At 26.3% G+C, this 57,671-nt stretch carries 54 protein-coding genes (2 of these 54 only partly in view); 41 read left to right on the top strand and 13 right to left on the bottom strand.

The window, feature by feature from the left end:
- From CP965_RS06710 to nhaA, 6 genes are all read left to right on the top strand, one after another.
- A protein-coding gene (locus CP965_RS06710; protein ID WP_129061310.1) for an ATP-binding protein crosses the window boundary here: on the top strand, window positions 1–495 show its end. 1,101 nt of this gene lie to the left of the window's left edge; 495 of the gene's 1,596 nt are visible here — the last part of the coding sequence; its start codon lies beyond the left edge, outside the window; its stop codon occupies window positions 493–495.
- Between the two features lie 54 nt (window positions 496–549).
- The gene (locus CP965_RS06705; RefSeq protein WP_129061309.1) at window positions 550–1,977 is read left to right on the top strand and encodes a COG3400 family protein; all 1,428 of its coding nucleotides are present in this window, start codon (window positions 550–552) and stop codon (window positions 1,975–1,977) included.
- 8 nt (window positions 1,978–1,985) lie between these two features.
- The gene (locus CP965_RS06700) at window positions 1,986–3,116 is read left to right on the top strand and encodes a succinyldiaminopimelate transaminase (RefSeq protein WP_129061308.1); all 1,131 of its coding nucleotides are present in this window, start codon (window positions 1,986–1,988) and stop codon (window positions 3,114–3,116) included.
- Window positions 3,109–3,690, top strand: a complete 582-nt coding sequence (locus CP965_RS06695) for a hypothetical protein (protein WP_129061307.1) — start codon at window positions 3,109–3,111, stop codon at window positions 3,688–3,690. The genes CP965_RS06700 and CP965_RS06695 overlap by 8 nt, the downstream gene beginning before the upstream one ends.
- The gene (gene murC, locus CP965_RS06690; protein WP_129061306.1) at window positions 3,690–4,997 is read left to right on the top strand and encodes a UDP-N-acetylmuramate--L-alanine ligase; all 1,308 of its coding nucleotides are present in this window, start codon (window positions 3,690–3,692) and stop codon (window positions 4,995–4,997) included. Before CP965_RS06695 ends, murC begins: the two co-directional genes overlap by 1 nt.
- Before the next feature lie 89 nt (window positions 4,998–5,086).
- Complete coding sequence (nhaA, locus tag CP965_RS06685; RefSeq protein WP_129061305.1) at window positions 5,087–6,271, top strand: Na+/H+ antiporter NhaA; 1,185 nt, start codon at window positions 5,087–5,089, stop codon at window positions 6,269–6,271.
- Window positions 6,272–6,275: 4 nt separating this feature from the next.
- On the opposite strand, the gene CP965_RS06680 is transcribed toward nhaA, so the two are convergent.
- Window positions 6,276–7,046, bottom strand: a complete 771-nt coding sequence (locus CP965_RS06680; protein WP_129061304.1) for a DNA-processing protein DprA — start codon at window positions 7,044–7,046, stop codon at window positions 6,276–6,278.
- Window positions 7,047–7,170: 124 nt separating this feature from the next.
- Between CP965_RS06680 and CP965_RS06675 the strand changes: the two genes are divergently transcribed.
- From CP965_RS06675 to CP965_RS06660, 4 genes are all read left to right on the top strand, one after another.
- Window positions 7,171–9,012 carry a 7TM diverse intracellular signaling domain-containing protein gene (locus tag CP965_RS06675; protein WP_206732264.1) on the top strand — a complete coding sequence of 614 codons (1,842 nt, stop codon included), beginning with the start codon at window positions 7,171–7,173 and terminating at the stop codon, window positions 9,010–9,012.
- Entirely contained in the window at window positions 9,002–9,688 is a 687-nt protein-coding gene (locus CP965_RS06670; RefSeq protein WP_129061303.1) for a response regulator, read from the top strand. Before CP965_RS06675 ends, CP965_RS06670 begins: the two co-directional genes overlap by 11 nt.
- A 78-nt stretch (window positions 9,689–9,766) precedes the next feature.
- Window positions 9,767–10,531 carry an N-acyl amino acid synthase FeeM domain-containing protein gene (locus tag CP965_RS06665; RefSeq protein ID WP_129061302.1) on the top strand — a complete coding sequence of 255 codons (765 nt, stop codon included), beginning with the start codon at window positions 9,767–9,769 and terminating at the stop codon, window positions 10,529–10,531.
- A gap of 15 nt (window positions 10,532–10,546) precedes the next feature.
- Window positions 10,547–10,915 carry a response regulator gene (locus CP965_RS06660; protein WP_164971001.1) on the top strand — a complete coding sequence of 123 codons (369 nt, stop codon included), beginning with the start codon at window positions 10,547–10,549 and terminating at the stop codon, window positions 10,913–10,915.
- On the opposite strand, the gene CP965_RS06655 is transcribed toward CP965_RS06660, so the two are convergent.
- The 4 genes from CP965_RS06655 to CP965_RS06640 are packed head-to-tail and all read right to left on the bottom strand — an operon-like array spanning window position 10,898 to window position 15,884.
- Window positions 10,898–11,986, bottom strand: a complete 1,089-nt coding sequence (locus CP965_RS06655) for a divergent polysaccharide deacetylase family protein (RefSeq protein WP_129061300.1) — start codon at window positions 11,984–11,986, stop codon at window positions 10,898–10,900. The genes CP965_RS06660 and CP965_RS06655 overlap by 18 nt on opposite strands.
- A 47-nt stretch (window positions 11,987–12,033) precedes the next feature.
- A complete protein-coding gene (ilvC, locus tag CP965_RS06650; RefSeq protein WP_129061299.1) occupies window positions 12,034–13,056 on the bottom strand; it encodes a ketol-acid reductoisomerase in 1,023 nt (340 codons plus the stop codon).
- Between the two features lie 44 nt (window positions 13,057–13,100).
- On the bottom strand, window positions 13,101–15,122 hold the full coding sequence (locus CP965_RS06645) for a sensor histidine kinase (protein WP_129061298.1): 2,022 nt from the start codon (window positions 15,120–15,122) through the stop codon (window positions 13,101–13,103).
- Between the two features lie 9 nt (window positions 15,123–15,131).
- Window positions 15,132–15,884 carry a substrate-binding domain-containing protein gene (locus tag CP965_RS06640; RefSeq protein WP_129061297.1) on the bottom strand — a complete coding sequence of 251 codons (753 nt, stop codon included), beginning with the start codon at window positions 15,882–15,884 and terminating at the stop codon, window positions 15,132–15,134.
- A 66-nt stretch (window positions 15,885–15,950) separates the two neighbouring features.
- Between CP965_RS06640 and CP965_RS06635 the strand changes: the two genes are divergently transcribed.
- The 10 genes from CP965_RS06635 to CP965_RS06590 all read left to right on the top strand — a co-directional run bounded on the left by CP965_RS06635 (window position 15,951) and on the right by CP965_RS06590 (window position 24,560).
- Window positions 15,951–17,804, top strand: a complete 1,854-nt coding sequence (locus tag CP965_RS06635; protein ID WP_129061296.1) for an RNB domain-containing ribonuclease — start codon at window positions 15,951–15,953, stop codon at window positions 17,802–17,804.
- Window positions 17,805–17,822: 18 nt separating this feature from the next.
- Window positions 17,823–18,131: a hypothetical protein gene (locus CP965_RS06630; RefSeq protein WP_129061295.1), complete on the top strand. Its 309-nt coding sequence runs from the start codon at window positions 17,823–17,825 to the stop codon at window positions 18,129–18,131.
- Between the two features lie 12 nt (window positions 18,132–18,143).
- Window positions 18,144–18,518 (top strand): hypothetical protein, encoded by a 375-nt coding sequence (locus CP965_RS06625; protein WP_129061294.1) that lies wholly within the window; start codon window positions 18,144–18,146, stop codon window positions 18,516–18,518.
- Window positions 18,519–18,556: 38 nt separating this feature from the next.
- The gene (holA, locus tag CP965_RS06620) at window positions 18,557–19,537 is read left to right on the top strand and encodes a DNA polymerase III subunit delta (protein WP_129061293.1); all 981 of its coding nucleotides are present in this window, start codon (window positions 18,557–18,559) and stop codon (window positions 19,535–19,537) included.
- A 74-nt stretch (window positions 19,538–19,611) separates the two neighbouring features.
- Complete coding sequence (gene rpsF, locus CP965_RS06615) at window positions 19,612–19,965, top strand: 30S ribosomal protein S6 (RefSeq protein ID WP_129061292.1); 354 nt, start codon at window positions 19,612–19,614, stop codon at window positions 19,963–19,965.
- A 25-nt stretch (window positions 19,966–19,990) separates the two neighbouring features.
- Entirely contained in the window at window positions 19,991–20,524 is a 534-nt protein-coding gene (locus tag CP965_RS06610; RefSeq protein ID WP_129061291.1) for a single-stranded DNA-binding protein, read from the top strand.
- Between the two features lie 15 nt (window positions 20,525–20,539).
- The gene (rpsR, locus tag CP965_RS06605; RefSeq protein ID WP_129061290.1) at window positions 20,540–20,797 is read left to right on the top strand and encodes a 30S ribosomal protein S18; all 258 of its coding nucleotides are present in this window, start codon (window positions 20,540–20,542) and stop codon (window positions 20,795–20,797) included.
- 158 nt (window positions 20,798–20,955) lie between these two features.
- Complete coding sequence (locus CP965_RS06600) at window positions 20,956–21,963, top strand: Fe(3+) ABC transporter substrate-binding protein (protein ID WP_129061289.1); 1,008 nt, start codon at window positions 20,956–20,958, stop codon at window positions 21,961–21,963.
- 14 nt (window positions 21,964–21,977) lie between these two features.
- Window positions 21,978–23,558: an ABC transporter permease gene (locus CP965_RS06595; RefSeq protein ID WP_129061288.1), complete on the top strand. Its 1,581-nt coding sequence runs from the start codon at window positions 21,978–21,980 to the stop codon at window positions 23,556–23,558.
- 6 nt (window positions 23,559–23,564) lie between these two features.
- Window positions 23,565–24,560, top strand: a complete 996-nt coding sequence (locus CP965_RS06590; RefSeq protein ID WP_129061287.1) for an ABC transporter ATP-binding protein — start codon at window positions 23,565–23,567, stop codon at window positions 24,558–24,560.
- Between the two features lie 19 nt (window positions 24,561–24,579).
- Here CP965_RS06590 and mqnE read toward each other — a convergent pair whose 3' ends face one another.
- The 6 genes from mqnE to CP965_RS06560 all read right to left on the bottom strand — a co-directional run bounded on the left by mqnE (window position 24,580) and on the right by CP965_RS06560 (window position 29,737).
- On the bottom strand, window positions 24,580–25,641 hold the full coding sequence (mqnE, locus tag CP965_RS06585; RefSeq protein ID WP_129061286.1) for an aminofutalosine synthase MqnE: 1,062 nt from the start codon (window positions 25,639–25,641) through the stop codon (window positions 24,580–24,582).
- A gap of 32 nt (window positions 25,642–25,673) precedes the next feature.
- Entirely contained in the window at window positions 25,674–25,997 is a 324-nt protein-coding gene (locus tag CP965_RS06580) for a hypothetical protein (RefSeq protein WP_129061285.1), read from the bottom strand.
- Entirely contained in the window at window positions 25,987–26,637 is a 651-nt protein-coding gene (locus CP965_RS06575; RefSeq protein WP_129061284.1) for a carbonic anhydrase, read from the bottom strand. The genes CP965_RS06580 and CP965_RS06575 overlap by 11 nt, the downstream gene beginning before the upstream one ends.
- The gene (locus tag CP965_RS06570) at window positions 26,634–26,882 is read right to left on the bottom strand and encodes a hypothetical protein (RefSeq protein ID WP_129061283.1); all 249 of its coding nucleotides are present in this window, start codon (window positions 26,880–26,882) and stop codon (window positions 26,634–26,636) included. Before CP965_RS06570 ends, CP965_RS06575 begins: the two co-directional genes overlap by 4 nt.
- Window positions 26,879–27,973, bottom strand: a complete 1,095-nt coding sequence (locus CP965_RS06565; protein ID WP_206732263.1) for an aminotransferase class I/II-fold pyridoxal phosphate-dependent enzyme — start codon at window positions 27,971–27,973, stop codon at window positions 26,879–26,881. The genes CP965_RS06570 and CP965_RS06565 overlap by 4 nt, the downstream gene beginning before the upstream one ends.
- Before the next feature lie 165 nt (window positions 27,974–28,138).
- On the bottom strand, window positions 28,139–29,737 hold the full coding sequence (locus CP965_RS06560) for a cation:proton antiporter domain-containing protein (protein ID WP_129061281.1): 1,599 nt from the start codon (window positions 29,735–29,737) through the stop codon (window positions 28,139–28,141).
- A 113-nt stretch (window positions 29,738–29,850) separates the two neighbouring features.
- Between CP965_RS06560 and CP965_RS06555 the strand changes: the two genes are divergently transcribed.
- Entirely contained in the window at window positions 29,851–30,540 is a 690-nt protein-coding gene (locus tag CP965_RS06555) for a DUF502 domain-containing protein (RefSeq protein WP_129061280.1), read from the top strand.
- The gene (locus tag CP965_RS06550) at window positions 30,540–31,580 is read left to right on the top strand and encodes an AI-2E family transporter (protein WP_129061279.1); all 1,041 of its coding nucleotides are present in this window, start codon (window positions 30,540–30,542) and stop codon (window positions 31,578–31,580) included. The genes CP965_RS06555 and CP965_RS06550 overlap by 1 nt, the downstream gene beginning before the upstream one ends.
- A gap of 9 nt (window positions 31,581–31,589) precedes the next feature.
- On the opposite strand, the gene CP965_RS06545 is transcribed toward CP965_RS06550, so the two are convergent.
- Entirely contained in the window at window positions 31,590–31,940 is a 351-nt protein-coding gene (locus CP965_RS06545; RefSeq protein ID WP_164971000.1) for an arsenate reductase family protein, read from the bottom strand.
- A 10-nt stretch (window positions 31,941–31,950) separates the two neighbouring features.
- The gene (locus CP965_RS06540) at window positions 31,951–33,948 is read right to left on the bottom strand and encodes an alpha-amylase/4-alpha-glucanotransferase domain-containing protein (protein WP_129061277.1); all 1,998 of its coding nucleotides are present in this window, start codon (window positions 33,946–33,948) and stop codon (window positions 31,951–31,953) included.
- A gap of 158 nt (window positions 33,949–34,106) precedes the next feature.
- Here CP965_RS06540 and gap point away from each other — a divergent pair, with 158 nt between their 5' ends.
- From gap to CP965_RS06445, 19 genes are all read left to right on the top strand, one after another.
- Window positions 34,107–35,105, top strand: coding sequence for a type I glyceraldehyde-3-phosphate dehydrogenase (gene gap / locus CP965_RS06535; protein ID WP_129061276.1), 999 nt, complete (start codon window positions 34,107–34,109; stop codon window positions 35,103–35,105).
- A gap of 14 nt (window positions 35,106–35,119) precedes the next feature.
- Window positions 35,120–36,097 (top strand): 6-phosphofructokinase, encoded by a 978-nt coding sequence (locus tag CP965_RS06530; RefSeq protein ID WP_129061275.1) that lies wholly within the window; start codon window positions 35,120–35,122, stop codon window positions 36,095–36,097.
- Window positions 36,098–36,109: 12 nt separating this feature from the next.
- On the top strand, window positions 36,110–38,593 hold the full coding sequence (locus CP965_RS06525; protein WP_129061274.1) for a sugar phosphate nucleotidyltransferase: 2,484 nt from the start codon (window positions 36,110–36,112) through the stop codon (window positions 38,591–38,593).
- On the top strand, window positions 38,586–40,667 hold the full coding sequence (locus tag CP965_RS06520; RefSeq protein ID WP_129061273.1) for a glycoside hydrolase family 57 protein: 2,082 nt from the start codon (window positions 38,586–38,588) through the stop codon (window positions 40,665–40,667). The genes CP965_RS06525 and CP965_RS06520 overlap by 8 nt, the downstream gene beginning before the upstream one ends.
- Window positions 40,667–41,665, top strand: a complete 999-nt coding sequence (gene galT / locus CP965_RS06515) for a galactose-1-phosphate uridylyltransferase (protein WP_129061272.1) — start codon at window positions 40,667–40,669, stop codon at window positions 41,663–41,665. The genes CP965_RS06520 and galT overlap by 1 nt, the downstream gene beginning before the upstream one ends.
- On the top strand, window positions 41,662–43,089 hold the full coding sequence (locus tag CP965_RS06510) for a glycogen synthase (RefSeq protein WP_129061271.1): 1,428 nt from the start codon (window positions 41,662–41,664) through the stop codon (window positions 43,087–43,089). The genes galT and CP965_RS06510 overlap by 4 nt, the downstream gene beginning before the upstream one ends.
- 2 nt (window positions 43,090–43,091) lie before the next feature.
- Window positions 43,092–44,741 carry an alpha-glucan family phosphorylase gene (glgP, locus tag CP965_RS06505; RefSeq protein WP_129061270.1) on the top strand — a complete coding sequence of 550 codons (1,650 nt, stop codon included), beginning with the start codon at window positions 43,092–43,094 and terminating at the stop codon, window positions 44,739–44,741.
- A 12-nt stretch (window positions 44,742–44,753) separates the two neighbouring features.
- The gene (locus CP965_RS06500; RefSeq protein WP_129061269.1) at window positions 44,754–46,364 is read left to right on the top strand and encodes a phosphohexomutase domain-containing protein; all 1,611 of its coding nucleotides are present in this window, start codon (window positions 44,754–44,756) and stop codon (window positions 46,362–46,364) included.
- A 68-nt stretch (window positions 46,365–46,432) separates the two neighbouring features.
- The gene (locus CP965_RS06495) at window positions 46,433–47,074 is read left to right on the top strand and encodes a DUF4912 domain-containing protein (protein WP_129061268.1); all 642 of its coding nucleotides are present in this window, start codon (window positions 46,433–46,435) and stop codon (window positions 47,072–47,074) included.
- Complete coding sequence (locus tag CP965_RS06490) at window positions 47,067–48,653, top strand: glycoside hydrolase family 57 protein (RefSeq protein WP_129061267.1); 1,587 nt, start codon at window positions 47,067–47,069, stop codon at window positions 48,651–48,653. Before CP965_RS06495 ends, CP965_RS06490 begins: the two co-directional genes overlap by 8 nt.
- Before the next feature lie 14 nt (window positions 48,654–48,667).
- The gene (locus tag CP965_RS06485; RefSeq protein ID WP_129061266.1) at window positions 48,668–49,510 is read left to right on the top strand and encodes an FIG domain-containing protein; all 843 of its coding nucleotides are present in this window, start codon (window positions 48,668–48,670) and stop codon (window positions 49,508–49,510) included.
- Window positions 49,511–49,635: 125 nt separating this feature from the next.
- Window positions 49,636–50,418: a TOBE domain-containing protein gene (locus CP965_RS06480; RefSeq protein WP_129061265.1), complete on the top strand. Its 783-nt coding sequence runs from the start codon at window positions 49,636–49,638 to the stop codon at window positions 50,416–50,418.
- Complete coding sequence (modA, locus tag CP965_RS06475) at window positions 50,419–51,165, top strand: molybdate ABC transporter substrate-binding protein (protein WP_129061264.1); 747 nt, start codon at window positions 50,419–50,421, stop codon at window positions 51,163–51,165.
- Window positions 51,162–51,563, top strand: coding sequence for a TOBE domain-containing protein (locus CP965_RS06470; protein ID WP_129061263.1), 402 nt, complete (start codon window positions 51,162–51,164; stop codon window positions 51,561–51,563). The genes modA and CP965_RS06470 overlap by 4 nt, the downstream gene beginning before the upstream one ends.
- Entirely contained in the window at window positions 51,556–52,254 is a 699-nt protein-coding gene (modB, locus tag CP965_RS06465) for a molybdate ABC transporter permease subunit (RefSeq protein WP_129061262.1), read from the top strand. The genes CP965_RS06470 and modB overlap by 8 nt, the downstream gene beginning before the upstream one ends.
- Window positions 52,254–53,102, top strand: a complete 849-nt coding sequence (locus CP965_RS06460) for an ABC transporter ATP-binding protein (RefSeq protein WP_129061261.1) — start codon at window positions 52,254–52,256, stop codon at window positions 53,100–53,102. Before modB ends, CP965_RS06460 begins: the two co-directional genes overlap by 1 nt.
- A 9-nt stretch (window positions 53,103–53,111) precedes the next feature.
- A complete protein-coding gene (gene modD, locus CP965_RS06455) occupies window positions 53,112–53,957 on the top strand; it encodes a ModD protein (RefSeq protein ID WP_129061260.1) in 846 nt (281 codons plus the stop codon).
- Between the two features lie 77 nt (window positions 53,958–54,034).
- Window positions 54,035–55,003 carry a glucokinase gene (glk, locus tag CP965_RS06450; protein WP_129061259.1) on the top strand — a complete coding sequence of 323 codons (969 nt, stop codon included), beginning with the start codon at window positions 54,035–54,037 and terminating at the stop codon, window positions 55,001–55,003.
- Window positions 54,984–57,671 carry the 5' portion of a DUF3427 domain-containing protein gene (locus tag CP965_RS06445; protein ID WP_228712684.1) on the top strand. 105 nt of this gene lie beyond the right edge of the window, so the window shows 2,688 of its 2,793 coding nt (coding positions 1–2,688); it begins with the start codon at window positions 54,984–54,986; its stop codon lies beyond the right edge, outside the window. Before glk ends, CP965_RS06445 begins: the two co-directional genes overlap by 20 nt.

Here is a 57,671-nt window from a genome sequence, read left to right as displayed (position 1 = left end):
ACGATAGAAGACTTTAGAAACTTTTTTAAACCAAATAAAAAAGAAGAAGCATTTTTTATTCCTTCTAAAGTAGAGCAATCTTTAGATTTAGTTTCTGCAAGTTTGAAATTTCATCATATAAAAGTAGAAAAAATAATAAATAAAAATTGTAAAGTTGTAGGCTTCCCAAATGAATTTGCTCAAGCAGTTTTAAATATTTTATCAAATGCAAAAGATGTTTTAGTAGAAAGAAAGATAGATAAACCTTTGATTAAAATTAGAGTTTATCAAGAAGACAATCAAATACATCTTGAGATTGAAGATAATGCTGGTGGAATAAAAAAAGATATTATGAATAAAATATTTGATCCTTATTTTACTACGAAACATCAAAGTCAAGGTACAGGTATAGGACTTTATATGTCAAAAATGATTATTGAAAATAATATGAATGGAACATTAAGTGTAAAAAATGCTGAAAATGGTGCTGTTTTTACAATAACATTAGAAGTTTAGAAAAGAAACTATACTCCTTATTTTAATTTACATACTTTTAGATATAATCTTGGCATGAAAAAGATATTGATTATTTTAGATGGAATTGTTGCCAAGAAATTAATGCGTAGAATTGTTGAATCAAATACTACAGAAAACAACTATGATGTTGTTTATATGAATGATGCAATTCTTCCAGAACAAAAACCTTCAAATTTTACTTTTTATAAATTTGACCCGACTTCAGAATCAAAGTTAGCAATGGTGCTTGATAAGGATATTCATACTCAAGCACTTATTGCACTTAATTCAAAAGATGAAATGTTAAATGTTATAAAAAATATAAAAGCTAGAAAAAGTACACTTCATATTTCAATGCTTGATTATTGGGGAATAGAAATAGAAGACCCTTATATTAATATTTATAAAGGTATAGAAGTTTTAGCAAATGGTATGGTTGAACGATTACCAAATATTCCTGTAATGGCTCAAAATATTGGATTAAAACAGGGTGAAATTATGGAAATCAAAATTCCATTTGGTAGTTCTTATGCTTATAGATATATAGGTTCAATAGAACAAAATGAATGGAAAATTTTTGCTTTATATCGAAATGAAAAACTAATAAACATCAAGCCTTCTTTGATTTTAAAGCCAAATGACCTTATTCTTGTAGTTGGAAAGCCTACGGTGTTAATGCAAGTTTATAATGCAATAGGAAAGTCTCAAGGTCAATTTCCTATGCCTTTTGGACACCATTTATATTTTTATTTAGATATGTATGTTCAAAATAAGCAAAGAATAGAAGATGTAATAAAAGAAATAAAATATTTAAATAAAATGTTTAAAAATACAAAAATGATTATTCGTATTACAAGACCAACTACTGTAGGACTTTTATCTTTGATTAAAGAGAGTTTTCATGGAGATGATTCTGTTCTTATCAAAATGGATTATCATAATATTGGAATAAGAAAACTCTTAAGAGATGATATGAGAAAACATGATATTGGTATGGTAATAATGACTAATGAAATGTTTAAAGATAAAACTGCAACAAAAGAGTTAAAAAATTTAAAAATACCTATTTTTAAATTAGGTGAAGAGCTTACAGGAAGTATCAAAAAAACTATTGTTGTAATAAATGATATAAACTCTTATGAACAAATTTCACCTGTAGTTTTTGATGTTGCAAGTCAATTAAAAACAAAAACAAAGATTTTTGATATGGATCCAGTAGGAAAAGAAGCAGATAAGACTACTTTACTTAATCATTTTGAGAATCTTGCTAAAATCTTTAATCAAAAGCTTGAAATAATCTCAAGTGATGATAATCCAATAAGAGAATTAAAAAAACAAAAAAGTACTTTACAAATTCTTCCTTTAAAAGAAGAGATGTTTAAACAAAGATTTTCTTGGAGGTTCTTATATACAAATCCCGATTTAATCGCATTTGATTTAAAAAAATATAGTCAATTATTAATCCCAGTTATTGAAGAATAAGGAAAAAAATGAATTTCGAAAAATACCCTTTTGAAAAATTAAATGAGTTGTTAAAAGATATAAAACCAAATGAAAACTATGAGTTAGCAGCTTTAACAATTGGTGAACCAAAATTTGAAACACCACAATTTATTCAAGATGAATTAAAAAACACTACAAATGATTTACAAAAGTATCCTGCAAGTGCAGGTTTACCTGAGTTAAAAGAAGCAATGCTTTCTTTTGTAAAAAATAGATTTGATGTGGAACTTCAAATGGATGAAATTATTCCAACTTTTGGAACAAGGGAAGTTCTTTTTAACTTTCCTCAATTTGCTTTATTTGATAAAGAAAAACCAGTAATGGCTTTTACAAATCCATTTTACCAAATTTATGAAGGTGCGGCAATAGCAAGTCGTGCTGAAGTAATTCATATTGATTTAACTGAAGAAAATAGTTTTAAAGCACAACTTAGTGATGAAGAGTTACAAAGATGTGACTTAGTTATTTTAAATTATCCAAATAATCCTACTTCTGCAAATATGACAAAAGAAGAGTTAGCTTCTTGGGTTAAAAAAGCTTTAGAGTTTGATTTTATTTTAGTAAATGACGAGTGTTATTCTGAAATATACTTTGAAGAAAATGATAAACCAGTTTCTTTATTAGAAGCTAGTATTTTTGCAGGAAATAATGAGTTTAAGAATATTCTTGTAATGAATTCAATCTCAAAAAGAAGTTCAGCCCCTGGATTAAGAAGTGGTTTTATAGCAGGAGATAAAGAAATTCTAAAAGAATATATGAAATATAGAACTTATGTGGGATGTGCAAGTCCTGTTCCTTTGCAAAAAGCAGCGGCAGTAGCTTGGAAAGATTTATCTCATGTTGAAGAGTTTAGAAAAATCTATAAAAAGAATTTTCTTTTAGCAAAAGAGATTTTAGGTGTAAAAACTCCTCAAGCAACTTTTTATATTTGGTTAAAAGTTGAAAATGAATTAGAATTTACAAAAAAACTATTTGAGCAAAAACATATTAAAGTATTACCAGGAAGTTTCTTAGGAAGAAATGGTATTGGAAAAGGATATGTAAGAATTGCCTTAGTTGAAAATGAAGAAAAAACAAAAGAAGTACTGACGAGATTAAAGGATTTTTTAGATGGATAAAGAAGAATTAAACCAAGCAAGAACAAATCCTGAATTCTTAGACTATTTAGAAAAAACAAGAATCAATGCAATTGCAACAGAAGATATTGCTGCTCTTTATGAGGTTTTAGATTCTTTATTGATTTTAGACTTAGATGAAGAAAAAATTAATTCTGTGTATCAAAATATTTTAAAAATATCATTTGATAGAGTAGATGCTATTGTAAATAATGATAAAAAGTTAAGTTTAGATAATGAACAAATGTTTTATATAAGAGCTTTATATGAACATGGCATTGAAAAATGGAGTTATGAAGATTTTAGTGGTTCAAAAGATTTACTATTTGTATTAGCAAATATTGTAGAAGATGAGTTACTATCAAATGCAATACAAGTTCATATAATAGCTTTATCAAAAAGAATTACACTTGATGATTTCTATGAAAAACAAGTTGATTTAAATTCTTGTAATAGTATAGAAAAATATGGTTATTTTATTACAAACTTTAACTTTAATCTAGGACAGCATTTATTAGATAATAAAGTTTTACTCAAAGAAGAGTATGAAAAATTAAAACATTTATTGGACGCTTAATGAAAGTACATTTTATAGGTATAGGTGGAATAGGGCTTTCAGCCTTAGCAAGATTTTTAAAAAATGATGGGTATGAGGTTTGTGGCTCGGATATAAAAAGTACTCCCATAACAAAAGCTTTAGTGGAAGAGGGTATTAAAGTTTCATGTCCACAAGATGCAAAAAATATTAGTGATGATTTAGATATTGTAATTTATTCAGCTGCTGTTACAGATGAAAACCCTGAACTTATTGAAGCTAGATTAAAACAAATTAGAACACTTTCACGAAAAGAGGCATTACCTATAGTTTTAGGAGATAAAAAGAATTATTGTGTAGCCGGAGCTCATGGGAAGTCTACAACTACGGCAATTTTAGCTTCAATCTTACAAAGCTCAGCTTTAATAGGAGCTATTTCTAAAGACTTTTCTTCTAATTTTAGATATGTAAATGATTTAGTTGCTTTTGAAGCAGATGAATCTGATGCTTCTTTTTTATTATCAAACCCATACTGTGCAGTTGTTACAAATGCAGAACCAGAACATATGGAGTATTATCAATATGATTATGAAAAGTTTTTTGAAGCCTATAAAAAGTTTATAAATCTAGCTTCAAAAAAAGTTTTAAATGCAGAAGATAAATATATAAAAGATTTAGATATCAAAGAAGCACAATATCTTTATCCTAGTAAAGATATTAAAAATTTATCATACTTACTTAAAGATGGAGAGCCCCATACAAAATTTGATTTAAAAGAGTTTGGTTCTTTTGAAGTTTGGGGATTTGGTTATCATATTGCATTAGATGCTTCTTTATCAATTTTAGCAGCTTTAAATGAGCTGGATATTGAACAAATAAGAGAAAATATAAAAGACTATAAAGGAATCAAAAAAAGATTTGATATTGTTCAAAAACAGCAAAATTTTGTAGTTATTGATGATTATGCACATCACCCAACTGAAATAGAAGCAACAATGAAATCAGTAGAAGTATATGATAATTTAACAAATATAGATAAAAGAGTTGTTATTTGGCAACCACATAAATATAGTAGGACACATGATAATTTAGATGGTTTTAAAAAGTGTTTTAGAAGATGTGATGAATTAATTATTTTACCAATTTGGACTATTCCAGGTGAACAAAAAATAGAAATAGATTTTGAAAAAGAGTTTGCTTTATATAATCCTATTTTTGCAGATAGTATAAAAACTAGTGAGGGTAAAATAGAGTTGATAAAAGATAAAAAAATAATAAAAGAGTTCACAGAAGGAATTATTTTAGGAGTAGGTGCAGGTGATATAACCTATCAGCTAAGGCATAATTAGTACTTATACAAAATTATAATTTTAATCTTCTATAAAGTTTTTAATAATAAAATATTCATTATGCAATCTTTGTATATAAAGGTAAAGTTATGAAAATACTTGTTAAAAAGTTTATGAAAAGTGAATCCACATCAGGATTAATTTTAATATTTGTTACAATTTTTGCTTTAATTTTAAGAAACTCTGATTTTTCAGGTTTTTATACTACATTTTTACATACTCCAATTACTTTTAAAGTGGGAGATATATTAGATATTGATAAGCCTTTGATTTTATGGATAAATGATGGCTTAATGGCAATTTTCTTTTTATTGATTGGCCTAGAAATAAAAAGAGAACTCTTAGCAGGGCATTTGTCCTCTGCTTCAAAAATAGCTCTCCCTGCAATTGCTGCCCTTGGAGGAATGGTTGTTCCTGCAACAATTTTTATTATGTTTAATTATGGAGATGATTTTGCTTTAAGGGGTTGGGCAATTCCAACAGCTACTGATATTGCTTTTGCTTTAGGTATTCTTTCTTTACTTGGAAAGCGAGTTCCTGTATCTTTGAAAATATTTTTAATGGCTCTTGCTATATTTGATGATTTAGGAGCAATATTAATAATAGCAATTTTTTACACTTCTGACTTATCTTTTCATGCAATATCTCTTGCTGCAATATGTATTTTATTTTTAGTGATTTTTAATAGGTTTCATGTGACAAAATTAGGCTTTTATGCAATTGTTGGTTTTCTTCTTTGGATATTTGTTTTAAAATCTGGAGTTCATGCAACATTGGCTGGAATTATTGTTGCATTTACAATTCCTTTAAATGCAATAAATGAGAAGAGAAAAAGAGTTTCTCCTGCAAAATCTTTAGAACATCATATTCATTATTGGGTAGCCTTTTATATTTTGCCTTTATTTGCTTTTGTAAATGCAGGAATAGATTTAAGTGACATGTCTTTTAGTAAAATTTCCACAGGAGTTTCTATGGGAGTTATTTTAGGACTTTTTATAGGAAAACAAGTTGGAGTATTTCTTTTTACTTATTTAGCTGTTAAATACAAACTTGCAAGTCTACCTAAGTGTACAACATGGATGCAGATTTATGGAGTTGCTGTACTAACAGGAATAGGTTTTACTATGAGTTTATTTATTAATTCCTTAGCTTATAATGAAACAGATGTTTTTTTCTATACAGATAAGTTAGGTATTTTAATTGGTTCTTTTCTTTCTGGTGTTATTGGATATTTGATTTTAAGATTTGCTAAGACAAAAAAGCTTTGTAGGTAAGAAATTATGAAAGTGGTTTTATATGACCATTTTCTATTATAATTTTACCCTCAAGCTCAAGTTCTAAAATTTTATTTGAATATTTTTTTACGGCTTCTTCATAGCTAGGAAAACTTTTTAAATATAACTCTAGTTCATTTGTAGTTTCTTTTTTATCTCCAAAAGTATTTAGAAATTCTTCAAGATTATAAATTGGAGTTATTAAACCTTTTTTTAAATAGTTTAAAATACCTTTACTTTCATCTAATCTTTGAGGAATAGTATAAACTTTTTTTCCCATCTCTAAAGCATAGTTTATTGAACTAAGTGTTCCACTTTTTTCATCTGCATGGGTTACTATTAAAATTTCTCCTAATGCAACAACTATTTCATTTCTTAAAACAAAAGTGTAGTTTCTGGCTTTTTCTCCTTGTTTGTAGGCACTTAGCATTAAACCTCTTTTTTCGATTTCTTTAATAAGTTTTTCATTTATTGCAGGGTATCTAATATCTAAGCCATTTGCAACTACTGCTATAGTATTTTCAGTTTTTGCACTTTTATGAGCAATAGAGTCTACACCAATAGCTGCTCCACTAATAACAGTAATGTCTCTTTGACTTAAGCCTTGAGAAAGTAAATGAGTAAACCTTTGAGAGTATTGACTTGGACGACGACTTCCTACTATAGAAACTTTTTGTTTTTTTAATAACTGTGTATTTCCTATATAAAATAGTTCTTTTGGGTATTTTTTCATTAAATTTAGTTCTTTAATTTCAAAATCAATTTTTCTAATCATAAATAGACCTATAAAATAATATAATGAATTATATTAAGAAATAACTTTATTAGTAATAAAAAAAGTTATAAGTTGTAACTAAAACACTAAATAATATAATAATAAAAACTTATAAGGCTAAAGTTTGAGCATACTAAAAATATTTCTTATTCTATGTGTTAATATAATTTTTTTAAATGCAAATATTTTAGTAAATAATAATACCACAAAGATAGATTTACTTTCTAAGTCTGAAATCTTTTTAGATAAAACAAAGACTTTATCTTTTGAAGAGGTTAAAAATAAAAAATTTGAATCTAATACTAAAAGTATTTTATCTTATGGGTATAACCCAAATTTTGATTTGTGGTTGAAATTTTCTTTATCAAATAAAACAAATAAGAAAAAAATATTTATAATTGAATATGATAATTGTTTAACAACAAGTGTACAATTTTTTGACCCTGATAATAATTATAAGATGAAACAAGAAGGCCTATTTTTTATTAGAGATAATAGAAAAACTGTAAATCCATATTTTTTAATAGAATTAAAACCAAATGAAACAAAAACATATTTTATGAATGTTAATAGTGAGATAACAACTTTAATAGTTGGTTTAAAATTGTGGGATATTCATAAGTTTTATGAAAAAGAAGTTTCTCACCAGTTTATGTTAGCACTATTTTTTGGTGCAATGTTTGTATTATTGATTTATAACTTATTTATATTCTTTTTTACGAAAGATATTAGTTATTTTTATTATGTTTTATATATTTTTGCTATTGTTTTTCATCAGTTGGTTTTTGTTGGAATTGGAAATATTTATTTTTATGAAAAAGAGTTTCTTTTTGATATTTTTAATTATGCCCCTTTAGTAGTAGTTTTACCTATTTTTACTTTAGCCTTATTTACAAAATCCTTTTTGAAATTAGAGCAATATCCTATACACAATAAGATTTTAAATATTTTAATATTACTTGTTCCTATAAATGTGCTAATATTGTTAAATATTGAAGAATTAGCAAAATATCGTAACCATATTACAATTATAATATTGACTTATTTGATGTATGTAACAATATATGCATTATTTAAAAAGAATAAACAAGCTAAATATATATTTATAGGTTGGGTAATTTTCTTTTTCTCTGGTTCTTTAATGATTATGGCAAGTATAGGGTATTTTAATATTTATAAATATATTCCTTATTTCGCAGAGGTTTCAATAGTAACAGAAGCAATAATATTGTCAATAGCTCTTTCTAATAGAATTAAAATCCTACAAGAAGAAAATGATAGTATTAATAAAACTTTGATTCTTCAAAAAGAGAATGAAAAAGAGCGTTTAGAAAAACAAGTTTTTGAAAAAACAAAAAATCTTAATTATGCATTAGAGGAAAGAGAGTTATTATTAAAAGAATTAAACCATAGAGTTAAGAATAATATGCAAACAATTGTTTCTTTAATAAGATTACAAAATGATGAAATAAAGAATGAAAAGTTAAATGATATTTTAATTACTATTCAAAATAGAATTAGTGCTATGAGTTATTTACATGAACTTCTATATACTCAAAATGATATGACCTTTGTAAATACAAGTCACTATTTTAAACTTATTTGTGAAGAGATTCAATGTAGTTACAATAAAGAGATTATAATAGATTTAGATATAAAAGCACAACTAAGAATAGAACAGGCAATGTATTGTGGTTTAATTTTAAATGAATTAATTACAAATACATTTAAATATGCATATCCAAAGCAAAAGAAAGGAAAAGTTTTTATTAGTTTAGAAAAAAATAATGGAGTTTATAAGTTAATAGTTGCTGATGAAGGAGTTGGTTTTGAGTCTAAGTCAAACTCTTTAGGTTTGATTATTGTTGAGAATTTAGCAAAAAGACAGCTAAAAGGCGAAATTGAAACTTATTCAAGTAATGGTGTTAAAAATATTATAGAATGGAAAGCAGGAAATGAAAACTAAAATTTTAATTGTTGAAGATGAAATATTAGTTGCTTTAGATATAAAGAATTCTTTAATAAAGTTTGGATTTGATGTAATTGGAATAACTGTAAACTATGATGAGACTTTATCTTTCATTCGAAAGTTTACCCCAGATATTATTTTAATGGATATACATTTAGAAAATAGTAAAGATGGTATTTGTATTGTGGAAGATATGCAAAAAATAAAAAATATACCAGTAATTTACTTAACTGCATACTATGATGAAAAAACTGTTAATAGAGCTATACAAACTAATCCTATTAGTTATTTACTTAAACCTTTTAATAGGGAAGAGTTAAAGTCAACTATTATGTTAGCAATGTTTAAAATTAATAGGTTTAATAAGTTTACAGTTGATAAAAATTGTACTCCTTTAGGATTTGATTATTTTTATGATGTTTGTAATGAAATTTTATTTTATAAAAATATGCCTATAAAGTTAAGTCTTAATGAAAGAAAACTATTAACTATATTAGTTGAAGCAAAAGGCTCTGTTGTCTCTTTTCGTGAAATTGAATATCTAATTTGGACTGATGAACCTGTTTCAGATGGAGCAATAAGAACTTTAGTTCATCGTTTAAGAATTAAATTAGAATATAAAATAATTGAAACAATCCCTACTGTAGGATATAAACTCTCTCCTCTTCTTTAAATAAAAATAAATAAACATTTTACGTAACGTTAGCTGTGACGTATCTTTTTTAGAATCTGTTCTAAAAAAGGACATAGAATGTTTAATATCAATAAAAACACTTCCCTATACCAATTAGAAGAACTTGTTAAAAAAGATTTACAAGATAGAGTAGAATATTTACCAGAAAGTTTTTATGAAGAACAAAAAAAAGTTCTAGAAATTTTTAAAAAAAGAATAGAATTAGAAAAAATTATAGAAGAAACTATTACTTTTAATAAAAAAATTAACTGGGAAAATAATACCAAAAATCTATATTTGGTAAAAACTGCTGAAGAGTTAATTGATGTTTTTAAATTAAGAAGTGATATATATGCTAAATATGGCTATAGCAAAGAGTTCCCTGATACTATAGATGGTCTGAGCTTTGATAATTATGATACTCATTCAGCAATAATATATTATAAAAGTGATAATTCTAAAGCTACTGGTTCAATAAGACTTATTATTGGAACAGAAGAGAATAAATTACCTACAGAAGATAAAATTGATTTACAATATCTAAAAAATATTTATTCAAGTATGGGAGAAATCTCTAAATTAGTTGTAGATAGTAAAAGAAAAGGTTTAAATCTAGAGTTTAAATACCTTCTAAGAGGGGTATATGAAGTTTTCTTTCATAATAATATAGAGTTTATTCTTTCTGCTATAAAAACAAGTGATTTTAAACTTTATAAGAAACTTGGTAATTTTGAACTTATAAAAGAAATACCTTCATATGGAAAAATCAAGGAACCATTTTCTGTTATTTCTTATGATCCTATATCAGTTTCTGATTTCTCAAAAAAGAGTATTTTATCATAATAAAGGTAGATTAAAGTGGTAGAAAAAAAGAAAATTATAATTATAGAAGATGAAATAATTCTTGCTTTGGAATTAAAAAAGTACTTAGAGAGAATAGGTTATATTGTTTCTTCTATTGAAACAAATTATAAAGATATAAAAAATAGTTTCAAAAAATATTTGCCTGATTTAATGTTACTTAATATTAATCTTGAAAATAATAAAGAAAATAAGAATTTTCTAGAAGAGATTAATAAGATAAAAAAAGTACCTTTTATCCTAACCTCTTCCTTTACAGATATTAAAACTTTAAAAAAAGCAGTTCCTTACAATCCTAGTGCTTTTTTAGTAAAACCAGTTAATAAAGAGGAGTTAAGAATAAATATTTTATTGGCTTTTAAGTAGACTTACTTGATTTACATAAATAAGTTCAAGGTCTTTTAGTAAGTGTTTTGACTCTTTAAGTACTTCTATTGTTATATTATGAGGATGTCCTATGGCAATAGCATATCCTCTTTTTTTTGCAATTCGGATTGCTTGTTTTAGTTGTTTCTGGATATAGCCAAAATTTTGTTCATTGTCTAAAAATACATTTCTTGCAAGATAAGGAATATGGTATTTTCTTGCCATTTCTTTTCCAACGCTCTTACTTGTTGTTCTACTATCTAAAAAAACAAAATTATACTTCTTTATCGCTTTAAAGAATTTATCCATTGCTTCTTTATTTTCAGTAAATTTACTTCCAGTATGATTATTAGTAAATCTTGCATTTGGATACCAGTCTCTAATTTGAGCTACTCTTTTTTCTATTTTTTCATAAGAGTCTTTTATATGTAAGGTTCCTTGTTCTTCTCCATGAAAATATTTTGCTTCCATTGGAAAATGAATCATATAAAAAGGTAGATTTTTTGTCATCTGCGTAGTACTACCATTTCTAGAAGTAGGAGGTAGAATTGATAAGTTTGTTTTATAGCCTATTTTATTGATTTTATTTATTTGATATTGAGTTGTTACATCATCAATTATAATAGCAAGTTTAGGTTTTTGTGTTTCAAAAGGAAGAACTTTATGAAATTTTGTTTTCTGTTTTTTTTCTTTATCTTTTTTTGCTTGTTTTATTATTAATTCTTCTTTAGTAGGTTTTGTTATAATTTTTTCTTCTTTTTCTTGAATATATTCTTTATATAAATCTTGTGTATATTCTTCAAATTCATCTTTTTTTACTTTGACTTCTTTTACATAAGAGTCTATTTTTTCTTTACTTGTTTTTTCTATATTTGTTATTTGTTTTTCAATTTTATTTTTTGCATCTTCTTTTGAAGAGTGTTTTAAATCAACCATATATAGTAATACAGCAATTGCTAATATTAAGATAACAATTATTACTAATAATATATTAATTATTTTAAAATTAATATTTTGATTTTTTAAAGGTTTTCTTTTTGTTGTTCGTTTTCGAGTTTTTCTTTTAGCCATAAAACAGAAGAAAAGTAAGAGAAAATTATCTCTTACTTTTAGTTAGATTAGTTTTTATCTTGATCTACAATTTTATTAGATGCAATCCAAGGCATCATTTCTCTTAGTTTTGAACCAGTTTGCTCAATTCTAGAAGCTCTTGAATTTTTTCTTTCAGCATTCATTCTTGGGTATCCAGCTTGACCTTCTAAAATAAAGTCTTTAGCAAATACACCATTTTGAATCTCTTTTAAGATTTGTTTCATTGCTGCTTTAGATTCATCATTGATAACTCTAGGACCAGAAACATAATCTCCATATTCAGCAGTATTAGAAATTGAATATCTCATATCTGCAATACCACCTTCATACATTAAATCAACAATTAGTTTTAATTCGTGTAAACACTCAAAGTATGCCATTTCTGGTGCATAACCAGCATCAACTAATGTTTCAAAACCAGCTTCAACTAATGCAGTAGCTCCACCACATAATACAGCTTGCTCACCGAAAAGGTCAGTTTCTGTTTCATCTTTGAAAGTAGTTTCAATAATACCAGTTCTACCACCACCAATTGCAGAAGCATATGCTAAAGCAACATCTTTAGTATCACCACTAGCATCTTGATGAATAGCAATAAGGTCAGGAATTCCTCCACCTTTAGTAAACTCAGATCTTACTGTGTGACCTGGAGCTTTTGGAGCAACCATCATTACATTTGTATTTGATTCAGGAATAATTCTTCCATAGTGAATATTAAAACCATGTCCAAATGCTAAATAAGCACCATCTTTTAAATTAGGTTTAATTTCATTTGCATAAATATCAGCTTGATTTTCATCTGGTAATAAAACCATTACAACATCTGCATTAGCAGTTGCTTCTGCTACTGTTTTAACTTCAAAACCTTTAGCTTCAGCTTTAGCCCAAGATGAACCACCTTTTCTTAAACCAACAACAACTTCAACACCAGAATCTCTTAAGTTTTCCGCGTGCGCGTGACCTTGTGAACCAAATCCAATCATTGCAACTTTCTTAGATTTGATTAAATCAATATTACAATCTTTATCGTAGTAAACATTTAATGCCATTACTATTCCTCTTTAAAAATTTTCAGGATTATACCTAATGTAAACTAAAGTTTGGGTAATTCTATTTTAAAACAAGCTCCAAAAAAGTGTTTTTCTTCTACAAAAAAGTCACTATTTGTTACGGTTAATGAACCATTCATATGTTTTTCGATTATATCTTTACTCATATAAAGACCTATTCCTGTACCTTGTGATTTGTGCTTTGTGGTGAAGTATGGATCAAAGATTTTATCTTTTATTCCTGAAGGAACGCCTCCTGCATTATCATAAATTTTTATAACATTTGTATTGTTGTGTTCATAAATTTTTATTAATACATATTTTTCTTTTAAATCTTTTTCTCTTAAAATATCTTTTGCATTATTTAAAATATTTAAAAATACTTGGGATAATTCACTTTCGAAACCTTTTGTTGTAAACTCTTTTTTGGGTATATCAAAAAGTACTTTTATTTGAGAGTTTTTATAAACAGCACTTGTTATTGATAAAGAATTATTCATAACATCTAAAATATTGAATATTACAAGTTCTTTATCTTTTCTAAAAAAGTTTCTAAAGTCTTCAATTGTTTGATTTAAAAATTTTACATATTTTACTATAGATTCCAAGGTCTTATTAATATCCTCTTTTGTAGCAATATTTAATTGCATTTGTAGTTGCATTGAAGTTGTTGTTGAAAGAATTGCAGATAACGGTTGTCTCCATTGATGGGCAATATTTCCTATCATTTCCCCTAGTGCAGCATACCTTCCTTGTTGAATTATTGCCTTATCTTTTTCTCTATTTTTTTCTACTTCTTCTTTGATTTTAATCTCTAAATTTTCATTTAAATCTTGTAACTCTTTTGTTTTTTCATTTACAATATCTTCTAAATTATCATTTAATTTTTTTAATTGTTTTTGAGTTTGAATCTCTTTTGTAATATTATTTAAAACAATAATAACAATAAAACTATTTTTATCAAGGATTTCTTTTGTAGCTTCAATTGTAAAGTAGTTTAAAACTCGACCTTTATACATAGCTACTTTATGAAGTTTATTTGGATTTTCAAGAATATATTCAAACCACATATCTCCCTCATAATCTTTATCTATAATATATTCTTCATCTTCTAAATCTATAAAAAAATCACAAATACAGATATGGTCTCTTTTAAAATCTTCAAAAGAATCATAACCATCAAAGAAGTCCATTAGGGCTTGATTCGCATCAATCATATAATCACCATTACTAACAACAACAATACTTTGTTGTGCATCTAATATTCCCCTTGTTGATTGTTCTTGTCTTTCTAATTTTTTTGCGTTTCTATTGATTTGAATAGCTATTAATATTACTAAAAAAATCACAACTAATACAATTGTTAAAATCAAAATAAATTCTAATCTTGTATATTGTTTTTTTTGTTTTATTATCTCTTCTTCTAGTTGTGCGAGTTTTATGTTACCTTCATATAAAAGTCTATTTGTGTTTTCTGTTATTCTGTTGAAAAATGAAGGAGTACTTTTATAAAATCTTTTAATTTCTTTATTTAATTGCATAAAATTTTTTGAATCTAAAGTGTCTCTATATAGAGATTGTTTTTTTAATAATTCATTTAGGTTTTCTAACATTTTTTGTAGTTGGATTAACTTAGGTGCTAAGTCAATCACTTCTAAAGAGATATCATCGGAAGCTTTTATATAATTAATAGTTTTTATTGTGTCACTGTGACCAACAATATTTAGTTTTATTGTTTTTTTTAAGGTACCACCCTTTTCCAAAATATTCAAACTATGTTTTAATTCTTTTATATTTTCATTAATTTTATTGTTAAGAAGTTTTCTTCCTTTTTCATTAGTCACAGTTGTAGCTAACTCATAAAAGTCAGAACGAATTTTATATAAATCATTTACGATAAATTGACCAATTTGCATTTTAGCTTTTAGGTTTTCTGTTCTTTTATCTAAATTATCAATTAGTTTTAGAAAGAAAAAGTGTAAACTAATAAGTAAAATAATTCCTATTATAAATATAAAAAGAAGTAATACAAGGTTTTTTAAAGTTTTTGATGCTTTTGTAGTCAATGTAAAATCCTATAAAAAACCGTATTTTTTCATTATCTCTTGACCTTTTTTTGATTCTGCAAGGTCTAGAAAGGCTGCTGCAATTTCTTTATTTTTAGAAAAAGATAATAATGATAATTCAAGTTTCTTTTTCTTTGCATATTTTTCATCAATTTCAATTATATTTAGATAAGAATTATTTTCTTTCCAAAAAAAAGTAGCTCTCCAATTTATAGTTAAGTCTGCTCTTTTTTCAACTAAAGCTTTATTAAGGTTTCTTGAATCAGTCTCAATTTCAACACTATTATCATAAGCTTTGTAATAAAACTCTTCATTTTTAAAGGAGCTTAATATTTTTTTTGTTTCTCTTCCTATACTTCCTGATTTTGAATCACATAATATTGTTGAATACTTATTATTTATGAAATCTTCTAAGCCTTTTATTTCTTTTGAAATATCTTTTCTTACAAAAATAGCAGCTTTGTTATAACCGATTTCAACAGATTTTATTATATATCCATCTTTTAGATTATTTTTTATGTAAGAGTCACTTCCTGGAAGGTATAAATCACCTTTTTTTGAATATTTTAAAGCATTATATAAATCTTTTGAACTACCTTGTGAAATTTTAATTTTGCAGTTATATTTATCTTCGATAATTTTTGCCATTTCTTTTATTGGTTTTATCATTGTTATTCCACAATAGAATATAAGGGTAGGTTTGATACTATTTGCAAAAAGAGAACTTACTAAGAAGATTAAGGTAATAATTATTTTGTTCATTGGACAAAGTCCTTAAGATTTTTTTTAATCTTAAAAATATATCAAAAATATAATAAAGGTTTAATTTTGCTAAAGAAAATTTTTACAAAAATTGCAAAAGGAAATAATAATTTTTCAAAAGACGAAGAAAAGGCTTTAGAAGAGTTTGTAACAGAAAATATAATTATTAGAATTGATGGTAAATATGAAATTAATTCAAAATATAAAATTGCAGTTGTAAAAATAAATAAATCAAGTGCTATTTTAAAAGATTTGTCAAATGAATATAAAGATGTGAAAATTGATTTTGAACACTTAGCTGGAGCTTATGATAATGATTTGGTTTTAGTAAAAAGAGTATTTAATCCTAGAAGTAAAACAAAAGCAAAAGTGATAAGAGTTTTAGAAGGGAAAAGAAAAGAGATTTTAATTTATAAAAGAGATAATAAGTTTTATACCTTAAAAGAGAATATTGAACTTCAAATAAAAAAAGAGATAAGTGCAAATGAAAATGATGTTTTACTTTTAGATGATAAAAGTTTTGAAGTAATAAAAAAACTTGGGAATATAACTGATGCTAAAATTGATGAGCAAATATCTTTATATTTATATAATGAAGAGTTTAGGCTTCAAAAACCACTAAATGTCGAAGCTAAAATGAATGATGAAAATGAAAGAGTCGATTTAACTCATTTATCTTTTACAACAATTGACCCAGCAAGTGCAAAAGATCATGATGATGCTATATATTATGATGAAAAAGAGGAAATTCTTTATGTGGCTATTGCAGATGTTTCTTATTTTGTAAAAGAAGGAAGTGAACTTGATAAACTAGCTTTTTTAAAAAGTACATCAGCCTATCTTCCTGGAAAAGTTTTACCAATGCTTCCAAATGAACTTAGTGAAGATATGTGTTCTTTAAAAGAAGGCGTAGAAAGATACTCTTATGTATTTAAAATCTATTTAGATATTGAAAATAAAGCAGTTTTAAAATCAGAAGTTTTTGAAGCGATTATAAAATCAAGAAGGAAATTCTCATATGGAAGAATTGATAGAGTCTTAGAAAAACAATTTGATACATATACCCAAGAAGAAAAAGAAATTTTTGATACTTTAATTTCTTTATATGAAGTTACAAAATCTTTTAGAAAAGAAAGACTTAAAAAAGGTTACGACTTTAGAAGTGTAGAATATAGATTAAAATTAAATAGGCAGAATGAACTTGAAGGTATCGATATTGAAACATCTTCAGCTTCTCACCAATTAGTTGAAGAGTGTATGCTTTTAGCAAATATTGAAGCAAGCAAAAAAATTAATACTGTAGGTATCTTTAGGATACATGAAGAACCACCTTTTAAGGCTATTTCAAAGTTAGTTGATGATGTGAATGCTTTAGGAATAAAAGCAAAACTACAAAATGATGTTCACGATACAATAATTCATATTCAACAAAAAGCAAAACACTCTGTTATAAAAGATGAAATAGATGAGTTAATTATTCATGCTCAAACTCAAGCTAAATACTCATCAAAAAATTTAGGGCATTTTGGTTTGGGTTTTTCTTCTTATTCTCACTTTACAAGTCCTATTAGAAGATATTCTGATTTAGTTTTACATCGTATGCTTAAAACTAAAAAAACTCCTAAGAATATAGATGAAATTTGTGAGCATATTTCTACTCAAGAAAGAAAAATTGATCAAATGGTTTGGGATTTTGAAGATAGAAAATATGCAAGGTGGGCAGAAAAAAATATTGGTGCTGAAATAAAAGTTAAAGTTACTGATGATGAAAAAGGTATTTGTGTAGCTTATGGAACGGTACCTGGAATGAAAATATATTTAGATAATTACAAAGGGCAAGTATTATTTTCTAAACAAAAAGTTATAATAAAGTCAAGTGATATAATTACAAAAAGAGTTGTAGGATCATTAAAGTATTAAGTTTTAGGAGAATAAAAAATGATTTCTAAATTTAAAGAAAAAACAAGTGGTGCAATAAATATCGCAAAAGAACAATATAGTAAGTCTTTTGATTTTGCAAGAATTCAAAATGAAAAATTAAAAGATAAGATTGATTTAAAAATACAAAAAAAAGCTCTATTAAACTTAAAAGCTGAATTAGCACTTCGACAAAAATCAATTGAAGATTATACAGATGAAGAGTTGGAAATATTAATTTCGAATGAAAAGAAAAAAGTTATTGATAGTTTAAAAAATAAAACTCTAGTTGCTGCTTTAGCTTTTTTAGGTTTAGACTTTTTAATATAAAAGTAGAAAAAGATGTTTAAACAAATAAAATCTATAGTATTTTGGTCTTTACTTTATAAATTTAGAAAAAGAGTTACTCTTGTATCCCTTTTACTTTTTTCTGCTTTATTTTCACAGTTTATTTATAGTGATATTGTTGAATATTTAAAATTGAAAGAACAAATAGATTATTTAGATTATATTTTACCTTTAAAATGGATATTTATTTTATTTTGTATCACAAGTTCAGTATTTTTGCTTCTAAGCTTATTTAAAAAAGAAGAAGTAAAGGAAGTGAAAAATAAAAATAAAAAAATAAAAAAAGATGATAAAGAGTTTTCTAAAAGAGAAGAAAAGTTTTTAAATAAAAAAGTTAGAAATCAAGCTGAAATTCTTCTTGATAAATAAAAAGTACAAAAAAAGCATTTTTTGGTTAAAATTGCACAATGTACAAAAATGAATTTGACAATAAACTAAATCAAAATATAATTTTTAATGCTTATATGTTTTATGGGCAATCAAATTTTTTAATTGATTATTATACTAATCTTGTTTCTAATAAACTAGGTTCCAAAGATGAAATAGAAAAACTATATTTTGATGATTATAATTTTAAATATGCAAAAAATAAACTATTACAATCTTCTTTATTTGCCTCAAATAATATATTAATAATAAAACTTGAAAAAAAACTTCCTAAAAAAGAAGTAACTGAACTAATTGAAGCTTGTACTACAAATCCTGATTCAAAAGTAATATTTTCTTGTGTAGGTGATAGTGATTTTAAAGCAATGGCAGGATATTTTACTGCAAAATTAAATGCTGCAAGTGTTAGATTCTTTTCTCCTTTCCCTAGTGAAGCGGTAAAACTAATAGAAAATCAAGCAAGAGCTTTAAATTTAAATTATGAGATGTCAGCTTTGAATCATTTATATTTTATGCATAGACAAGATTTAAGTTTATGTGTAAATGATTTAAGTAAATTAGCAATCTTAAATGAAAAAATTACTACAGATAAAATTAATATTCATTGTTTTGGAATAGGTGTAGTAAATTTTGAAGACTTCTTACACAATTTATTATCAGCACAAGATATTAGTTCTGATTTAGAATTACTTTTAGAAGAAGGAATGAATGAAATCTATTTATTAACACAAGTTACTTCTTTTGTTCAGCAATTATTTATGATTAGCTCTTATGCTAGAATTTATGGAAGCCCTAATCCTAAAGAAATTTTAGGTTTTATTCCTCCTAAAAATGTATGGGAAAAGAAAACTAGACTCGCAATAAATATAAAACCTGAACTTTTTTTAGAGATTTTAAATTATCTTTTAGAAATTGAATTAGAGTTAAAAACTTCAAAAATTGATAATACAAATCTATATTTACAAGCTTGTCTTAGAAAAATTTCAGTTTTAATTAGATAAAATCAGCAACTTTACAAAAAAATCCTTGCTGATATTTGTAAAGATACCGGCATAAACTATAAGGAGATTACCAAATGTCAAAATTAAAACATTATGAAACAATGTTTATTGTTAAGCCTACTCTTACAGAAGAAGAAACAGTAGCACAAATTGATGCTTTAAAAGCAATCATAGAAAAAAATGGTGGAGAAATCGTTGCTTGTGACGATATGGGTTCTAGACAACTAGCATATGAGATTGAAAAAAATAAAAGAGGTTACTATTATGTAGTATACTTCAAAATTGAACCAGCAGCAATCAAAGAGATTGAAAGAAACTATAGAATTAATGAAAATATTATTAGATTCATTTTCATTAAATATGAAAATAAAAAAGAAATCACTGCATGGACTAAAATGAGTGATGAGGCAGCAAAAAAAGCTAACTAATTGTAAAAAATAATAGGAACATCTTATGTATAATAAAGTAGTAATGGTTGGAAATTTAACTAGAGATATAGAATTAAGATATATGCCAAATGGAGCAGCTCTTGCAAAAGGTGCAATTGCTACAAGTCATAGGTATAAAACTCAAACTGGAGAGCAAAAAGATGAGGTTTGTTTTTTAGATTTTAATATCTTTGGTAGATCTGCTGAAGTTGCTAATCAATACTTAAGAAAAGGTTCTAAGGTTTTACTTGAGGGAAGGTTAGTCTTTGAACAGTGGACTGCTCAAGATGGTACAAATAGAAGCAAACATGCTTTAAGAGTTGATTCTATGAAAATGTTAGATTCTAAATCAGATTCTCAAAATTCTGGATCTTATGATAATAATCAAGGTGGATATAATCAAAATAATAATTATAGCCAACCACAACAAAGTAACTATAATCAACAAGCACCTCAAAACAATTATAATGGTGGTATGAATAATCAGGCTCCAAAACAAACTGCGCCTGAACAAAATATACCTGAAATTGACATCGATGATGATGAAATACCATTCTAGGAATAAGGATAGAAAATGGCTGAAAAAAGAAAATACGGAAAAAAATATTGTAAATATACTGAAATGAAAATTGATTTCATTGATTATAAAAATACAGACTTATTAAAAATTTCAATGAGTGAAAGAGGAAAAATTATGCCAAGAAGACTTACTGGTAACTCTAAGAACTCTCAAGAAATGGTTGAGAAAGCAATTAAAAGAGCTAGACATATGGCTTTAGTTCCTTATATTGTAAATACTCAAGATGTAACTGACGCAGCATACGCAAAATAAGTTTTAAGTATCTTATTTTTAAAAGGGGAAGAAGTATAATACTTCTTCCCCTTTTTTTATGTCTTTATAATAATTAATAAGCTTAAAATTGTAAGGCTAAACTAAGAGACTTTTTTATACTATTTGAATAATTATTATCAATAACAAAAAGGATATATATGTTAAAAAAATTGTTTTTAGCTAGTTTAGTTTTAATGAGTACACTATATGCAAATAATGAGGTAAATGTATATTCTCATAGACATTATGATACAGATAAACAACTTTTTAAAATGTTTGAAGATAAAACGGGAATTAAAGTAAATGTTGTAAAAGCTGATGCAAACGCTTTAATAAAAAGGTTAGAAAGTGAAGGTAAAAATTCACCTGCTGATGTATTAATAACAGTTGATGCTGGAAGACTATATCAAGCAAAAGAAAAAGATTTATTGCAATCAATTGATTCAAAATATTTAATTGAAAATATTCCTACAAAATTAAGAGATGAAGAAAATAAATGGTTTGCTCTTACAAAAAGAGTTAGGGCTTTTATAGTACCAAAAGATAGTAAATTAGAAGAAAAACTAATTACTTACGAACAGTTAGCTAATCCAGAATTTAAAGGAATGGTTATGGTAAGATCATCAAGTCATGTTTATAATCAATCTTTACTTGCAGCAGTAATTGCTCATCATGGAGAAGAATATGCTCTTAAATGGGCAAAGGGTGTTGTTGCAAATATGGCAAGAAGACCAAAAGGTAATGATAGGTATCAAGTAAAAGCTGTAGCAAATGGACTGGGAAAAATTGCAATTGCAAATACATATTATGTTGGTAAAATGGTAGGTAATAAAGATTTATCAGAGTCAGAAGCTGTTGAGAAAGTGAAAATCATTTTCCCTAAATTTGAGAATGGTGGCACACATATTAATGTGAGTGGTGCTGGAGTTGCAAAATATGCTCCAAACAAAGAAAATGCGATTAAATTTATAGAGTTTTTAGCTAGTCCTGAAGCACAAGATTTATTTGCAAACAGTAATTTTGAATATCCAGTTACAAAAGGTGTTAAGAAAAATGATGTTGTTTCTTCTTGGGGAACATTTAGTGATGACTCAATTTCAATTAATACTTTAGGAAAAAATAATGCAAAAGCTGTAAAAATCTTTGACAAAGCTGGTTGGAGATAGAGGTCTTACAATAATTGAAGTATTTAAATAAATTAACAGTAAGTAGTGTTTTTTTAACACTACTTATTTCTGTTCCTGCAATAATATTAATCTCAAATATATTTTCAAGTAGTGATAATTGGCAACATTTAGTTGACACTGTATTATTTGAATATGTGTTTAATTCTTTATATATTATGTTTGGAGTTGCAGTTATAACATCTATTCTAGGTTTTTCTACAGCTTATATAACTTCATTATATAGTTTTACTGGTTCTGCATTTTTTCATTATGCTTTGATTCTTCCTTTTGCAATACCTACTTATATTATGTCTTATATTTATGGTGGAATGTTTGATATAACAGGAACTGTTACTAGATTTATTTTAGATTTATTAGGAAAAAATTTAAGTGAAGTATACTTTTTTGATATTATGTCAATAGATGGTGCGATTATTGTAATGTCTTTAGTTTTATATCCATATGTTTATTTAATTTGTAAAACATATTTAAGAGCAGAATCTTCATCTATAATTGATGCTTCAAAAACTATGGGTTTAAGTGATTTTCAGATTTTTTATAAAGTAATTCTTCCTATTTCAAGACCTGCAATTGTTGCAGGAGTTATTTTAGCCGTGATGGAAGCTGTTGCAGACTTTGGTGTGATGGATTATTATGGTGTTTCTACTTTTGTAACTGGTATTTTTAGAACTTGGCTTGGTATGGGAAGTGTTGAAGATGCTTCTAAATTAGCTTCAATGCTAATGCTATTTATTTTTATGTTGATTTTTTTAGAACGTTTCCAAAGAAGAAATAAGAGATATAAAAGTAGTGGAAAAGATTTTAAACCAATTGCTAAAAGAAAATTAAAAGGTTATAAAAATGTGTTAGCTTTTTTAATTTGCTTTTTTCCTTTCTTTTTTGGATTTTTATTACCCTTTTCTCAAATGACAATTTGGTTTTTTAGGTCATATAAAGATGTTATAGATGAAGATTTTTTAACAATTCTTTATCAAACTTTATCTTTAGGAATTTTTAGTGCAGTTCTTATAACAGTTCTTGCTTTTATTATTACTTATAATGTAAGACTTCATAAAAATAAATTAGCAGATAATTTGATTCAAGTATCAAAGTTAGGATATTCTATTCCAGGGGCAGTTGTTGCAGTTGGAATTCTTAGCTTTTTTTCTTCAATTGACAGTCTTCTTGATATTTTAATAAGTGGTACAATTTTAGGAATTATTTTTGGTTACATTGTGAGATTTATAGCAATTTCAATAAATAATTTTGAATCAGGCTTTTCTAAAATACCAAATAGTTACGATGATGCTTGTAAAACTATGGGAGTAAGTTCTTTTCATACTTTTTACAAAATAATTTTACCTTTAATTAAAAACTCTGCATTGGCAGGATCTATTGTAATTTTTATTGAAGTTATAAAAGAGTTACCTCTTACAATGATTTTAAGACCATTTAATTTTGATACTCTTTCTGTTTTATCCCATGAGCTTGTAACACAAGCCCAAGTTATAGAATCAAGCGTTCCTGCAATGTTTATAGTTGGACTAGGAATAGTATCTGTTTTAATTTTAGCAAAAAAAATGATTAAGGATTAATACTTTATGATAGGCATTAGTATAAGAGATTTAACTGTATCTTTTGGAGAATTAAAAATCTTAGAGAATATTTCATTTGAAGTTCAAGCAGGTGAAATAGTTACAATTTTAGGTCCAAGTGGATGTGGGAAAAGTACTATTTTAAGATGTATTTCTTCTTTACATAATGAATATACAGGTGAAATCTATTTAAATGAAACTTGTTTGGTAAATAATGGAAAAAGAGAGTGTAATACAGATATTGGATATATTTTTCAAGATTATGCACTTTTCCCCCATTTAAGTGTAAAAGAAAATATAGAGTTTGCTCTTTATAAGCTAAAAAGTAATGAAAAAAAAGAAAAAGTAGAAAGCTTATTAAAACAGTTTGATTTAGAAGTTCATGCAAATAAACAAATACATGAATTAAGTGGAGGGCAACAACAAAGAGTTTCTATTGCAAGAGTTTTAGCCTATGAACCAAAAGTTATTTTACTTGATGAACCTTTTTCTAATTTAGATACTATCTTAAGGAATAAGACAAAAATTTGGCTAAAGAAAATGATAAAAGATTTAGGATTGAGTGCTATTTTAGTTACCCATGATCAAAAAGAAGCCTTAAGTATGTCTGATAAAATTGCGATTATAAATAATAAAAAAATAGAACAGTTTGGAACTCCTTTTGAACTTTTTGAAAATCCCAGCTCTTTTTATGTAGCAAATTTTTTAAATAGAGTTAATAAGCTTCCTACTAAGTTAGTTGAAACATTAGGAATAAATATCTCTTTAAATGATACTGCTGTATTATCTATTGATAAAGTTATTTTATCTCAAGATAGTACTAGACTAAAAGGAAAAATATTAGATATTTCTTATTGTGGGGATTATTATGAACTAGAAGTTTATTTAGAAGATTTCAACAATGAAATAATCCTAAAAACATCATTTATTAATGATTTAGCTAATAAAGAAAAGTGTTTTATAGATATAAAAAAAGAAGATATAAAAATAGTAAAAAAGTGAAATCAAAAAAGATAAAGTTTTACCAAAACTTTATCTCATTATATAAAGAATCTCGTTCTACTGGGGTAAACCCTGAGTTTTTAATCAAGTCTACAAATTGTTCTAAAGGCATACCATTTGCACTTTTTGCTCCTGCTGCACTTTGAATAGATTCTTTTTCGATTGTTCCATCTAAATCATTTGCTCCAAACTCTTGAGCTAATAATGCAAGCTTTACAGTTGATGTAACCCAATATGCTTTTATATGAGGAATATTATCAAGTAATATTCTTGAAATAGCCATTGTTTTTAAGATTTCTTGTCCTGTTAAAAATTCTTTTACTCTTAGATAATTATTTTCTTTTTGGTAAACAAGTGGAATAAAGGCATTAAATCCTTGAGTTTCATCTTGTAGTTTTCTAAGTCTAAGCATATGGTCTATTCTGTGTTCTCTTTGTTCTACATGCCCAAAAAGCATAGTAGCATTACTTTCATGTCCTGATTTATGCCAAAGTTTATGAATATCTAACCATTGTTGTGAAGTTACTTTTCCTCCACAAACTCTTTTTCTTACTTTTTCATCAAAAATCTCAGCTCCTCCACCGGGCATAGAATCAACACCACTTTCTATCATTTTATTGATAATTTCTTCATAAGTAAGATTATACTGCTTTGATAAAAAGTGTACTTCTGCTGCTGTTAAAGCTTTTACATGAATATCGGGAAATTGTTCTTTAATTTTTCTAAAAATATCTAAGTACCATTTTAAACCAGTATCGGGGTTATGTGCAGATACAATGTGTACTTCTTTGATTCCATTTTTTGATGAGTTTTTAACTATTTCTAAGATTTGTTCATGACTCATTGTGTAAGGATTAGGGTTTTTTCTACTTGCACTATAAGCACAGAAAGCACAGACATCTTTACAGACATTTGTGGGATTAATATGCCTATTTATATTAAAATATGTTTTGTCTTGATGTTTTTCTTTTCTTATTTCATTTGCAATAGATGCTAAATCAAAAAGGTCTAAATCATAAAGTTTTATAGCATCATCATATTCAAGTCTTTGTCTTTTTTCAATTTTTTCTAATATACTCATTTATTTATACTTCTCATTCTTAATTTTATTTACTATTTGCAATCTATATCTTTGCTATATTTTCCATCATTACTTCTATGTACGAAACCTATGCACTCTTTATTCAATTCTTCATCAAAAAAGATTACTTTGTAGACAGTACTTTTAATTTTAGTTTGAGTGTCTTCTACACTCATTTTATTAACAACTTTTATATTTGATATATGTTTATGTCCTAGTTCTGCTAATACTTCTTGCATTTTTAAGTTTTTTGTAAAGACTACAAAAATAAAACCTAAAACTGTAATAAGAGACATTATTATGATTATAACAATAGTTTTTTTAGGAAGTCTTCTAACTTCTGAATTATGCTTCATATGTAAACTCACTTAAAGGTTTAAAATTATCATCTTCTTGATCGTAGTAATCAATTCTTGCTGTTTCTATATCATAGTACCAGCCATGAATTTTAAGTTCACCACTTTTTAGAAATTTTACTACATCAGGATATGTAAGTAAATTTTCTAATTGATTTCGTATAGAGTTTCTTTCTGTTGCTCTATACATTTCTTCTTCTGTTGTAAACTTTTTATTTTTTAATGTTCTTTCTTTTGCTTTTGATCCAAGCCTTAACCAAGTTTTGATATGAATTAAAGATTCAGTATCTGGAATGTCTTCATATAATGATTTACAGGCTCCACAATGAGAATGTCCACAAACAATGATATGTTTAACTTTTAAGACAGCAACAGCATATTCAATTGCTGCAGCACTTCCATGATAATCTTCATCATGTTTATATGGAGGTACAAAATTACCAACATTTCTTAAAATAAACATATCCCCAGGTTTTGAGTTTAGCATTAAATCAGGAGTAACTCTACTATCTGAACAACCTATAAATAAAACTTCAGGTTTTTGCCCATGTTCGACTAACTCTTTTATTTCTTCTTCTAATTCTAAGAAGTTTGATTTTCTGAACTCTTCATTACCTTTAATTAGTTCATTTAGAATCATCTTTTATTTCCTATATCCTTAACAATAACTTGTTTTTGAGGAGTAATAACAGTTATCTTTTTTACTGAATCTTTTTCTACATCATCAATATATCTATATTCTATTAAATAATCAACTTTATGACAAGATACTATAGAAGTGTATTTTGAAACTTTTACACTTTCACATTTTTTCATATTTATTATATTATCTTGTGCAAAAAGAAAACTATGGATTAAAGCTATAAAAAGCAAAATCTTTTTCATCTTATTTCCTTTAATATTTTACAAACTTCATTTAGTTGTTTTTCATTTATATCAACTTTTGCAATAAGTCTAATTATTGCACTTTTTACGGTTGGCTGTCTAATTGCCCCTACTAAAAAGCCTTTTTCTTCAAGCTTTTTTTGTATTTCGAGAACTTTTTTATTATCTCCTATTTTTATAGGAATAATTAAACTTTTTGAATTGATTTTTAAATTATTGTATATGGTTTTTAAATTAGAGTCAATTTTTAATTTTAGTTCTTTTTTGTTGCTTTGTATATATTTTAGAGCTTCATGTCCTAGTGCCATATCAAATAATGAAGGTGCAGTAGTATAAATAATAGCTTTAGCTCTATTTAATAGAAAATCAATAATTGTCTTTGATGCAAGAATATATGCCCCATAACTTCCATAGGATTTCCCTAATGTTCCCATTTTTATGTGATTTACTTGAGGCTTAATTTTATAATAATCAAAAATCCCAAGTAAATTATCTCCTAAAACTCCAGAAGAATGTGCTTCATCTACAATTAATAAAGCTTCTTTTTCATTTGCAAAATCAAAAATCTCTTTAGGGGCTAAATCCCCTTCCATAGAATAAACACCTTCAATTGCAATTATTTTTCTGCCTTTTGTTGGATTGGTTTCAAATTTTTCTTTTAAATCTTCATAATCATTATGCTTGAAAATAATCACTTGTTGTTTATTTAAAACTCTTGTTGCTAACATTCCACTTGCATGGTAACTTTCATCAATAAAAAGTAAGTCATTTTTTCTTGTTAGTGCTTCTATCATTGATAGATTTGCAAGGAAACCACTTCCTACAACTATAGCATCTTCAAAATTATTTATATATTTTAAATCTTCTTCAAACTCTTTATGAATATTACTATATCCATTTACTAGCATGGAAGCTTTTGGTGAAAAAAAGTTTTCTTTGTAAACTCTTTTGTAAGCACTTTCAAAAAGTTGTTTTTGTGAAGCAAGACCTAAATAGTCATTTGAAGCTAGATCAATTAAATTATTGTTGAAAGTTCTTCTAGTACGATATCTATTGGCTTTTTTTATTGAACTTAATTCTTTTTCGTACAACAATTTCTCCTAAGGGTTTAGTGATTATAGTAAAAATTTTTTAAAAATATGTTGAATTTCTTTGAATTGCTATTGTTTTGCTATTGTAGCTAGTTATAATTTCTTTACCTACTAATTAAACGTCCTTCATAGTAGAGAAAAGAAGTGGAGTTATTTTCACTTCTTTTATTCTTCAATTTTTTCAAATATTAAATTTGCAGTTTCTTGTTGAGCGTGAATAAAGTGTTTAATGTCAAAATTAGACAAATGTTTTTTTTCATTTCTTGAATCAATTTTTACTATTAAGTTGGCTTTTGGGTTGTATTTTAATATTGCTTCACAAATTAAAGATTTTGTATTTAAATTATTTAAAGTTAATATGATTTTTGTAGCATTCTCAACTTTAAGGGATTCAATAACAGTCTTTTTTTCTATATGCCCAAAATAAGCCATATATCCATTTTTTCTTGCTAATAATACATGTTTTAAATTATCAGATATAATAATAAAATCCTTTTGTTTTTCTGCTAATCTATGAGCAAGAATTCTTCCTAAAGTTGAATATCCACAAATAATTATATGGTCTTCTTTATCAATGGGAGTAATTTTATCAGATTCAAAAAACTCAACTACAAAGTAAGAAGATAGTTTATAAATATTACTTATTATAAAAGGTGTGATAATCATTGATAAAACAGTAACTAAGATTAAAAAGTTACTTGTATTTTCATCTAAGAGATTATTTGTTGAGGCTAAAGCAAAAACTGCAAAAGAAAATTCTCCAATTTGACAAAGAGCTAGTGCAGATTTTATTGAATCACTTTTATTAGCTTCTGTTTTTATTATAAAGTAAATTACAAAAGCTTTTATAAACATTACTGCAATTAAAACTAAAATCAAATAAATAAAATTATCTAAAAAATAAGAAATATCAATTTTAGTTCCTACTGAAAAGAAAAATGTTCCTAGAAGTAAGTCTTTATAACTAGCAATATCTGATTCTACTTTTATACTATATTTTGTTTCTGCAATAATCATTCCTGCAATAAATGCTCCAAGTGAGTATGAAAAACCAAGTTCATGGGATAGAATTGAAGCTCCTAAAACAATAGATAAGACAGAAGCTAAAAATAGTTCTTCTAAGTTTGTTTTTGAAGAAAAATGAAGTAAATAACTAACTATTTTCTTACCAATTGTAAACATAAAAATAATTATTATAAAAGCAGAAAAAATTGTTTTTAAAATAATACTCTCCATATTTGCTGAATTGTGAGACAAAAAAGTAATTAATAATAAAATTGGAATAACTGCTAAGTCTTGAAATACTAAAATAGAAGTTGCTCTTTCTCCATAGGGTGTATAAATATCTTTTGATTGTTTTAAATAACTTAAAACAATTGCTGTTGATGATAATGAAAAAGCTAAAGCAATAATTATTGAAGAAATCCAATCTAAATCAAATAAAAAACGACTAAAAAGGAAAATTATTAAGGAACTAAGAGTTACTTGAAGTAAACCATTCTTAAAAAGTAGTTTTCTTAATCTTTTGATTTTTTCCAAAGGCATCTCAAGACCAATTGTAAACATTAAAAAGACAATTCCAAACTCAGCAATAAGTTCTAAAGAATGTAAGTTGCTTTCTTTTGACAAACTAAAAAAGCTTGTTATTATTGTTCCAGTTAAAATATAACCAATAATATGAGAAATTGATAGTTTTTTAAGAACTAAATTCAGTGTCGTAGCTAGGGCTAGTGAAATAAAAAATATAAATAGTGTTGTTTCCATATTTATATTTTATCAGAAGAAACTAATAAAAAATATTTCTACTTGTATGTAATTTACACTAATATTAAGAAAATCATTATATTATTACTTAGAATAATTTTTTAGGTAGGAAAATGCTAGATACAATAAAAAAATATTTTTCATATGGTAAAAATCATGTTTTTACAGTGATATTAAAAGGGCTCTTTTGGTTAGCGCCTATAGCTGCTATTACTGTAATTATTTTATGGGTATATGAAAAAATAAATGCCTTAACTGGAAGTATGTTTGATTTACTTGGTTTTGAAGCTGAGAAATTTCCTTTTCTCTGGACAATCGTTGGAGTAATTTTAATGGCATTTTTTGCTTATATTCTTGGGGTATTTGCAGAAACAAGACTTGTGGCTTTAATTCAAAAAGCTTATTCAAAAATACCTGGTTATGCAACAATTAAAGAATTAATCAATATTTTCAATACTTCTAAATCTGGAGAAAAAAAGGTTTTAGTTGTTTTAATTAGAGGTTTCTCAAAAGATGATTATAATGTCGGATTAATGTATTCAACAAAAGAGTCAGTAGTAAAAGATCATTATACCGTAGTTTTATCAATGACACCAATTCCAAATGGTGGTTATATGTTTGAAGTGCATAAAGATAAAATCAGGGTTATTCAAGAAGCAAGTTTTGATTCAAATTTACAATATCTTTTATCTATGGGTGTTAAATCTTTAGCTGATATAATAAATGTTGAACCTAGAAAAATAGAAGAATTTAAAACATTGAGTGAATTTTTAGAAAATAATATTGATAAAAAGGAGATTTAGTGGATGCAGTAAATTTAAGAAATTATTTTTTTTATTTAGCTTGTATTGTTATTATCATTGCTGGGTTAAAAGTTGCCAGTGAAATTGTTGTAATCTTATTTTTAGCAATCTTTATATCTTCTATTTTTTCTACATTACTTAGGTTTTTAGAGAGTAAACATATTCCTAGATTATTTTCTTATCTTTTAGTTATAGGACTTTTTGTTTTAATATCTTTACTTTTGGCTTATATTGTAAATATATCTTTAAAAGATTTTATTTCAAACTTACCTCAATATGAAAAACAGCTTCAAAGTGTAGTGGTAAATATTGTAGCTTTAGGGGAAAGTTATGGCTTTAAGATTGATAAAAATATGGTTTTGGAAGCTTTAAATTTTAAATCTTTTTTTGGGATTACTACAGACTTAATTGGAAGTATAGGAACTTTTCTTTCTAAATTTTTACTTATAGTAATTGGAGTTGCTTTTATTTTAGCAGAGTCTAAATCCTTTGAAAAAAAGACAAGAGCAATTTTTAAACAAAATAGTGAAGAACTAGAACACTTTAAACTTTTTTCTCATAATATCCAAAAATATTTTTTAGTAAAAAGTACAACAAGTTTTTTAACAGGTGCAATCATTACTATAGGACTTATATTTTTTGATATAGATTATCCTATTCTTTGGGGTGTAATTGCAATGCTTTTTAATTTTGTTCCTGTTGTAGGGTCAATTATAGCTGCTATTCCAGCAGTTTTATTATCTTTAGTTAATGTAGATTTAAATACTACAATAATATTAATTATCTTTTATGTAGCGATTAATATCTCTATAAGTAATATAATAGAACCAAAACTTATGGGTAAAGAGTTGGGTCTTTCTCCTTTAGTAATTTTCTTTTCTTTAATTCTTTGGGGATGGGTGTTAGGAATAGTTGGTATGTTTTTAGCTGTTCCTATTACAATGACTTTAAAAATTGCTTTTAGTTCAAATACAAGTACCCAATGGCTTGCAGTATTGATGTCTGATATAAAAACAAGAAAAGTAAGTAGTAGGAAATAATCCTATTACTTACAGAAAAGTTTGTTTATACTCTTGCTCATCAAAACCTATTGTAAACTTTTGTTCTCCATTTAAACCATGTTCAATAATAGGTCTTTTTAGTATTAAATTATCTTTTAAAATTGCTTTTAAGGCTTTTTTATCATCTAGTTTTTTATTTTTCAAATCCATTTCTCTATAAGATTTACTTCTTGAATTTAACATTTGTCCTGCTGGTAAAAAGTTTTGCCAAGACTCTATTTTTTCTTTGTCTAAAGATGTTTTACTTAAATCAACAAATTCATAAAGGATTGAATGTTCATCAAAAAACTTTTTTGCTTTTTTTACACTAGCACAATTACTGATACCATATACTTTCATCATAAACTCCTTATTTAATAGTTACACTATATTTTAAATCTAATATTGATTTGAACTCTAAAGAAAAACTAAAACATAAACCTTGAATTGTATAATCAACTCCTATTTCACTTTGACTAACACTTTTTACAGGGTACATATAAATATCAACACATTGGTCAAATTGAAAAAAGATAGTTCTATTTAAACTTTGGTCAATAATAGTTAATTGAGAATTTTCAAGTTTTAATTCTTCATTTACATTATGACCATTAATTGTTACTATATCATAAACTTGGAAGTGTAAATTCCACTCTAATAAATATTTTAAAGACTCGTTACATTCTGTAGTTATTTTTATATTTGAAGATATTTCATTTTTTAAAAAGTCAAATTCTTTTTGTAAAGTAGTTTCAAATTTTTCTTCTTTGTAAACCCCACCAATTCTTTTTAAAGATAGTGAATTGTTATTTTGTTTTAAAACTTCGAATTCTTGATTTGCAAAATCTGCATACTCTTTGAAGGTACAAGTTTTAAACTTCTCTAAGTTTAATGAATTATCACATATATGGTCAATAGCAGATTTTTTTAAATACCAATCCTTATAAAACTCAACGTCTTCACTTGTTGATAAAGTATTAGTATGAATATTATCAATTTCATCTTCTGTCGTTATTTCTACTTCTTCTAGGCTATCTTTTTTTTCTATTTTTTTATGATAAGGTTCACTATATCTAGTAAGAGTATTTTGGTAATTAAATAGTTTTTCTTTTAAGTCTAGTTCTACTATTTGTCCTGCTAATTTTGGGTCAATAATTACTATTAAATTTTTTGTATAATATTTATATTCATTAATAGAATCTATATTAATATCATATTTCGTACAAGAGTTTTCTTTGTTTAAAAGATTCTCACATTGAATTATATATTTATAAGCATTGTCTCTTAAATTTGGAAGATAAATACCTCCAAAAACACCATGCCATAAAACATCATTACATTGTGCTTTAAATAATAAGTTTTTAAATTCTTCTGTTTGATTCTCTTCTTTTGATAATTGTAAAACTCTTTTATGAATCCAATTACTTTCATTATATTTCAAAAAGAAGTTTTTCCAAATACCACCTCTTATTAAATACTCTTGATGCATATTTCTTGATAATAAATCATAATAATCATCTGAAATATTTGGTAAAACAGACCATTCTCCCATTTCATGATAAGAAACTGTAGGCAAATAGCTTAGTGAAATAGCTTTATTATTATCATAGAACTCACAAAAAGTAGAAATATTAATATTATCATCTTCAATACAAGATTTAAAAAACTTTTCTAACCATTGTTTTTCATATACTCTTTCATGAGTTTTAGGCCAAACTCCAAATTTTTCACCATCATCAAAGATTATTGCAGCATTTTTGCCTTTTTCATTGGAAAAAGAGTTTAATTTGTTCATAGTATTATCAATATTAGAAAAAGGAATCATATAACGTAAATCTTTATTAATAGGAAATAAAGCAATTTTATCATTGCTATTCTCTGTTAGAAAGTATCCTTTAAGGTTTGACTTATCAAATCCTGAAGCAATTAAATGGTAATCATCTACCATTACATAATCAATATTACATTTTTTTAAATCATCTATTATCGAGTCATCCCAAATTCTTTCAGTAAGCCATAACCCCCTTGGACGTTGTTTAAAGTTTTCCTCAATATAATCTGAAAGCATATTTATTTGTTCTATTCTATCAAAGCTAGGAATTGAAGCTAAAATAGGTTCATAAAAACCACCTGTAAAAAACTCTAACTGCTTAGTTAAGCTTTTTAATAAATCAAAAAGTTCTTTATCGTTTGTTTTTATAAATTCTAAAAGCCAACCACTAAAGTGAACAGAACATTTAAATTCAGGGAATTGTTTTAAAGTAGTAAAAAATGGTTTATAAGACTTTTCTATAATTTCATAAACTACCTTATCAAAATTATCAACAGGTTGATGACAATGTACTCCAAATAATAGTTCAGTTTTCATTTATATCCTTAATGAGTTTTTAAACAATAACATAATATAACTTTATACTTAAAATATAATAATACTATATATTTACAAAAAGGTTACAAGATATACAAATGCAATTATACTGTAATCTTTAAAATGTACTATAATAGGAAACTAGTAAAGGATTAATCATGGCATTAAAAGTAGCAATAAATGGTACAGGAAGAATAGGAATAATAGCGGCAAAAATTATTGCCCAAAGAAATGATATTGAACTAGTAGCAATAAATACAACTTCTGATTTGGAGATGTTAGTTTATCTTTTAAAATATGATTCTGTACATTTAGGTGTACAAGCAGAAATTATTGATGATGAACATATTGAAATTAATGGTTGTAAAGTAAAAGTATTTAGTACAAGAAATCCAAAAGAGTTAGATTTTGGACAATATGGTGCAAAGGTTGTTATAGAGTGTACAGGTAAATTTTTAACTACTGAATCTTGCCAAGATCACTTAAGAGAAGGTGTTGAAAGAGTTATAATGAGTGCTCCAGCAAAAGATGATACTCCTACTTATGTATATAAAATAAATAGTGATAATTATTCTGGTGAAAAAATTATTTCAAACGCCTCTTGCACAACAAATTGTTTAGCTCCAATATGTAAAGTTTTAGATGATAATTTTGGAATTGAAAATGGTTTGATGACAACAATTCATTCCTATACAAATGATCAAAATATCTTAGATGTAAAACATAATAAAGATATGAGAAGAGCAAGAGCAGCAGCACTTAATATGATACCAACAACAACTGGTGCAGCAAAAGCAATTGGAAAAGTAATGCCAAATTTATTAGGAAAATTAAATGGTTATGCAATGAGAGTTCCAACAGCGGATGTTTCTGTTGTAGATTTAACAGTAAACCTTAAAAAAGATACAACAAAGGAAGAAATCAATAAAGTTATGAAAGATGCAAGTTTAGAAGCTTTTGATGGATTAATTGAGATTGATGAGGATAAAAGAGTATCAAGTGATTTTATAGGAAGCTCATATTCTGCTACTTTTGTTCCTGATATGACTAGTGTAGTAGACGATAAAACAGTAAAAGTTTTAGCTTGGTATGATAATGAATGGGGATATACAAGTAGACTTGTTGATATGGCTCTATTTATTGGGAAAGATATTTAATAAAGGAAGCTTTAATGGCAATAGCAATACTTACTTCAGGTGGTGATTGTGCAGGAATGAATCCTGCAATTAAGCAGTTTGTAGATTATTGTTTTTCAAAAAACATTCAACCTTATCTGATTTATGATGGGTTGGAAGGTTTAATTGATGGGGATATAAAAAAAGCAAGTTATGAAGATGTAGCAGGAATGATGCATCAAGGAGGAACAATGATTCGTTCCTCTCGTTCAAAGAGATTTTTTGAATATGAGTATAGAAAAATAGCTTATGAAAATCTACAAAAACATGGAATTGATAAATTGATTATTCTAGGAGGAGATGGTTCTTTTAGAGCGCTAGATCAATTTTATAAAGATTTTGGAGTTAATTTTGTAGGAATTCCTTCAACAATAGATAACGATATTTTTGGAACAGAGTATTGCTTAGGTGTAGATACTGCATTAAATATTATAAGAGAAGCAACAGATGCAGTAAGGGATACTTCTGCTTCTTTTAAAAGAGCTTGTGTTATTGAAACGATGGGAAGAGATTGTGGTTATTTAGCCTTGGTTTCAGCTATTACTTGTGGAGCTGAGGTTTGTATAATCCCTGAACTTGAGTATGATTTGGATAAGATAGGTAAGAGATTAAAAGAAGAGTTGAAAAATGGAAGAAAATATATAGTTTGCATTGTTGCTGAAGGTTGTAATTCTCAGGTTTGTACTAATACTAATGGTCTTGTAAAATGGTTAGAAGAAGATGTGGGTATTGAAACTAGAGCTACAATTTTAGGACATGTACAAAGAGGTGGAAATCCTACTGTGTATGATAGATTAATGGCTTCAGAATTTGCAACTTATGCAATTGATAAAATTCTTGATGATGAAAAATGTAATCATGTTATTGTCTATAATAAAAGTGAGTTTCAGTTTGTATCAATAGATTATGTAAATTCACAAAAATATGAAATTAAAAAAGAATTACTTGATTTAGCAAGACGGCTAATAAACTAAAAAGGAAAATGAATGAAAGCAATAGTTTTAGCAGGAGGTTTCGGAACTAGAATACAACCCCTTACAAACTCTATTCCAAAACCAATGTTACCAATTTTAAATAGACCTATGATGGAACATATTATCTTAAAATTAAGAGATGAACTTGGTATTACAGAAATAGCAGTTTTGCTATATTTCAAGCCTGAAATAATAAAAGACTATTTTAAAGATGGAAAAGATTTAGGTGTAAATATCACTTATTTTCAACCAGATGATGATTATGGTACAGCAGGTGCTGTTGCTTTTGCAAGGGAGTTTTTAGATGAGACTTTTATTATTGTAAGTGGAGATTTAGTTACAAACTTTGACTTTAAAAAAATCAAGAAATTCCATGAAAAGAAGAAATCAAAACTAACAATAACTTTAACTTCTGTAGAAAACCCTTTACAGTTTGGAGTTGTTATTACAGATGAAGATGAAAGAATTGTAAGATTCTTAGAAAAACCTAGTTGGGGAGAGGTCTTTAGTGATACTATAAATACGGGAATTTATGTAATCGAACCTGAAATATTAGATTATATTCCTTATAAACAAGATTTTGATTTTGCAAAAGATTTATTTCCTAGTTTAATGGCTGAAGAAATACCTTTATGGGGATATTCTTTAGAAGGTTATTGGAGAGATGTAGGAAATCCAAAAAGTTATAGAGATGTATATAAGGATATTTTTGATGAGCAAATAAAGTTAAGTTTTAAAGGTGAAGAAAAAAATATCTCTAATGCAAAAGTTTTTATGGAAGAGAATGTAGAACTTCCAGAAAAAGTAAGATTAAAAGGAACTGTTGTACTAGGTAAGAATGTAAGTATTGCTGAAGGTGTAACTTTAAAAGATTGTGTTTTAGGAGACAATGTAAAAGTAAAAAAACACTCTGAAGTCTTAGACTCAATCATCTGGGAAAATACTTCAATAGGTGCAAAAGTAAAATTAAATAATAGTGTGATTTGTAATGATAATATTATTAAAGATGAAGTAAAAGCTCCATATGGAGTTACAATTGCAGAAGATTGTGAAATTAATAAAAAAGTATCCTTTGAAAAAGATATTATTATATGGCCTGAAAAAATAGTAGAAGCTTCTTCTGTTGTAAGTACAAATATAATTTGGGGGAATAAATATAAATCCTCAATTTTTGAAAATGGTTCAGTAATAGGAAGAACAAATGTTGAATTGTCTTGTCAAATGTCTACTAAATTAGCTGAAGCTTTTGGTTCAACTTTGCCTGTAGGAAGTAGTATTTATATTTCAAGGGACTATCACAATACTTCATTTATGTTAAAAAGAGCTTTTTTAAGTGGTATCTTATCTACAGGAGTTAATGTAGTTGATCCTAAAAATGTTCCTTCAAATGTAATGAGACATAGTTTGAGTAAAAATGGTAATATTATTGCTGGTGTTCACCTTAGACAATCAGTTTATGATTCAACTCAAACACAGATAATTTTTTATACAAATGAGGGCTTACTTTTAGATAGCAAATTATCTCAAGCAATTGAAAGAGTATTTTTTCGAGAAAATTTTAGGAGAGTAAATCATTTAGAAATAGGTTCTGTTTGTGAAGATAATCAATTAAGAGAAAACTATATTAAGCAAATAATAAACTCTTCTGATATTAAAATGTTTCAATCTTCTGAGTTAAAAGTAGCTGTTGATATAATGAATGGTTCAACTTCAGATATTTATCCTGTAATTATAAATGAATTAGGTATTGAAAATATAATTTTAAATGCTCATCAAACAGAAAAAAGAAAAGCTTTTGATATAGTTAAATTTCAACAAAATATGCAAGATATTGTAAGAGGAGTTAATCTAAGTTGTGGTTTTTTAATCTATCCAAATGGACATAAAATCCAAGTAGTAGATGATGAGGGTGAGTTAATTTATGACTATAAAATGCTTCTTGTAATGTTACAGTTACTTGATATCACTAGTTCGAAGCAACTAAATATATTACTTCCTGCTTGGGCACCTGATTTTGTAAATTATAAAAACTTAAATATCACAAGAGCAAAATTAACAAACTTTAAAGCAGATGAATTAAGAGAATATGATTTAATTGCTGATACAGATGGACATTTTGCTTTTAGTGAATTTGGCTTGAATAAAGATGCAATCTTTACAAGTTTTAAAATATTGGAATTGATTCAAAAGGCAAATGTTAGATTATCAAAAATTGTAAATAATCTTCCTAAATTTTGTTTCAAAGGGGAGAATATCTCTTGCCCTAGCTCTAAAAAAGGGAAAATAATGAGAAAATTCCTTGAAGATGCAAAAAAGAAAAAAAGTTCTTCTGTTGATGGAGTTAAAATTTGGATAGATGAAGACCAATGGATTTTAATGGTTCCAGATCAATATGCTGAATATTTAAATATATATGTTCAAGCAGAAGATGAAAAAACTGCTGGAAAGATTTTTTATAAATATCAAGATAAAATAGAAAAGTGGATAAGTGAATAAAACATTATATTTGTCATTTTTATGGCATATGCATCAACCTTATTATAAAGATAACAGTAAAGATATAACAACTATGCCTTGGGTATTTTTACATGCAATAAAAGATTACTATGATATCCCTTGGTATTTAAGTAGGTTTGATAAACTAAAAGCTACTTTTAACTTAGTACCTTCTTTACTTACTCAACTTGAAGCTTATATAGATGGAACAGCAAATGACAAGTTATTAGATATTTTAAAGAAAGATGTAAATTTCTTAAAAGTTGAAGAAAAAGACTTTTTAGAAGAATACCTATTTTTATGTAATGAAGAAAATATGATTAAGCCTCTTCCTCGCTTTAATGAATTAAGAATTAAATTTAAAAGTGAAAATAAAAGTTTAGACAATTTCTCAAACCAAGAGGTTTTAGATTTACAAACTCTATTTTTACTTTCTTGGTGTGGGAATTATTTAAGAAGTGAAAGTTTTTTAATAAAAGAGTTATTAAAAAAACAAAGAGATTTTTCAAGAGCTGAAAAATTAAGCCTAATAGAAGAACTTTTAGAGTTTTTAAAAGAAATAATTCCTTTTTATAAAAGTTTAGATGAAAAAGGGCAAATAGATATTTCAACTACACCTTTTTATCATCCTATTCTTCCTCTTCTTCTTGATAGAAATAGTGCAAAAGAAGCAAGACATGATGTAAATCTTCCTTCTTCCCTTGCTACTTATGAAGAGTATGCTTCTTTACAAGTCAAAAAAGCTATTATGTATTTTCAAAATACTTTTAATTTTAAGCCAAAAGGTTTTTGGCCTAGTGAAGGAAGTGTAAGTTTAAAAACAGCAAAACTTTTAAATGAAAATCAAATCAAATGGTTTTGTAGTGATGAAGAAGTTTTATTTAAATCTTTAGGTTCATACAATAAAGAGCTACTTTATAAACCATATTTTTTAGAACTGGAAGATGAGAAAATAAATATATTTTTTAGGGACAAGTATTTAAGTGATTTGATAGGTTTTGATTTTAGCAAAAAAGAACCTAAAGAAGCAGCACAAGATTTTATCAATCATTTAAAAAATATTTATTTAGATTCTAAAGAATCTTGTATTGTTCCTATCATCTTAGATGGAGAAAATGCTTGGGACTTTTATAAAAACAATGCTTGGGACTTTTTTGAAGAACTTTATTCTTTATTGGAAAAAGAGACTTCATGGTGTAAAACTATATTATTTGATGAAACAGAAAATATAGAAGATTTAAAAGCAGAAAAGTTATCAACATTGGCAACTGGCAGTTGGATAAATGGTAATTTTGATATTTGGATTGGTTCTTGTGAAAAAAATAAAGCTTGGCAACTTCTTGATACAGTAAAAAATAACTTTGATATTCAAAGAGAAAACTTAGATAAAGAAACAATAGAAAAAATTGATGAAGAGTTTTTAATAGCTTTAGGAAGTGATTGGTTTTGGTGGTATGGAGATGACCATTATAGTGATGTAAATCATTATTTTGATGAACAATTTAGATTTCATATAAAAAATATTTATGAATTAATGAATCAAGAAGTACCAAAAGAAGTTTTTGATTTAATTGTTGAAAAAAGTTCTAAAAATATTACAAATAAAACACCAACAGACTATATAAGACCAACTGTTGATGGAAATATGAGTAACTTTTTTGAATGGCTAAATAGCGGTTATATTGATATTAAAAAAGAGTTTAGTACAATGGACTCTACATCAATAATTGAAAAACTATATTATGGAATAGATAGGGAACATTGTTTATATATTTATTTTGAAGGTCAAAAGTTAAAAGATTTAAAAAAAGATTTAAAAATAAAAATAGAAATTGATAATACAGATTATATATTTGACCTAAAAAGAGAAAGAAGAAAGTTAGAACAAAAAGAAAAAAGTTTTATTATAGCTTTTGATATGGGCTTAGAATTAAAACTTGAAAATTTTAATTTAAAAAAAGCAGATTTTTCTTTTGAACTTTTAGAAAAAAATAACGTTATTCAAATGTATCCAAAATATGATAAAGTAGTTTTTGATTTTGAAAATTTGTTTTTAAAAAGTTGGTATATTTAATGTCTGAATTTAGATATTGTAAGTTATATGAAGAATGGGTTTTATATGCTCCTCAAAGACTAAAAAGACCTACAGATTTAGATAATAAAAAAGATGAACAACCAGGGGAGTTGATTCATGATAATTGTCCTTTTGATTTAGGAAAAGAAGAGTTTACTCCCAATGAGATAACTAGAATTGAACAAGATAATAAATGGAAGTGTAGAGTTGTTCCTAATATGTTTAATGCTTTAAGTGTGGATATTAACTTAGAAAGTTTTAGAGATAAATATTTTGAAAAAAAAACAGGAATGGGTGCTCATGAAATAGTGATAGAAACTCCAAATCATGATAAACAAATATTTGATTATGATTATAATGATTTTATAAACTATTTTTCAATAATTCAACAAAGGGTTTCTAATTTACAATTAGACTCTAGATTAGCTTTTATAAGTGTTTTTAAAAATCAAGGTAAAGAAGCAGGTGCATCAATAAAGCATTCCCATTCTCAAATAATGGCTTTACCTTTTTTACCTAAGAAAATTAAAGACTTAATTAAACATAAAAAAGCCTATTATAAGAAGACTTCAAGAGCTTTATTAGATGATTTAGTTTATGAAGAATTACAATATAAAAAAAATATAGTGCTTAGTAATTCTGATTTTGTAGTTTATTGTCCTTATGCTTCAAGAAACCCTTTTGAAGTAAAAATAGTATCTTTAAAAAAACTTTCTTCACTTAGTGAATTTACTCAAAGTGAATTAAGTTCTTTAAGTGATATAACAAAAGAGTTTTTTTATATGTTTTATAAAGCTTTAGGTGATGTTAGTTTTAATATGATAATTAATAATGCTCCTTATTTTGAATATGATGAAAAAACAAAAGAGTATTTTAGATTTAATATTGAAATAATTCCAAGAATATATAAATACGCAGGATTTGAGTTAAGTACTCATATGACAATGAATGTAATATATCCTAATAAAGCTTGTAGTGTTTACAAGGAGAAAAATTGAATATTTTATTTGTAGCAAGTGAAATCTTTCCTTATGCTAAAAGTGGAGGGTTAGCTGATGTAGCATACTCTTTACCCTTAGAACTAAGAAAAGAGAATATAGGTGTTTATACAGTTATGCCTTTATATAATCAAGTTGATAGAAAGAAATTCTCTATCATATATAGTGGATTGAGTTTTGATTATTATTTAAATGGAATAAGACATCAATTTGATATTTTTTGTAAAGAAGATTCTCAAAATGAGTTTTTTATATATAACCCAATCTTATGTGATAGATTAGGACTTTATGATGATGAATATGGAGATTTTGGAGACAATGGATTAAGATTTGGACTTTTTTCATATGCAGTTATAGAATTAATGCTAAGAAAAAAATTAAAAATAGATGTGATTCATATTAATGATTGGCAAACTTCATTACTTGCATTACTTGCAAAAACGAAATATCATTTATCTCAAAAAATAGTTTTAACAATTCATAATTTAGCCTATCAAGGAGTTTTCCCAAAAAGCTTAATGAATGAGTTAGAATTAGATTGGGATGCTTGTTTTAAATTTAGTGGTATAGAGTATTATGATAATGTTAACTATTTAAAAGCAGGTATAAATTTTAGTGATAAAGTTACAACAGTAAGTGAAACTTATGCCAATGAAATTCAAACTTCTGCATTTGGTAAAGATTTAGATGATGTTTTACGTTCAAATGCTTACAAACTTTCGGGAATTGTAAATGGAATAAGTTCAGAAGTTTTCAATCCTAAAACTGATAAGTTTTTATATGAACAATTCTCTTTAGAAAGTTATGAAAAGAAATATATAAATAAGAAGAAGCTAATAGAAAATTTAAATTTAGAAGATTCTAATAGACCTATATTTATTTTTATTGGAAGATTCACTTCTCAAAAAGGAGTTGATTTATTACTTGAATCAATAAATCTAATAAGATCTTATGAAGCTAATTTTATATTCTTAGGAAGTGGAGAAGAGTTTTATACAAAAGCCTTTGATTCTATAAAAGGTAGATATAAAAATATACATATAGAAATAGGATATAACGAAGAGTTTTCAAGAAAACTTTATGCTGCAGCAGATTTTTTACTAATGCCATCCACTTTTGAGCCTTGTGGTTTAAATCAAATGATTAGTATGCAGTATGGAGTCTTACCTCTTGTTTGTGAAACCGGTGGACTGAGGGATACGGTAAGTGATTTTACAAATATAGATGATATAGATAATTTTAATTCAGGAATAGGAATAAGCTTTTTTGAGCATAATCTTTTTTGGTTTAATCATGCACTTGCAAAGGCTTTATCTTTATATTCAAATAAACCAAAATTTGAAAAAATATCTAAGCATAATATGGGTGTTGATAATTCGTGGACAAACTCAATTAAAAAGTATATAGAAATTTATAAAGGATAATAATGAGTCATTTACATAGTTATGAAATAGATGAAAAATATTCAAAAAGTGTTGCTTATTTTTCTATGGAGTTTGCAATCCATCAAGCATTAAAAATATATTCAGGGGGCTTAGGATTTTTAGCAGGTTCTCATATGAGAAGTGCCTTTGACTTAAACCAAAATATAATTGGTGTTGGTATGCTTTGGAGCTATGGTTATTATGACCAATCAAGAGATGAAGATAGATACTTAAAAGTAGAGTTTAGAAGAAAGAGATATTTCTTTTTAAAAGATTTAGATGTAAGTGTTACTGTAAATATCAATTCTATACCAGTTATAGTAAAAGCTTTTTTACTTCCAAGTAATTTATTTAGTACAGCACCAATGATTCTTTTATCAACTGATGTGGAAGAAAATGATTATTTATCAAGAACTATTACCCATAAATTATATGATGCAAATAATGAAACTAGAATTGCTCAAGAAATTGTACTTGGTGTTGGTGGGGCAAAAATTTTAGAAGCTTTGAATTTAGAACCAGAAATTTATCATATGAATGAAGGTCACTCTTTGCCTATGACTTTTGAATTATATAGAAAATATAAAAATTTAGAAGAAGTAAAGAAAAGAGTTGTTTTTACAACCCATACTCCTGAAACAGCAGGAAATGAAGAACATGATATTAATTTATTAGAGAAAATGGGATTCTTCTCAGAAGTACCTTTAGAAGAAGTTAGAAATATTACAGGTATTACTTCAGATAGATTTTCTCTTACCGTTGGTGCTTTAAGACTTGCAAAAATAGCAAATGGAGTTTCAAAAATCCATGGTGAAGTTGCAAATGAGATGTGGAATTATGTTGAGAATAAATGTAAAATAATTTCTATCACAAATGCTCAAAATAGGAGATATTGGGCAGATAAACCTCTTTTAAGAGCTTTAGATGAGCATGAAGAATATGAACTTGATGCAAGAAAAAAACACTTAAAAAGACAATTATTTGATGAGGTTGCTAACCAAACAGGAAAAATGTTTGATGAAAATATTTTAACTATAATTTGGGCAAGAAGGTTTGCGGAATATAAAAGACCAGGGCTTTTAAAATATGATTTAGAGAGATTTAATAAATTAATTACAAATGAAGAATATCCTGTGCAAATTATTTGGGCAGGAAAACCTTATCCTTTTGATGCACAAGCAATAAATATTTTTAATGAAATAAATTATATGGCAAGGTCTTACAAAAATATTGCAGTTTTAGTAGGATATGAATTAGATCTATCAATGAAACTTAAAAAAGGTAGTGATATTTGGCTTAATACCCCAAGAGTTACAAGGGAAGCTAGTGGTACAAGTGGAATGAGTGCAGCTATGAATGGTGCCATAAATTTATCAATTGCAGATGGTTGGCATCCTGAATTTTGTAAAGAAGGGATCAATAGTTTTACAATCCCTACTGAAACAAGGAATTTAAGTATTGAAGAACAAGATAGAATAGATAATAAAAACTTAATGGATGTTTTAGAAAACAAAATTATTCCTCTTTATTATGATAATACAAAAGAGTGGTTGAAAGTAAAGAAAAACTCTATTTCAGATGTAATTCCAGCTTTTGACTCTGGACGAATGGCACATGAATATTACGAGTTAATGTATAAATATCAAAACTAAAAAAGGTTAAAAATGAGTTTACATAAGAATGCCGGGAAAACTGCCCCAAAGGAAATCTTGGAAAATATTGCTCTTTTAGTAAGTGATTATTATACAAGAACTCCTAATCTTTCTAATAAGGAACAGTTAATATCTTTTGGAACTTCTGGACATAGAGGAAGTTCAAGTAAAAATAGTTTTAATGAAAAACATATAATGGCAATGGCTCAAGCTGTGGCAGAATATCATAAGAAACAAGGTCATGAAAAACTATTTTTAGGAATGGATACCCATGCTTTGTCAACTCCTGCACATAAAACAACTTTAGAGGTTTTAGCTGGGAATAAAATTCAAACCTTTTATGCAAAGAATTTTTCTTATACTCCTACACCTGTAATTTCTCATGCAATTTTAACTAATAAAAATAGTGATGGAATAGTTATTACTCCTTCTCATAATCCCCCAAGTGATGGAGGGTTTAAGTATAACTCTTGTGATGGAGGACCAGCAAATGAAGAAACTACTAAAATAATAGAACAACGAGCTAATGAGATTTTAATGAATGATTTAGAAGATGTTAATATTATTGATTTAGAAGATGCTATAAAAAGTGGCTTTATTCATGAATATGATTATGTAACTCCTTATGTAAATGATTTAGAAAATATTATTGATATAAAAGCAATAAAAGAATCAAAATTAAAAATAGCTGCTGATGCAATGGGTGGTTCAGGAATTGAATATTATAAAGCAATAAAAGAAAAATATGATTTAGATATGCAAATATTTAATGATTATGTAGATTTTACTTTTTCTTTTATGACTTGTGATAAAGATGGGAAGATAAGAATGGATTGTTCTTCTTCCTTTGCAATGGCCTCTTTAATTAAATTAAAAGATGATTTTGATATTGCATTTGGTAATGACACTGATTTTGATAGACATGGAATTATAACTAAAAGTTCTGGTTTATTAAACCCTAATCATTATTTAGCTGTGGCAATTGATTATTTAGCAAAAAATAGAGACTTCTCTGATTTAGCTATTGGGAAGACACTTGTTTCTAGTTCTATGATAGATAAAGTTGCAGAAGATAACAATATAAAAGTAATTGAAACACCAGTTGGATTTAAATGGTTTGTTGAACCTTTAGTAAAAAAGAAAATATTTTTTGCAGGAGAGGAGAGTGCAGGGGCTTCTTTTTTAAGAAAAAATAAAGAAGTATGGACTACTGATAAAGATGGAATAATATTAAATCTTTTAGCTGCAGAAATTTTAGCCAAAACAAAGCTTGACCCAGGCGAATATTATGATAAACTTGTTTTAAAATATGGAAACCCAGTTTATGAAAGAATTGATGCTCCTGCTAATAGTGAACAAAAAAAAGTTTTAAAGAACTTAAAACCTGAAGATATAAAACAAGAGGTTTTAGCAGGAGAGAAAATTGAACAAATTTTAACAATAGCTACTAATGGTGCTAAAATAGGTGGATTAAAAGTACTTAGTAAGAATGGATGGTTTGCAATAAGGCCTTCTGGTACAGAAGATATTTATAAAATATATGCAGAAAGTTTTATTGATAAAAATCATCTTAAACTTATTCAAGGTGATGCAAAAAAAATTGCTTCAGAAGTTTTTAAATAAGATATTATTATTTAACAAAATATAACCTGTTTTAGGTATAATCAAGAAAAACAATAATAGGAATAGTTATGAGTTCAAAAACCCAAGATTTATTAAATAAAAGTATAGAAGTAGATGATAGTTTTTCTAGCTCATCTCATACAATTGATACTCTAGCTCAAGAAGTAGATGAACAAAAATTAAAATTTACAATTCCTTCAAGATATAATAAAGATTACCTTAGAATAGTATTAGTTAATACTTCTAAGTTTTATATATATTGGGAATTTAGTGATTTTACTTTGGAAGAATATGGGATAAATTTACAAAAAGATAAACTATATTTTAAAGTTATAAATGAAGGAAATGAATTATATTCATTCGATTCAAAATTTGCTCTAGGAGAATATTTTTTAAAAGAAAAAATAGAAGATTTAGATATTCAAGTAAAAGTAGGAATATATAGAAACTCTAAATTTATTGAAATTTTAGCTTCTAATACTATTCATACATTTAATACAAAAATAAAACTTCCAACAAAAGATAGTGAAGTTTGGATTAATAAAACTAATGGATTTACAGAGATAATTCGTTCAACAATGACACATTTTACATTAGGAATGTCATCATCAAAATATGTAGAAGAACTTGAAAGACTTAAAGAATTTGAACAATATGAAAAAGAAAGTTTGAGTTCATCTTCTTTTATCAATGGAGGTAAAAATGCTTAAAGGATATTGGACACCAGTTTTACACTCACACTTACCCTTTGTTAAGCACCCAGATTATGACAACTTTTTAGAAGAACATTGGCTTTTTGAAGCTATTACTGAGTGTTATATTCCTCTTTTACAAAGATTGAAAAAACTAGAAGATGAAAATATAGATTTTAGATTAACAACTTCTGTAACACCACCTTTAGCTGAAATGTTAGATGATAGACATTTAATGGAAAAATATGAAAAGTATTTAATAAAACAACTAGAATTAGCTCAAAAAGAAGTAGAACGAACTAAAAATGATGAAAACTTTAAAGAAATATCTTTATTTTATCAAAATATGTTTTTAGAAACAAAAGAGTTTTTTGATGGTTTTTTAAATAAAAATGTTTTAAATGGATATAGATATTTTTATAATAGTGGAAAAGTAGAAGTTATAACTTGTGGTGCAACACATGGTTTCTTACCTATATTAAGTGTAAATGAAAAAGCAGTTAGGACTCAAATAGAAGTAGCAGTAAAAGCCCATGAAAAACATTTTGGAAGAAAACCAAAAGGAATTTGGCTTCCTGAGTGTGCCTATTACGAGGGACTTGATAAGATTTTAAAAGAAAAAGGAATTAAATTCTTTATTGTAGATTCCCATGCTTTAACATTTGGAAAACCAACTTCTTTAAATGGAGTATTTGCTCCAACGTATACACCAAGTTCTGTTGCTGCATTTGGAAGAGATGGAGAATCTTCAAAACAAGTTTGGAGTTCAAAAGAAGGTTATCCTGGAGATTTCTCTTATAGAGACTTTTATAGAGATATTGGATATGACTTAGATTTTGATTATATAAAACCATATATAAATCCAGATGGAGTAAGAGTTTTTACAGGATTTAAATATCATAAAATAACAGGTACAAGTAATTATAAAGAAGTTTATGAACCATTTGTTGCAAAACAAAAAACTATTGGACATGCTGAAAACTTTCATCATAATAGGGAAAAACAATTTGAACATTTATCAAGTTTAATGGATAGAACACCTCTTATTGTTTCTCCTTATGATGCAGAATTATTTGGACATTGGTGGTTTGAAGGTCCTGAATTTTTATATAATCTTTTTAAACAAATAGATGAACATAAAGTTATAAAAGCTATTACTCCAATTGAGTATTTAAATATGTATCCAAAAAATCAGATGCAAGAGCCAAATCCTTCTTCTTGGGGAGATCAAGGGTATTATGATGTTTGGTTAAATGAAGGTAATGCTTGGATTTATAGACATTTACATAATATGGCAGATGTAATGGAAGAAAGAGCATCTGAGTATTTTAATGTTAGTGATTTTAATACAACAAGAGTTTTAAATCAGATGTTAAGAGAATTATTATTAGCTCAAAGTAGTGATTGGGCTTTTTTAATGACAACAGCAACAGCTACTGAATATAGTGTAAATAGAACAAAAGAGCATATATCAAATTTTAATGAATTACTTGGTATGATAGATGACTATAATATCGATATAGATAGATTAGAGTATTTAGAATATAAAAATTCAATATTTAATTTTATCGATTTTAGAATATTTATTACTAGTTAAAAAGGCTAAATTTAATGATTGCAGTTTTTAATGCCATTACTAATATTGCAGAAGATATAGAAAAAAATGTTTTTGTTGATTGTGAAAAGTTTCTTTCTTGTGGTTTAAGTGATAAACAAATGCATGAAAAAGTTCATGCTTATTGTTCAGAAATTATTGAAAGAGAATTTAGAAGAGTAAAATCAGTACATGGATTTATAGGAAAAGTTAAAAAAGAATATAAAACAATAAATGAAAATGGAAAATACAAAATCTCATATATTGCTATAGATAACCTAGATTTATTAGATGTTGATTTTTCTTTAGGAAGTATTTTTGGAATATATGAACAACAAATGGATGCTTTTCACTTAAAAGCAGCTATGTACATTACTTATGGACCAACATTTCAATTGGTTTTTGCTTCAAAATCAGAAGGTGTGATTTACTTTTCATATGAAGATGGAGAGTTTATAGAACAAGACCCTTTATCTTTAGAAAAAAAAGGTAATATTAATTCTACAGGTGGATTAGCAAGTGAATGGACAGATGAACATAAAGAGCTAATTACAGGTTTTTTTAATGAAGGTTATAGATTAAGATATTCTGATTCTTTATCTTTAGATACTCATCAAATACTTTTTAAAAGAGGAGGAGTTTACTCTTCTCCTGCAACAAAATCTTTCCCTAATGGAAAACATGATTTTATTTTTGAAGCTTTTCCAATTTCTTATATTATTGAACAAGCTGGTGGACGAGCTATTAGCAAAAAAGGTCGTATTCTAGATACTACGAATGTAGAAATTGATCAACAAACACCTCTTTATTTTGGTTCTTCATACGAATTACAAAAAGTAGAAGACTCTTTTTTAAACTAATATAGAATTTTCTATATTAGTTTATTCAATATGTATTAAGGTATATAACGTTAGTATTTTCTTTCCGTTCGGTTTTTTATATTATATAGCGCTATATACCTTATGAAATAAGGAAAAGGAAATTTATGGAAATTTCATCTAATTTAACATTGAATCTTTTAAATCAACCTTTTTTATTGGAAAAAAGAATTGATTTACTTTTTGCAATTAAAAAATGTGGTTCAATCAGTAAAGCTGCAAAAGAAGTTCCAATGAGTTATAAAAAAGCATGGGAAGCAGTAGACACAATGAATAACTTATCCTCAATGGCAGTTGTTAAGACTGAAAAAGGTGGAAAAGGTGGTGGTGGAACATTTCTAACACCATATGGAGAAAATTTATTAAAAACTTATAAGTTCTTAAAAAATGAGCAGAAAAGTTTTTTAAATAGATTAGAAAGTATGACTGATATTGATAATGGAACATTAAAAACAATAGGAAGAATTGCAATGCAAATTAGTGCAAGAAATCAAATTCAAGGAATTGTAGAAAAAGTAGAACATTCAGAAGTAAGTGCCCAAGTTTATGTAAGATTGAAAAGTGGCAATACTTTAGTTTCAAATATTACGAAAACAGCAGTTGATAATCTTCATGTAAGACAAAATGATGAAGTTACTGCTTTTTTTAAATCAAGTAATGTTTTAATATCAAAGGATTCAAATTTAGCAATAAGTGCAAGAAATAAGTTTGAAGGTATAATTGATTCTATAAATGAAGATGAAATAAATTCTGAAGTAATTGTAAATATTGCAGACTCAGAAAAAATAGTATCTGTAATAACAACACAAGCCATAAAAAGTTTAGGCTTAGAAGAAGGCATGGCAGTATGTGCCATAATAAAATCAAGTGATGTAATGATAGGAAAATAAATGAAAAAGATATTTTTAGTTTTATTATTTCTTAGTGTAAGTTTATTTGCCCAAAAGCTTAATATAGCAGTTGCAGCAAATGTAAGTTATGCAATTGATGATTTAATAAAAAAGTTTAATGAAAAGAATCCGGATACTAAAGTATTAGTTACATTAGGAAGTAGTGGAAAATTAACTGCACAAATAAAAAATGGTGCACCCTATGAAATCTTTATGGCAGCAAATATGAAATATCCTGATACTTTATATGCTGAAAAGATAGCTATAACAGAACCAATTGTATATGCTCAAGGAAGTTTAGCAATTTTAAGTGCTAAACAAAGAGACTATTCAAAAGGAATTAATCTTGTTAAAGAAAATACTATTACAAAAATAGCAATAGCAAACCCTAAAACTGCACCTTATGGTAAAGCAAGTGTTGAGGCTATGAAAAATGCAAAAATCTATGATGATGTAGTTACTAAATTTGTTTATGGAGAATCAATTTCTCAGACTGTATCCTATGCAGTTACTGCAGCTGACCTTGGATTTATTGCAAAATCATCTTTATACAGCGATAAAATGAAAAAATATAAAGAGGGTATAAATTGGACAGATGTTGATCCAAAACTTTATACACCAATTAACCAAGGTATTGTAATTTTAAAAAATGCAAAAGATAAAAAAGAGGCAAAAGCTTTTTATGATTTTATGTTAAGTAATGAAGCAAAAAAAATATTTAAGGAATATGGATATTTAGTGCCATGAATAAGATAGAAGCAGTTGTTATTGAAATTGAATCAATGGAGAATTTAAACCTTGTTTCTTTTCAATTTGAAGAACAAACTCTTACAATGATAAGTTTGGATTTAAGTAAAGAAATTAAAGTTGGTAAAAAGGTAGTATTATCTTTAAAACCAACTAATATAACTTTAGCAAAAGAACTAAAAGGCTTAATAAGTTCTTCAAATAACTTAACTGCAACTATTGATAATATTGAAATAGGAAAACTTCTTACTTGTATTACAAGTAAAATTTTTAATACTCAATTCCAAACAATTATTACTACTAAGTCATTAGAGAAATTAAAACTTGTTTTAAATGAAGAGATAAATCTTTTATTTAAAGCAAGTGACTTAGCAATATTGGATATTTTAGATGATTGATATTTTAAATAATTTAGAGTTTGAGCCCTTTATTCTCTCTTTTAAACTAGCTTTTGTAACTACTGTAATTTTATTTTTTGTTTCTTTACCTTTAAGTTGGTATTTATCTCAAACTAAATCAAAAGTAAAACCTTTTATAGAAGCAATAACTGCCTTACCAATAGTTTTACCCCCTTCTGTTATAGGTTTTTATATATTATGGGCTTTATCAATAAATTCACCTATTGGTGAGTTTTTTGATGAAGTTTTTGGTATAAAATTAGTATTTAATTTTACAGGCGTTGTTATAGCTAGTTGCTTTTATAGTTTGCCTTTTATGGTTCAACCTTTACAAAGTGGTTTTGAAAGTTTAAATAAAAATATGCTTGAAGCAAGTTTTATTGCTGGTAAAAGTAAAATTCAAACTCTATTTAAAGTTGCACTTCCTAATATAAAACCAGCACTAATGACGGCTTTAATAGTGACTTTTGCTCACACTGTAGGAGAATTTGGTGTTGTTTTAATGGTTGGTGGAAGTATTCCAGGAGAAACAAAAGTTGCTTCTGTTGCAATATATGAATTTGTGGAGATATTAGATTACAACTCAGCTCATATTTATAGTGCAATAATGTTGTTTATTAGTTTTTTAGTTCTTTTATTAGTTTATATTTTCAACTTAAGATACAAAAAGAGAGTTACAGGAATAAATTAATGTTAAAAATATCTTTACAAAAACAGTTGCATGGTGCAATTGGTAAAATGAATTTAGATGTAAATATCTCTATTTCTCAAGGAGAATTTGTTGCTTTAACTGGTCTTAGTGGAAGTGGTAAAACTACACTATTAAGAAGTCTTGCAGGACTTGAAAAAGCACAAGGAACAATAGAAGTTGAAAATGAGATTTGGCAAGATACAAATATTTTCTTACCTGTTCAAAAACGAAAAATTGGATTTGTTTTTCAAGATTATGCATTATTTGAAAATATGAGTGTTCTTGAAAACTTGTTATATGTTTCAAAAGATAAGAAATTAGCTACACACCTTCTTGAAATAACAGATTTATTAACTTTAAAAGATAGATTACCAAATACTTTAAGTGGTGGACAAAAACAAAGAGTAAGCTTATGTAGAGCTATGATGAATAGACCAAAACTACTTTTAATGGATGAACCTTTATCTGCTTTGGATCCTCAGATGAGAATAAAACTTCAAAATGAAATTTTACAACTTCACAAAGAGTTTAATACCACTACAATAATGGTAAGTCATGATCCAAGTGAAATTTATAAATTAAGTCAAAGAGTTATAGTCTTAAAAGATGGAAAAATAACTGATGACGGAAAAGCCAAAGATATTTTACTTAAAACTACAGGAAGCGCAAAATTTTCTTTTGATGGGAAACTTTTAGATATTATCAAAGTAGATGTTATTTATATAGCAATAATTGCAATTGGTCAGCAAATAGTTGAAGTTACTATAAGCTCACAAGAAGCAGAAAACTTTAAAATTGGGCAAGATATTACTGTAAGTACTAAAGCTTTTGCTCCTTGGATAAAATGAAGGGAAAATATGATTATAAGTGATGCTGAACTTTTAGAATATATAAAAGAAGATTTACCTTATTTCGATTTAACAACATATTTACAAGAAAGTGATGATACAAAAGCTAGTTTAGAAATTTTTACAAGAGAAAATATAATTTCTTCCTGTACTGAAGAAGCTTGTAGTATAGCAGAACTTTTATCTTGTAAAGTGAATTTCTTTATTCCCAGTAAACAAGAAATAAAAAAAGATGAAGTGCTTATAAGAATAGAAGGTAGTTTCTCTAAAATACATGAAGCTTATAAGTTAATGCAAGTACTTTTAGAATATAGTTGTAAAATAGCGACAACTACAAATAAAATGTATAAGATAATTAAAGAAAGTAACCCAACTTGTGAATTATTAACTACAAGAAAAAGTTTTCCTTTTTCTAAAAAATTTTGTATAAAATCAATTTTAAATGGTGGCGCAATGCCTCATCGACTAGGACTTAGTGAAACTATACTTTTTTTTAAACAACATAGAGAGCTATACTCTTCAAATGAAGAGTTCTATAAAAATATTTATAAATTTAAAAATATGGCACCAGAAAAAAAGATAATAGTAGAATCTTCAAAGTTTAAAGATATAAAAGCTTTATTAAAATATGGAGTTGATGTTATTCAAATAGATAAAGGAAGCCTAGAATTAGTAGAAAATGTTGTCTCTTTTAAAAATATACAATATCCAAATACAAAAATACTAGTAGCTGGTGGAATTAATATATCGAATGTTCAGGATTACGTAAAATTAGGGATAGATGGAGTGGTTACAAGTTCTTTATATAATTGTGGTATGGCTGATTTAGGTGTAAAACTTAATATTATAAAATAGAATAAGTTTAAAAATTAAGTTCTATTTATACTTTGTTTCGTATAATCTTAGAATTTTATAATTTTCTAGGAAATTTTATGATTTTAGTTGGTGATATTGGTGGGACGAAAACAAGTCTAGCTATTTTTAAAAATAATACTTTAAAGATAATAAAACAAGAAGTTTATCAAAGTAATCAGTATAAAAGTTTTGAAGATATTTTATTAGATTTTTTAGCTCAAAACACTTTTAAAATAGATAAGGCTTGCTTTGGTGTAGCTGGTTTAGTTATTGAAAATAAAGCCAAAATCACAAATCTCTCTTGGAAAATAAAAGCTTCAAAAATCCAAAAAAAATTCAGAATTAAAAAAGTTAAATTGTTAAATGATTTAGAAGCAACTGCTTATGGAATGCTTTATTTAAAAGAAAAGGATTTTTTTCTTTTAAATAAAGGTAAAAATACAAAAGGTAACATTGCAGTTATAGCTGCTGGAACAGGATTAGGTGAAGCAATTCTAAACCTTGAAAATAAACAGTTTTATCCTCTTTCTACAGAAGGAGGACATTGTGATTTTGCTCCCATGAACCCTTTGCAAGATGAATTCTTAGTCTGGCTTAGAAAGAAATATATTTCTCATGTTAGTTATGAAAGAATTTTATCTGGAGAAGGAATTTTAAATATTTATGAGTTTTTATTAGAAAGAGGTATTACTCCTGCAATTTCTTTAGAAAATGCATCCAATAAAGATGAAAAAATTAAATTAATAAGTAAGTTTGCTAAAAATAAAGATGATAATTTAGCTATTAAAACAATGGAAATGTTTTTTGAAATATATGCAGCAGAAGCTTCTAACTTAGCATTAAAATCGCTTTGTTTTGGTGGTCTTTATATTGCAGGTGGAATTGCTTTAAAGAATTTAGAAATTTTAGAAAATAGCAATTTTCTAGATAGTTTTTATGCTAAAGGTAGATTTGAATCTTTAATGAAAAATATTCCAATAAAGGTATCAAAAAACAAAGATACCGCTTTGATAGGAGCAGTGAAGTTTGCCTTTGAGAAACTCTAAACTCATTTTAAATACTCAAGATGAGAACTTTTATAATCAATTTGTAAAGCTTCTTTCTTCTTGTAAGGCTTTTTATTTTAATGTAGCTTTCATAAATTATTCAGGCTTACAATTAATTTTGAATGAGCTAAAAAAGTGTGAAGAAAGAAAGGTTCAAGGAAAAGTTTTAACATCTACATATTTAAATTTTACAGAATTAAAAGCTTTAGAAAAATTAAAAGAGTTTACAAATATTCAATTGAAAATTTTTGATTGTGAAGAACAAAATAAAGGTTTTCATCCTAAGGCTTATATTTTTGAGTATGAGAATGAATTTAAAATATTATTAGGCTCTTCAAATATAACAGCAAGTGCTTTTAAGTCTAACATTGAATGGAATATTAAAACAGTTTTAAAGAAAGAAGAAAATTTTTTAAATGATATTTTTTTTGAATTTAATAAACTTTTTGAGCTTTCATATTTTGTAGATGAAGATTTTTTAAATGAATATAGAGATTTTAAAGAAGAGAATAAAGAAACAAAAAGATTTTCATATGCAAAAAGAATAAAAATAAATGCAATGCAAAAAAAAGCTTTACATAATTTAAAGTTTTTAAGAGAACAAAATCAAGACAAAGCTTTAGTTATTGCTTCAACAGGGACAGGCAAAACTTACTTAAGCGCTTTTGATGTAAAACAATTTAATGCAAAAAAAATGCTTTTTATTGTGCATAGGGAAGATATATTAATTTCTGCAAGAAAAAGTTTTGAAAAAATCATTTCAAATAAAGAAATGGGATTTTTTACAGGAAATAAAAAAGACCTTGATTGTGAATATATTTTTACAACTATTCAAACTTTAAGTAAACATTTTAAAAGATTTTCTTCTACAAATTTTGACTATATAATTGTTGATGAAGCTCATCATATAGCAAGTAAGAGTTATAATTGTATAAAAGAATATTTTAAACCTAAATTCCTTTTAGGACTAACTGCAACGGCAAATAGAACTGATAAGGTTTCTATTTATGATTATTTTGATGATAATTTAGCTTATGAAATTACTTTAAATGAGGCTTTAGATGAAAATCTTGTAAGTTCTTTTCATTATTTTGGTATTGAAGATTTACAATCAATAGATTATCAAGAAGTAAATTTAAATGATATTCAAAAACTTTCAAAATTACTTATGGTAAACAAAAGAGTTGACTATATTATTTCAAAAATGAATTTTTATGATTTCAGTGGAGATAAAAGAAGGGCTTTAGGTTTTTGTGTAAATAAAGAGCATGCAAAGTTTATGAGTGAAGAGTTCAAAAAAAGAGGAGTTTCTTCTAAATATTTAACTAGTGATGATACAATTGAAACTAGGCAATTATATATTAATAGATTGCAAAGCTTAAGTAATGATTTACAAGTAATTTTTACTGTTGATATTTTTAATGAAGGGGTTGATATCCCTAATGTAAATACTCTTTTAATGTTAAGACCAACAAATTCTCCTATAGTATTTATTCAGCAATTAGGAAGAGGACTTAGGAAAATTGAAGACAAAAAGTTTTTAACAGTATTGGACTTTATTGGTAATCATGAAAGAAGTTATATGGTTACTAAGGCTTTAATGGGAAATAGAAAGATAGATAAAGATAGTATGAAACTCTCTATTAACAATAATTTTTCCAACTTCTCAAATGCTTATATTATTATGGATGAGATTTCTAAAAAAAGAGTTTTAGAACAAATAGAAAATGAGAGTTTCAATACTTTAAAATATTTAAAAGAACAATATTTTGAATTTAAAAAGGCTTTTAATTTTAATGAAATACCAAGACTTACAGATTTTATAGAATATACTGAATATATTTCTATTTTAGATTTTATTTCATATGCAAAATCTTATGAAGAGTTTATTTTAAAAGTAGAAAAAGAAGAAAACTATAAAAAAATATGTGAGGATGAAAACTTTCTAAAAGCAATAAGGTTTTTACAAGGATTATTACCTATAAAAAGACCTTATGAAATGGCTATTTTAAAAGCTTTAATAAAAGAAGAAAATTTAAATATAGAAAAAGTAAGTGACTATTTAAGTAAATATTTACATGAAGTTGATATTGAAACTTGTGAACATAGTTTTAGATATTTAGCCCAAGAGTTTTTTGATAGTTCTCAAAAGGAAAGATTTTTAAAACTTGTTACTTTAGATAAAATGCATTTATCTTTAAGTGAAGAATTTAAAATGCTTTTAGAAAATGATTTAAAAAAACAGTTGCTTCTAGAAACTATTAATTACTCTTTAATTGAATATAAAAAAATCTTTTCAAATACTAATTATGGTAAACCTTTTTTAAAACTTTATGCAAAATATAATATGCAAAATATAGCTTTATTATGTAATTTTAATAAAATACATAGTTCTTTTAGAGGTAGTGGTTTTCTAAAATATAAAGAGGATTTTTTCTTATTTATAACTATAGAAAAAGATAAGTTTACAAAAGGCAGTAAATATCATAATGCTTTTCTTTCTAAAGATATTCTTACTTATTCAAGTAAACCTTCAATGAGCCAAGACAAAGGTGATGGAAAAAAACTAATTGATAATAAAAAGTATAATGTTAAATTACATATATTTGTAAGAAAGTTTTCTCACGTTGATAAGAAAGTTCAAGGTTTTATATATTTAGGTTTAGCA

This window comes from Halarcobacter mediterraneus (genome assembly GCF_004116625.1).
GTDB lineage: Bacteria > Campylobacterota > Campylobacteria > Campylobacterales > Arcobacteraceae > Halarcobacter > Halarcobacter mediterraneus.
Note: the sequence above shows the minus strand (reverse complement) of the source record. Positions and strands in the feature narration are given on the sequence as shown.

Coding starts and splice junctions, on each gene's coding strand:
- CP965_RS06705 (WP_129061309.1), top strand. CDS start 550: ATGAAAAAGATATTGATTATTTTAGATGGAATTGTTGCCAAGAAATTA.
- CP965_RS06700 (WP_129061308.1), top strand. CDS start 1,986: ATGAATTTCGAAAAATACCCTTTTGAAAAATTAAATGAGTTGTTAAAA.
- CP965_RS06695 (WP_129061307.1), top strand. CDS start 3,109: ATGGATAAAGAAGAATTAAACCAAGCAAGAACAAATCCTGAATTCTTA.
- murC (WP_129061306.1), top strand. CDS start 3,690: ATGAAAGTACATTTTATAGGTATAGGTGGAATAGGGCTTTCAGCCTTA.
- nhaA (WP_129061305.1), top strand. CDS start 5,087: ATGAAAATACTTGTTAAAAAGTTTATGAAAAGTGAATCCACATCAGGA.
- CP965_RS06680 (WP_129061304.1), bottom strand. CDS start 7,046: ATGATTAGAAAAATTGATTTTGAAATTAAAGAACTAAATTTAATGAAA.
- CP965_RS06670 (WP_129061303.1), top strand. CDS start 9,002: ATGAAAACTAAAATTTTAATTGTTGAAGATGAAATATTAGTTGCTTTA.
- CP965_RS06665 (WP_129061302.1), top strand. CDS start 9,767: ATGTTTAATATCAATAAAAACACTTCCCTATACCAATTAGAAGAACTT.
- CP965_RS06655 (WP_129061300.1), bottom strand. CDS start 11,986: ATGGCTAAAAGAAAAACTCGAAAACGAACAACAAAAAGAAAACCTTTA.
- ilvC (WP_129061299.1), bottom strand. CDS start 13,056: ATGGCATTAAATGTTTACTACGATAAAGATTGTAATATTGATTTAATC.
- CP965_RS06640 (WP_129061297.1), bottom strand. CDS start 15,884: ATGAACAAAATAATTATTACCTTAATCTTCTTAGTAAGTTCTCTTTTT.
- CP965_RS06630 (WP_129061295.1), top strand. CDS start 17,823: ATGATTTCTAAATTTAAAGAAAAAACAAGTGGTGCAATAAATATCGCA.
- CP965_RS06625 (WP_129061294.1), top strand. CDS start 18,144: ATGTTTAAACAAATAAAATCTATAGTATTTTGGTCTTTACTTTATAAA.
- holA (WP_129061293.1), top strand. CDS start 18,557: ATGTACAAAAATGAATTTGACAATAAACTAAATCAAAATATAATTTTT.
- rpsF (WP_129061292.1), top strand. CDS start 19,612: ATGTCAAAATTAAAACATTATGAAACAATGTTTATTGTTAAGCCTACT.
- CP965_RS06610 (WP_129061291.1), top strand. CDS start 19,991: ATGTATAATAAAGTAGTAATGGTTGGAAATTTAACTAGAGATATAGAA.
- rpsR (WP_129061290.1), top strand. CDS start 20,540: ATGGCTGAAAAAAGAAAATACGGAAAAAAATATTGTAAATATACTGAA.
- CP965_RS06600 (WP_129061289.1), top strand. CDS start 20,956: ATGTTAAAAAAATTGTTTTTAGCTAGTTTAGTTTTAATGAGTACACTA.
- CP965_RS06590 (WP_129061287.1), top strand. CDS start 23,565: ATGATAGGCATTAGTATAAGAGATTTAACTGTATCTTTTGGAGAATTA.
- mqnE (WP_129061286.1), bottom strand. CDS start 25,641: ATGAGTATATTAGAAAAAATTGAAAAAAGACAAAGACTTGAATATGAT.
- CP965_RS06580 (WP_129061285.1), bottom strand. CDS start 25,997: ATGAAGCATAATTCAGAAGTTAGAAGACTTCCTAAAAAAACTATTGTT.
- CP965_RS06575 (WP_129061284.1), bottom strand. CDS start 26,637: ATGATTCTAAATGAACTAATTAAAGGTAATGAAGAGTTCAGAAAATCA.
- CP965_RS06570 (WP_129061283.1), bottom strand. CDS start 26,882: ATGAAAAAGATTTTGCTTTTTATAGCTTTAATCCATAGTTTTCTTTTT.
- CP965_RS06560 (WP_129061281.1), bottom strand. CDS start 29,737: ATGGAAACAACACTATTTATATTTTTTATTTCACTAGCCCTAGCTACG.
- CP965_RS06555 (WP_129061280.1), top strand. CDS start 29,851: ATGCTAGATACAATAAAAAAATATTTTTCATATGGTAAAAATCATGTT.
- CP965_RS06545 (WP_164971000.1), bottom strand. CDS start 31,940: ATGAAAGTATATGGTATCAGTAATTGTGCTAGTGTAAAAAAAGCAAAA.
- CP965_RS06540 (WP_129061277.1), bottom strand. CDS start 33,948: ATGAAAACTGAACTATTATTTGGAGTACATTGTCATCAACCTGTTGAT.
- gap (WP_129061276.1), top strand. CDS start 34,107: ATGGCATTAAAAGTAGCAATAAATGGTACAGGAAGAATAGGAATAATA.
- CP965_RS06530 (WP_129061275.1), top strand. CDS start 35,120: ATGGCAATAGCAATACTTACTTCAGGTGGTGATTGTGCAGGAATGAAT.
- CP965_RS06525 (WP_129061274.1), top strand. CDS start 36,110: ATGAAAGCAATAGTTTTAGCAGGAGGTTTCGGAACTAGAATACAACCC.
- galT (WP_129061272.1), top strand. CDS start 40,667: ATGTCTGAATTTAGATATTGTAAGTTATATGAAGAATGGGTTTTATAT.
- glgP (WP_129061270.1), top strand. CDS start 43,092: ATGAGTCATTTACATAGTTATGAAATAGATGAAAAATATTCAAAAAGT.
- CP965_RS06500 (WP_129061269.1), top strand. CDS start 44,754: ATGAGTTTACATAAGAATGCCGGGAAAACTGCCCCAAAGGAAATCTTG.
- CP965_RS06495 (WP_129061268.1), top strand. CDS start 46,433: ATGAGTTCAAAAACCCAAGATTTATTAAATAAAAGTATAGAAGTAGAT.
- CP965_RS06490 (WP_129061267.1), top strand. CDS start 47,067: ATGCTTAAAGGATATTGGACACCAGTTTTACACTCACACTTACCCTTT.
- CP965_RS06485 (WP_129061266.1), top strand. CDS start 48,668: ATGATTGCAGTTTTTAATGCCATTACTAATATTGCAGAAGATATAGAA.
- CP965_RS06480 (WP_129061265.1), top strand. CDS start 49,636: ATGGAAATTTCATCTAATTTAACATTGAATCTTTTAAATCAACCTTTT.
- modA (WP_129061264.1), top strand. CDS start 50,419: ATGAAAAAGATATTTTTAGTTTTATTATTTCTTAGTGTAAGTTTATTT.
- CP965_RS06470 (WP_129061263.1), top strand. CDS start 51,162: ATGAATAAGATAGAAGCAGTTGTTATTGAAATTGAATCAATGGAGAAT.
- modB (WP_129061262.1), top strand. CDS start 51,556: ATGATTGATATTTTAAATAATTTAGAGTTTGAGCCCTTTATTCTCTCT.
- CP965_RS06460 (WP_129061261.1), top strand. CDS start 52,254: ATGTTAAAAATATCTTTACAAAAACAGTTGCATGGTGCAATTGGTAAA.
- modD (WP_129061260.1), top strand. CDS start 53,112: ATGATTATAAGTGATGCTGAACTTTTAGAATATATAAAAGAAGATTTA.
- glk (WP_129061259.1), top strand. CDS start 54,035: ATGATTTTAGTTGGTGATATTGGTGGGACGAAAACAAGTCTAGCTATT.